Below are 45,573 nucleotides of genomic sequence, written 5' to 3'. Positions count from 1 at the left end.
TGTCGTTTTGTTTTGGCGACCTTTGTATCTTAACATCGTTTTAACATGAATGTCAACACTAAATCATAAAATTTATTAGAAAGAATGGAAAGGTGCGATATTACAATGAAAACAAAGCTTTTACTAATCGGAACTGTGCTGGTATTTTTAAGTCTCTTTTTTATTATCCCAAATAAGTATTCATCAATGCTTCCTGTTTTTCAGTTAACTGAAGAACCTACTGTTGTCTCTAAAGGATCACATGGCAAAACGATTACAATCGATTTAACTTTTGGTAAAGAGGATATGGAAACTTTCATAAAAAGTTTGCAAGCGCCTTATCCACATTTTTTCATAAGTATTGATTGGATTAAACGTTCACCTTCTCTTATTAAAATAATGAAAGAGAAAAGTATTCCTATTAGTCTATTAGGGCAAGATGGGCTTAAATATATAGAAGATCCTAATTTATTTAAAAAGGAAATTGATGAATTTGAACAATCTGTTGGTGAACTTCCGCTTTGGTTTCGGACAAAAGACTATGAGTTTCCTATGGAATTACAAAAAACAGCGTGGGAAAATGAAGTTAATTTACTAAGCTCTAGTAAGTACTGGATGAAAGGAGATCCATTTCCTAAGCTCGAAAAAGGAGATATTCTAAGTGTTCCGCTCCATCAGGAGGAACGAATAGATATAAAGCAATTAAATCAACTACTTAAATCTGACTCTCTACTTTCTGTTGAACAAAATATTTTTGGTTTAACAACTAAAAGTAAAACTATTCCTGATTAACAACATACGAGTAAAAAAATGCTCTGACCATTTAGATGTCAGAGCATTTTTTATTTAGAAACGGCTTCTTTTCTTGCTTTTCTACGTTCTTCTAGTTTTTTTCTATCTTCATCTGATTTTGCATTGTATTTTGGCAAAGCTAATAATTGGTAGGCATTAACTGCGAGAATTGGGAATAATAATAATGTCACCCAGCTATCTACGTTGTCTGCTCGTACCATCAATACAGGCAACCACTCTAATGTAGAAACAACAATCATAAAGAATAATGCAGATATAAGTGTATGTTTTTTAGTTATTTTGGCTTTAGTTATCGCTACTACTACTGCAGTTACAATTAGTATGAGTAATAAAATAACATATAACCAAATTTGCCCGGTTGTTTCTGCATTCGGTTTAAAACGGAAGAAAACCAAATCAAAAATAACGATAAGTATTATTAATAGTTGTACCCAGTTCCATAATGTTAATGTTCTAAAAATATTTACACCCATTTGATGAATTGTTAAATAAGCAAAAAAGCCCATTTGAGTGATTACGCTTATCGTAAATCCCATAATAACCATAAAAGCGAATGCTGCGAAGAACTCACTCCATTGACCTGCTTCAAAATATTTAGCAAAAGCATCGTCCCAACGTATAAATAAACCTAACACACCTGTGATTAGTCCACCTATCCACATAGCATTTAGAAAAAATTTAAACCAATTTCGAATTGTCACGGCAAAAAATCCTCCATATCCTTCTACTTCCCATATAGATTGTAACAACCATTAACAAAAAAATCTATTTGTTACTTACTTCAGTACATATTTAAATAAAAAATGTGAACAATAATTGAAAGGATGGTGATTGATTTGAAGTATTTTGCCTTCATTTTATTAACTATTGGCTTACTGGCTGGATGTAATGGTAATCCTACCTCTTCCACGCCTTCTTATGATGAGATGAAAAAAATGGTGATTGATGCACTACAAACAGAAGAAGGAAAAAAATCTGTTCGAAAACTTTTAGATGACCCTGAATTTCAAGGAATGTTAGTTATTGATAGCGAGCAAGTAAAGAAGTCGGTTGAACAAACCATGTTATCAAAGGATGCAGAAGAATTTTGGAAAGAAGTTTATCAAGACCCTAAATTTTCAGAAACAATGGCAAAAAGTATGATGAAGCAACAGGAAGAATTAATGAAGACTCTCATGAAAGATCCGGAATACTTGAAAAGCCTCGAAAGCTTTTTTGGTTCTGCTGAAATGAATAAGGAGCTAGGAAAAGTATTACAATCTCCTGATATGCGGAAAGAAATGCAAAAAGTCGTGGAAGAAACAATCCAAAGTCCTTTATTGCAAACTAAGTGGCAAAAACTTGTTGAAGAGGCTGGAGGAGGAGGACAAAAAAGCGAAGGTGGTGGCGGTGGCTCCGAAGAGAAGGGATCAGAACAAGGAAAAGAAGCTGAAAAATAAGGCCGCTCCTCTTAAGGAAACGGCCTTTTTCTTATGCTTTTTCAATAACTTTTCGAGCAATGTCTAAATATATTTTACCTGTATCATGTGTTTCTCCATATACAGAGGGAGCAAAGTCAATATCGTTCCAATCTGGTTGTCCTAGTGGTATTTGACCAAGTAATTCTGTACGAAGTTCATCCGCAAGTTTTGGTCCCCCACCTTTACCGAATACAAATTCACGCTCTCCAGTAGATTTAGATTCAAACCAAGACATGTTTTCAATTACACCTAATATTTCATGATCTGTTTGAAGAGCCATTGCCCCAGCACGTGCTGCTACGAATGCTGCAGTAGGATGCGGTGTTGTTACTACTATTTCTTTAGAGGTAGGTAACATTTGGTGAATGTCTAAGGCAACGTCACCTGTACCTGGAGGTAAGTCTAATAATAAATAATCTAACTCGCCCCACTCCACATCTTTAAAGAATTGATCTAACACTTTTCCAAGCATTGGCCCACGCCAAACTACCGGAGTATTGTCTTCTACGAAGAATCCCATCGAAATTACTTTTACACCTTTACGATCTACAGGGATAATACGGTCTTCTTTAATTTGTGGCATATCTTTGACACCCATCATATCTGGAACACTAAACCCGTATATGTCTGCGTCTACTAAGCCGACTTTTTTCCCTAGACGTGCAAGTGCTACTGCTAAGTTTACGGATACAGTTGATTTACCAACTCCACCTTTACCAGAAGCAATTGAAATAATTTTCACTTTGCTGCCAGGAGAAAGGATGCTTTCATTATCGCTTTCTTTTGCTTGACCGCGAAATTGCTCTAATACTTCTTTTGGAAGTTCTTCAAAACGAATACCAACAGTTGCTGCTCCTGCGTCCTTCAATACTTCCACTACTTTTCCTTGCAATTGCATTTGCTCTGCAGAATTAATTTTTGCGATTGCTAACTTTACACTGACATGATTTTTTTCTTCTTTTATAGATACCTCTGAAATTCCGTTTGTTTCTTCTAATGTTCTATGTAAAAATGGATCATTTAATTCTCCTAATAATGCTCTTACTTGTTGCTCATTAATCATTTGTAGACACTCCCCTTTAAGTTAACTATTCGCAATATAGTATACCATATACGAGTGTCTACAATCCCTCACATTGACTCAGTAAATATTATCTTCTACGAAACGACGTACACCCTTTGTAATTGCGTCTACCATTTGGTTTTGATACTTATCGGATTTTAGCAATTCTCTTTCTTCATTATTGCTCAAAAATCCAGTTTCTAGTAATACCGTAGGTGCTTTTGATTTCTTCAAAATATAAACTTGTTTGATGGCAAGTGCTTCTCTTTCTGTATTTCCAATATCTTCACGGATTGCCCCTTGAATGGATTTCGCTAGTAACTCCCCACCTTCATGTCCCTCCGCATGATAGAATACTTGCGCCCCTCTCCATCTTTCCTCTGGGACCGCATTTACATGTAAACTGATCACTATATCCGCTTCCGCATTATTAATAATCTCTTCTCGCAGAAGTAAATCTGCACGCTTTCTTGAACGGATTGTCGGGAAATCTTCATCGGGAGCATGCTCGGCAATTGCATCCCCTTCTTTACGACGTGTCAAAACAACGGTAGCACCATTTTCCTTTAAAGTCTTTTCCAGTTTTAGAGACATAGCAAGCGTAATATCTCTCTCTACTGTTTCACCATGACTGGCGCCTCCGTCCAAACCTCCATGCCCAGGGTCTATTACTACTTTAACCCCACTTAATGGTTCCGGCATGAAAAAACTTAAATCGCTTGCTTTTGTACTATAAAACACTGCAACCAAAGAAATTAAAAACAATACTCCAATAACCAGCCACTTTTTCAGTTCCATCGCTCCTTTTTCACTCATTATACGTATGAGGGACAAAGAGTATGTTTGCTTTTTGGAACAAGTTATCTAATCTTTATCAATTCTATAAATTCCTTTTTTATTTCTAATAACACAGCCATTTTTCTTGAAGATATTGATCATATGTTTATTACTTTCATCTGTACTACCTACGTAAGTTTTGGCGTTCATCTGCTTCATTAGATATAACGTGATTTTGTGAATCTCTGCTCCCAAACCGAAACCTCTCTTGTTAGGCACAATGCCGAAGTAGAACATTCTCCCTTCATCTGTTGTTCCCATCTCCATATGGGGAATACTAATTCCAACCAATTCATTGTCTTTTAAAAAGTAATAGCAATGACTTCTCCAGTTTTCTCCCAGTTCTTGAGATAAGGCAGCCATTATTTTCTCAATTAATTGTGGGATGTTTTTATTGGCTGAACCTGAACGACATAATTCATATGCATCGGCAAACTCTTTGTCTGTCATTAACCCTTCCGATAGAGCGTGGAATGTTAACTCACTTTCAATTAACTGTTCTTCTTCTAACGATTTTGTATATTCATGGATGACCGAAATTTTTCTAAACCCTTTAGAAAGTAACCAGTTTTCAAAGTGTTCCTCCATTAGTAATGATAAATATTCAATTTTTTGTTCTTCATATTCTTTTAATAACTTGGTAAATCCCACTTTATAATCTTCTTCTGACTTACCCTCTATATTAATTTGATCTACTAACCAGTATGCTTTGTTTTTAATGGTGTTGTATAGGCGCATTTAAATCTCTCCTCACTTTGTTACTTAAATAAAAGGATGGTACGGCCAGCACAGTAATAAGTCCAATGATAGTAAATACCATTCCCCCACCATTCAAGCTGTCTAATAGGAAACCACCTAAACTTGGGCCAGCTATTCTACCAATCGATTTCACCCCTGATAATGCAAAATAGGTTCCTTTTTCATGGTCTTCGCACATGTCATCAATATGAATGTCCACCATTGTGAACACTAAAACTTCTCCAGCTGTAAAAATGACCATCGCAATGATTAACATGAAAATGTGCTCACTTTGCCCAAAGAAAAACAAACCGATCGATAACAAAGAGCTTCCAATCATCAAGGAAGTCGTTGTACTAATTATTTCCCCTAACTTATAAACAAAGTATTGAATAACGATAACAGTAATGGCATTGGTTGTGATGAGCCACGAAAAATACTTAATCGCTAGCTCATAATCAAACGTAATACCTAAATACTGACTAAAGGTCGAATCGAATTGGCTATAACCGAAACTGATAAAAATTAAAGCTAATATAAATACGCTAAATGCATGATCCTTTTTAAACACATAGAACGATTGAAATATAGATATTTTCTTAGAATCTGCCGCCACTTGTTTCATTGGATACTTTTTAAAGATAACGGCAAATGTCACTATATTAATTAAGAATATAAAACCTACAGCGAAAAACAACTTCTCCATGCCAAATTGCTGAAAATAGACAGACGTTAGCGGAGCGATCGCTGCAGAAATATTAATTAAAAAATACCGAATATTAAAGATCAACCGTCTATTTTCAGGCTCCGTGTACAGACTTAACAGCACACGATACGTAGGCTCTACAATTGCTTGACTTATCCCTAATACCGCAGCAAACAAAATGAACCCAGCGTAATGATCAATAACCGGGAAATAGAAATAACACCCTAAATATCCGATCAGCCCCGTAATGATGACTTTATCTTTTCGAAACTTATCAATATATGGCCCAATAAAGAAACTCATAAACAAATTAGATAACGCTAAGGTTGAAATAATGGCTCCAATCTGAAAGCTTGAATAATGAAATTCATCTAATAAAAATAGTGTAAGATACGGTAGCACTAAAAAAGTGCCAAACCTCGCAATGAAAATACTAAGCAGAATAGTAGACGTAACAACATTAAATTTACTTCTCATAATTTACCTCTTCATATGTAATAATTTCCTTTTTAATATACCCCTCCCAATTCAACGAAACAATATATTTTCATAAAATCTCTCAAGAATACTTCAGGAGTGTTACTGGTGCCTGGCACCAGTAACACTCCTGTAACACAATATAAAAACACGTTAAAGAAAGTTATAAGTAATAGGTGCAAAAAATCCTTTCCATTATTAAACACAATAGGATACAAAACGCAAAATATTTTTTCTTTTCCAATTATTATTCTAAAAAAACAATTGACTTTTTCATTCAAATCACTAAAATTTACATTACGACATTTTTTTATCATCCTATTTTGCCTGAATAGTCATATCTATTACGTTTTTTTATCACAATAGCACTGGATGTGGAGCCATGTTCAAATAAAAATATAGTAAATATCTAAGAATAAATATTATTCTAAAAAAAGAAAGCGCTTTATTTTTCAAACAGAAGGGATAGATAGTGGTGCCAAAAGATGAAAAAAACCTTTTACAGTCCGCCATTCAACCAGAAGAGCAAAAATTAAAACGGGGATTGAAAGCTCGTCATTTAACGATGATTTCAATTGGAGGTTCTATTGGTACAGGACTATTTTTAAGTAGTGGCGCAGCGATCAATACAGCTGGCCCAGGTGGTGCTTTACTTGCATATGCTTTGGTTGGTGCAATGGTCTATTTTGTTATGACAAGCCTTGGAGAAATGGCAGCTTTTATGCCAACTAGTGGTTCCTTTAGTACGTATGGTACAAAGTTCGTAGATCCTGCATTTGGATTCGCAATCGGTTGGACATATTGGTTTAACTGGGCAATGACCATAGCGGCAGAGTTATCTGCCTCCACGATGATTATGAAGTTCTGGTTTCCAGATAGTCCATCATTGGTATGGAGTGCATCATTTTTAACGCTTATTTTTCTTTTGAACTATTTATCTGTTAAAGGGTACGGGGAAGGTGAATATTGGCTTTCCTTAATTAAAGTAAGTGCGATTGTTATCTTTATCGTAGTAGGTGTACTGATGATTTTCGGAATCATGGGTGGAGAAGTAGTAGGATTTAAAAACTTTACCGTTGGCGATGCTCCTTTTTCAGGAGGTCTCATTGGTGTATTTATTGTTTTTATTGCAGCAGGGTTCTCTTTTCAAGGAACCGAGATTGTTGGGGTGGCTGCTGGTGAAAGTGAAAATCCAGCGAAAAATGTACCTATCGCTATAAAAAGTGTTTTCTGGAGAATTCTTTTATTTTATATTTTAGCGATTCTCGTAATTGCTTTGATCATTCCTTACACACATCCAAGTTTACAAAGTGAAAATGTCATGGTTAGTCCTTTTACGCTAATTTTTGAAAAAGCCGGAATTGCATTTGCAGCATCTCTTATGAACGCAGTTATTTTAACAGCTGTTTTATCAGCAGGTAACTCTAGTCTATATGCATCCACTCGTATGCTATATTCCATGGCTAAAGAGGGACAAGCTCCTAAGATTTTTGGCAAGCTTAATAAACGTGGTGTTCCAGTGGCTGGTATGATTTTAACGTGTGCTATCGGCACGCTTGCCTTTTTGGCTTCTTTCTTTGGTGATGGTGTCGTTTATATTTGGTTGATGAATGCTATCGGTATTACTGGGTTTATCTTTTGGCTCGGTATTTCGATCAGTCACTATCGTTTCCGTAAAGCCTTTATTGCTCAAGGTCATTCACTGGACCTATTACCTTATAAAGCAAAATGGTTTCCGATCGGTACAATTTTTGCGATTGCATGCGGATTAATCGTTATTTTAGCTCAAAACTTCCAAGCTTTCCTTGCAGATAAAGTAGATTGGGGTAGCGTTGTTGCTGCATACTTAGGCATACCTCTCTTCCTTTGCTTATGGATTGGCTATAAATTAAAAAATAAAACGAAATTCGTTAAACCTGAGGACGTAGAATTTGAATTTGATTATGACAAAAAATTAAATAAATAATCTTTCTACGGACAACATGTATCATGTTGTCCCCAGGCTGTAGAAAAACTCGAATAAAACGAGTGATCTACAGCCTTTTTAAGTGTATATTAACTTCTTCGAACCTTAGCACTCTCCAGCAGGTATTATTAAATGACCAGTTAAACATACGATGCGTTTTTAGTATCCTGAAATTTGTCTAGCTCCCTTTTATAAGTCGTTTCTTTTTTAAAGTACTTCATTATTACTTAAAATAGAAATATTAAGTAAAACCGAGAGGATTTTTGGCATGGGGAATGTTTACAGTGAGATTGTTCAATTTCAAGGAGATCATTATAATTTCGGTTATATGCAAGGGAACCTTTTAAAAGAATCACCAATAATAATAAATAGAAAGAAACAGTGGGCTTCAAAAAGTCGCCACTTCCTTATTAATGAAATAGAATTCAAAAATGTAATTTTAACATTTGCCCCTCAAATTTGGGATGAGATTCAGGGACTTGCTGATTCTTTAAAATGGAAGATGGAAGATGCGATTCGAGAATTTGGTGGATATTATCTTGAATATGGGAGAAGCGGTTGTTCCATTTTTACAGGAAATGAATATATGGTTCGCAACTATGACAATCATCCATTTTCATATGAAGGGCGCTTTACTATATATCGGCCGACCGATGGAGGTTATGCCGTAATTGGGCCTTCCATGCAAATTACAGGTCGTACAGATGGGATGAATGAAAAAGGGCTTGCAATGGGCTATAACTTCATTAATAGAAAGAATTCAGAGGATGGCTTTGTCTGTAATATGATCGGTCGCATTATTTTAGAAACATGTGTAAACGTAGATGAAGCAATTGATCTCTTGAAGGAAATTCCGCATCGTCATTCATTTAGCTATGTTTTATTGGATACTAAAGGAGAGACATTTGTAGTAGAAGCTTCACCAAGAGCGGTAGAAGTTCGTCAATCAAATGTATGTACGAATCATTTTGAAGAATTAACAGAAGAAAATAGATATCGTATGGATGACTCCTTCCGAAGACAACAAGCGATTCTCCAACAACAAAAAAATGTTACAGATCCATACACAGCATACCGAATGATGAATGACACGGATAAAGGTATTTTTTCAAAAAAATATGGAGCATGGGCAGGTACTTTGCATACCTCCTTCTATTTTCCACAAGAAATGAGAATTGGATTTACACTTGGCGGTGATCGATTACCACTTATCTTTGATTTCAACGAGTGGATGCAAGGAGAAAAAATGAAGGCGAAACGAATAAAAGGCGTACTCGATTCAAATATGCCTTTTATCAATATGGAAGAAATCAATAATATAAAACATCTGTAACTTCTTTCGTTACAGATGTTTTTTCTATCGGTGTATATAGTTTTAAGTCTTTCTCATATTAATAAAAAAGACCCCCAACCAAAATGGTTGAGAGTCTTTGAAAACGCAATATTAACGTTTTGAGAACTGAGGTGCACGACGTGCGCCCTTAAGACCGTATTTTTTACGCTCTTTCATACGTGGGTCACGTGTTAAGAATCCTGCAGATTTCAATGCTGGACGGAAATCAGGATCTACTGTAAGTAGAGCACGTGCAATACCATGACGGATTGCTCCTGCTTGACCTGTGAATCCACCACCATTAACGTTTACATGAATATCATAGCTACCAAGAGTTTGAGTAGTTACTAATGGTTGTTTAATGATTTCACGTAAAGTTTCGAATGGTACGTAATCTTCAACGTCACGTTTGTTAATAATAATTTTTCCTTCGCCTGGTACTAAACGTACGCGTGCTACTGAACTTTTACGGCGACCAGTGCCGATATATTGAACTTGTGCCAAGTGTATGTCCTCCTCTTATTAATTATCCGCGAAGCTCGTATGCTTCTGGTTTTTGTGCTGCATGTGGGTGTTCTGCTCCAGCGTAAACGTTAAGTTTTGAGAACATTTGACGTCCTATTGTGTTTTTAGGAAGCATCCCTTTAATTGCTAATTCGATCATTTTAGTTGGGTACTTAGTACGCATTTCTAATGCAGTACGTTGTTTAAGTCCACCTGCAAATTGAGTGTGACGGTAGTAAATTTTGTCATTTAACTTGTTCCCAGTTAAATGAATTTTGTCCGCGTTGATAATGATCACGTGATCACCTGTATCAACGTTTGGTGTGAATGTTGGTTTATGTTTTCCACGTAAAATAGCAGCTACTTCTGAAGCTAAACGACCAAGAGTTTGGCCTTCAGCGTCAACTACTAACCATTTACGTTCTACTTCGTGACCTTTAGCCATGAATGTTGTACGCATGTATTTTGTCCTCCTAATTCAATCATAATCGATCTATAATTTTCTATATCCTCATACCAATAAGTTTCGGGGCTTATATTGTGGGGTTAATGAAAATACCATACATCATCATATAACGAAAACTTGATTAAGTCAAGCGTTTTTCGAAAAACACCTGGAAAAGTTGTTTCATGAGAAATACTCCACATTTTCTAGGTATAAACCGTGTGCTGGCGCGGTTTTTCCTGCTCTCTTTCGATCACAAGAATTAACTATGTCCCGCATCTCCTCCACACTTTTTTTACCGATTGCAATTTCCCATAAAGTTCCTGCAATAATGCGAACCATATTATATAAAAATCCATTTCCGTTAATCACCATATGCAATTGATTAGACTCTTTTTCTACTTCTAAATGGATGAAATGAATAGTTCTTACAAAATCTTTTACACTAGTATTAGAAGCGCAAAAACTTGAAAAATCGTGCGTTCCCAACAAATAAACTGCAGCCTCTTTCATTAGCTCCACATTGGGTTTATATCGCTCAACATGGACTGAATAATTGCGTTCAAAGGGGCTTTGCACATCATTTAATGACCAAATATAGCGATAGGTTTTCCCTGTAGCATTATATCTTGCGTGGAAATCATCTTGAACTTGTTCTACCGATAAAATGCGAATATCTCCTGGAAGTTGTACATTCAATGCTGTTCGCCATCTTTCCATTGGTAACGTTAGCGAACTATCGAAATGAATAACTTGTCCAGTAGCATGAACTCCAGCATCTGTACGCCCACTTGCAACTACTTTTACGGATTCTCCCTTATGCATGATTCCAAGAACACGTTCTAGCTCCAGTTGTACTGTGCGCTTCCCCGGTTGAACCTGATACCCGGAAAATCCACTTCCATCATAACTGACAATTGCTTTTAACCTCACACCTACACCTCGTCTAACTTCTAAAATAAACAAGAATTCCAGCTAAGAGAACAAGTGACAGTATACTAATCGTATCTCGCGTTTCCCATTCTAACTTGCGATATCTTGTCCTACCCTCTCCACCTTTATATCCTCGTACTTCCATTGCTGTAGCTAAATCCTCCGCACGTTTAAAGGCACTCACAAATAACGGAATGAGAAGTGGAACAACGGCATTCATTCTTTCCTTCATACTTCCAGTCGTCATATCAGATCCTCTCGCCATTTGTGCTTTCATGATTTTATCTGTTTCATCCATTAACGTTGGGATGAATCTTAGCGAGATTGACATCATTAGCGCTAATTCATGCACTGGGAGCTTCCATTTCTTTAAAGGGTTCAATAATGTCTCTAATGCATCTGTAATCGATATAGGGGTAGTAGTGAGCGTTAGAATCGATGTCAATATTACTAGTACGAAAAAACGTATAGAAATAAATATCCCTTGTCGTAAACCTTCCTCATAAATAGATATAAACTTCCATTGAAAAATAATGTCACCTTCACGTGTAAATATTAAATGTAATAAAAACGTGAAAATGATTAGTATAACAACTGGCTTCAAACCATTTATTAAAAAGTATAGGCGAATCTTGGACATACGGATAATTAAAAATGTAAACACAAGCAAAATACCATAAGTAATCCAGTTATTCGCAATAAAAACGATAGCAATAAATAAAAAGACAAAGATCAATTTAGCCCGAGCATCTAACCGGTGTATAAAAGAATCTCCTGGTATATAGCGACCGAATATCATTTTCTCTAGCATTAAACCTCACGCTCCTTTTTAATCATTTGCGCAAGCTCTTCTGCCAAGGATTCTTCGGTTAAGCATATTGAAGGCAGTTTTTTTCCTGTCATCTTCTCTATCTTTTTTTGAAATTTAACACTTTGAGGTAATTCCAAGCGATAATCTGTTAAGCGCTCTTCGTTATCAAAAATTTCTATTGGTAAACCTTCTAAGACACACTTGCCATTATGCATAATAGCAATACGATCAGCATATCTCGCTGCATCCTCCATGCTATGTGTTACCAAAACAGTCGTCAAACCTTTTTCTTTATGAAGCTGATAAAATAATTCCATTATTTCTTTTCGTCCTCTTGGGTCCAATCCAGCTGTTGGCTCATCTAGTACTAATACTTCTGGATTCATCGCAAGTACCCCAGCGATTGCCACCCTGCGCATTTGTCCTCCTGAGAGATCAAAAGGTGATTTCTCTAATACCTCATCAGGGAGTCCTAGCAGCTTTACTAATTCTATTGCACGTCTTTTTGCTTCCTCTTCTGATACACCAAAATTCATGGGACCAAACATAATATCTTTTAACACCGTTTCATCAAATAATTGATGCTCTGGAAATTGAAAAACAATACCTACTTTTTGTCTAACCTGTCTTAGTTGTTTGTTTTTCTTTTCCGGTTTTACTTCGACATCTCCAATTTTAATAGAGCCTTCCGTAGGTGTTAGTAATGCATTTAAATGTTGCAAAATAGTTGATTTACCGGATCCCGTGTGCCCAATGATTGCTTGGTAACTGCCTGAAGGTATATGTAGATCTACATTAAACAACGCTCGTTTTTCAAAAGGTGTATTTTTTGCATAAGCATAGCTTACTTGTTGAAGTATGATGTCCATAAATCATTCACCAACTCTTCTTCTGTCATATGGTCTTCCATTAGTGTAATTCCTTTGGAACGTAATAACCGAGATATATTCATAGCAAAAGGCAAATCAAGTCCTAGATCTACTAGTTCCTGTCCTTTTTGGAATATCTCTTCAGGCGTTCCTTCTGCGTATTTTTTACCGTTATTCATCATAATGACTCTATCCGCGTGTAATGCTTCTTCTAGATCATGTGTAATAGATATAACTGTTAAATCGGTTTCATCTTTTAACTGACGTACGGTTGAAAGAACCTCTTCTCTACCTTGAGGATCAAGCATAGAAGTTGCTTCATCTAACAATAAAATCTTTGGCTTTAATGCGATTGCTCCAGCTATTGCGACACGTTGCTTTTGTCCTCCCGATAAATGATGAGGCTCGCTGTTCATAAAATCTCTCATTTTTACTTTAACTAATGACTCTTCTACTCGTTCTACCATTTCCTCAAACGGGATACCGTTATTTTCTAATGCAAATGCTACGTCATCCTGAACTGTGGCTCCCACGAATTGATTGTCTGGATTTTGGAACACCATTCCCATTTGCGAACGAGCTTCCCATAGATTGTGTTCATTCAACTCTTCCCCAAAAATACGTACTTTTCCCGACTGAGGAAATAGAAGACCATTCATTAATCGTGCAAGCGTCGACTTGCCGGAACCATTATGACCTACTACTGCAACCCACTCACCTGCTCGGATTGTGTAAGAAACGTTATTTACTGCTGGACGAATATTCTCTTCTTCTGTATATGTAAAAGTTACTTCTTGTAAAGAAATAATTTCGCTTTTCATCCTTTACCTCCTCTAGCTCCACTCTGCTGTCTAAGTTCATGTAACCATTCTACGATAAAATAAAAAAGCGCGCACCTCATTTTGAGAAATGCGCTCTTCTATAACGGTTTCATAATTGGCTGCTCAAGACCAATTAGAAAAATGAGGTGCGTAGAGCTAGACAAGACGCTACTTCTTAAACACGATTCAGATAAATCACGTAAAAAGTCCGCTCATCATAACACTCAGCTTTTATATTGTCGTATAAATCTAATAAATATGTTTGAAAAAAGAAGAGGGTGGTAGGAACACCAATTACCCTCTTCAACTTTATCTTAATCAAATTCGCCTTGGGGCTTTCATTTAATTATGCAGTGCATGTAAACACTTTAAATTAAACTAACTCAATTACTACAACAGGTGCTCCGTCTCCGCGACGAGGTCCAGCTTTCATAATACGAGTATAACCGCCTTGACGGTCTGCATAGCGTGGTGCTACATCATCAAACAATTTTTGTAATGCAAAAATTGTTGATTCATTACCTTCTTCATCAGTAGAAGTTACTACTTCACGACGAATGTAAGCAGCTGCTTGACGACGTGCGTGTAAATCTCCGCGTTTACCTAAAGTGATCATTTTTTCAACAACAGAACGTAATTCTTTTGCACGTGCTTCAGTAGTTTGAAGACGCTCATGAATAATTAGGTCAGTTGTTAAGTCACGTAACATCGCTTTACGTTGAGAACTTGTACGTCCAAGTTTTCTGTAACCCATGGATGTTTCCCTCCTTTGGTGAATAGTTCATATCTAGCTATATCAAAATTCGCTTAGTCTTCTTTACGTAATCCTAAGCCAAGCTCATCTAACTTCGCTCTTACTTCTTCTAAAGATTTACGGCCAAGGTTTCTTACTTTCATCATATCGTCTTCTGACTTGTTCGCAAGCTCAAGTACTGTGTTAATACCAGCTCGTTTTAAGCAGTTATAAGAACGAACAGAAAGATCAAGTTCTTCGATAGTCATCTCTAATACTTTTTCTTTTTGATCTTCTTCTTTTTCAACCATGATTTCAGCAGTTTGTGCCTCGTCGGTCATCCCTACAAAGATATTTAAGTGCTCTGTTAAGATTTTTGCTCCAAGCGAAATCGCCTCTTTTGGACCGGTGCTGCCATCTGTCCACACATCAAGAGTTAATTTATCGTAGTTTGCCAATTGACCAACACGAGTATTTTCCACTTGAAAATTAACGCGTGAAACTGGAGTATAAATAGAGTCGATCGGGATTACGCCGATAGGAAGATCCTCACGTTTGTTTTGATCAGCAGGAGTGTAGCCACGGCCTCGACCTGCATACATACGCATGCGGAAATGACCATTTTTGCCGATAGTTGCAATATAGAGATCCGGGTTTAATATCTCAACATCACTGTCATGTGTAATGTCAGCAGCTGTAACCGTTCCTTCTCCTTTTACATCAATCTCAATGACTTTTTCCTCGTCAGAGTAGATTTTCAAAGCTAGTTTCTTAACATTCATAATAATAGATGCAACATCTTCCACTACGCCTTCAATAGTTGAAAACTCATGTAAAACGCCATCAATTTGAATAGAAGTAACTGCAGCTCCTGGTAAAGAAGACAGAAGGATACGACGTAAAGAATTTCCCAAAGTATTTCCATAGCCACGTTCTAGCGGTTCTACAACAAATTTACCAAACTTGGCATTTTCGCTGATTTCTACACTTTCAATCTTTGGTTTTTCAATTTCGATCATTCCAATTTACCCTCCCTCAAAACATCGAATGTATAGGTTCTTTCCATCATATGAATTCGATCGTTTAACTGATTGCTGTTTGCACAACTTCAGTCTGTACAATAAATGATGTTCTCAAACAATGAGTTTCACCTATTATTACACGCGACGACGTTTTGGTGGACGGCAACCGTTATGTGGTACTGGTGTTACGTCTTTAATAGCTGTAACTTCTAGACCTGCAGCTTGAAGTGCACGGATAGCCGCTTCACGACCAGCACCTGGGCCTTTAACAGTTACTTCTAAAGTTTTTAAACCATGTTCCATGGATGTTTTTGCAGCAGTTTCAGCAGCCATTTGTGCAGCGAATGGAGTAGATTTACGAGAACCTCTGAATCCAAGAGCTCCAGCACTTGACCAAGAAAGTGCATTACCTTGCATGTCTGTGATAGTCACAATTGTATTATTAAATGTAGAGCGGATGTGAGCAATACCGGATTCGATATTCTTTTTCACACGACGCTTACGTGTTTGTTGTTTACGTGCCATGTTAGGAAGAAACCTCCTTTACCGATTATTTTTTCTTGTTCGCAACTGTTTTACGTGGACCTTTACGAGTACGAGCATTGTTCTTCGTATTTTGTCCGCGTACAGGTAAGCCGCGACGGTGACGGATACCACGGAAAGATCCGATTTCCATCAAACGTTTAATGTTTAGTGATACTTCACGACGAAGGTCACCTTCTACTTTGTATACACCGATTTGTTCACGGATTTTGTTTAACTCATCTTCTGTTAAATCGCGTACGCGAGTTTCTTCAGAAATACCAGCTTCAGCTAATACTTTTTGTGAAGTTGTTTTACCAATACCGTAAATGTATGTTAATGAAATAACAACGCGTTTGTCGCGTGGAATGTCAACACCAGCAATACGTGCCATATGTGTCGTGCACCTCCTTCTTATTAGCCTTGTCTTTGTTTGTGTTTAGGATTTTCACAGATTACCATTACTTTACCGCGTCGGCGAATTACCTTACATTTTTCGCAGATCGGTTTTACAGATGGTCTCACTTTCATCTAACCTAACCTCCTTAGTAGTCCGGAGTGCAAAAGATTATTTAAAACGGTACGTAATACGACCGCGAGTTAAATCGTAAGGAGATAGTTCAATTGTGACTTTATCTCCAGGTAAAATGCGGATAAAGTGCATACGAATTTTACCAGATACATGCGCAAGTATTGTATGACCGTTTTCTAATTCTACCTTAAACATCGCGTTTGGCAAAGTCTCAACAACTGTTCCTTCGACTTCAATTACATCATCTTTCGCCATCAACCCTGTCTCCCTTCTATATACAAATCAGGTTCTCATCAAAATTCAAACGTAATTTGCTGTTAGTATAGCCTCTAATGGAACGAAACTATTCGTTTTAAGCATATGTTTGGAAATCATGAGAGATGTTCGAAAGACACTCGTAAGGTTTCGCTTGTAGCAATCCACGGCGTAGACTGACTGGTAGAAACCTGTCTCCCTCATGTCAACATATTCGTACGAAAGTGTTGGATGAGTTCCATAGTACCCGTTCGTTACATAGATGCTTCCACGAAACCCATTATACCCCTTAAGTAGTGGAAATGCACGTGGACTAGGGGGCCCTCGTTTTTTGATACATTTCTTTCCCTAAGTTCGTATACCGGGCGCAATATGCTTTTGCAGCTCTCGAAAAAAACATTTCGTTCTTTGCATAATGCCCGGTTATTCAGTCAATCTGAGACAGGCACCGGGCTATTAAATGCGGTTGCCCTGTAACAGAGCATCAAGATCAGCAAAAACTTTTGAAATTTCTTGCTGTCCATCTATATTTGTTAAAACACCTTTGTTGTCATAAAAATCAAGCAAAGGTTGAGTTTGCTTCATATTTACTTCCAGACGGTTAGTAACCGTTTCGGGATTGTCATCCGCTCTTTGATAAAGCTCTCCACCATCTTTATCACAAACACCTTCTTTAGCAGGAGGGTTAAAGATTAAATGGTAAGCAGTGCCACACTCTTTACAAATGCGACGGCCAGTTAGACGTTTAATCAATTCTTCTTTTTCAACTTGAATGTTAAGCACATGCTCAAGTGATTTTCCAAGATCCGCAAGTAAAGCATCAAGTGCTTCCGCTTGAGGTACTGTTCTTGGGAAACCATCAAGTAAGAATCCTTTTTCACAATCTGGTTTACTCAATCTTTCACGGACAATACCAATCGTTACTTCATCGGGTACTAGTGCACCTTGATCCATAAACGATTTTGCTTTTAAGCCAAGTTCCGTGCCATCTTTAATTGCTGCTCGAAACATATCGCCTGTAGAAATATGAGGGATTGCGTACTTCTCAACAATTTTATCTGCTTGAGTACCTTTACCAGCACCCGGCAGACCCATTAAAACGATATTCATACGGAAATGCCCCCCTCAGGACTATTTTGTAGATTTTTAGGAACTATGTCGTTCCTAAAAACCAACATTATTTCATAAAGCCTTTATAATGACGCTTAACTAATTGTGATTCTAGCTGTTTCATCGTTTCAAGTGCAACACCTACAACGATTAGTAAGCTTGTTCCGCCAATTTGTGCAGATTGCGGTAGTCCCGCAAACTTAACAAACAATAAAGGCATAACGGAGATCACCGCAAGGAAAATAGAACCAACAAAAGTTAATCGATATAATACGCTAGTCAAATAATTTTGTGTGTTAATTCCTGGACGAATACCTGGAATATACGCACCTTGCTTTTTCAAATTGTCCGCTACATTCTCTGGATTCACTTGAATGAATGCATAGAAGTAAGAGAACGCAATGATTAAAGCAATGTAAATTATCATTCCAACTGGTTGCGTGTAATCTAATGCATTTGATATAAAATCAGTTACCTTATTCTGACCAAAAAATAAAACAATAGATTGTGGTGCCATAAGGAAAGCTGATGCAAAGATTACTGGAATAACTCCCGCAGCATTTACTTTTAAAGGTAAGTGTGTTTGTTGGCCGCCTGTTTGAGCAGTACCAGCAACACGTTTCGCATATTGAATTGGAATTTTACGTAACGCTTGTGTTACATAAATTACCCCAACTGTAACTGCGATGACTGCCAATAGAAGTAAAACCATTACGATTATATTAATAAATAGTGCATCACCAGCATCTACAATTTGTTGTGCATATAGTTGGTTTACTGCATTCGGAATTGCAGCAGCGATACCAGCGAAGATAATGATAGAAATACCATTACCAACACCTTTTGCTGTAATCTGCTCACCTAACCACATTAAGAATGCAGTTCCTGCAGTTAACACAATAGCAATAACAAGGTATGTCATGATGCCTTCGTCATTTATTAAAGAACCACTATACATACGGTTGAATCCGTAAGACATCGCGATTGCTTGAATAAAAGCTAAGATAATTGTGAAGTAACGAGTGAACTGAGCAAGCTTCCGTCTTCCGACTTCCCCTTGTTTTGACCACTCTGTGAACTTCGGTACAACATCCATTTGTAACAATTGAACAATGATGGAAGCTGTGATGTATGGCATGATTCCCATTGCTAAAATAGAGAAGTTAGCAAGGGCTCCACCACCAAATGTATTTAAAAATCCGATCAAACCTAATTGATCTGTTTGTTTTAAAACATTTGCATCGACATTCGGCACTGGAACAAATGTACCAAGACGGAAGACGATTAACATCAATAAAGTAAAAATGATTTTATTTCGAATATCTCTCACACGCATAAAGTTGGAGATTGTCTGAAACATTAAACCACCTCAGTTTGTCCGCCAGCGTTCTCAATTGCTTCTTTAGCTGACGCAGAGAATTTGTGAGCTTTTACAGTTAACTTTTTGTCAAGTGATCCATTACCAAGAATCTTAATACCAGACTTCTCACTGCTCACAACACCTGTTTCGATTAATAGAGCAGGTGTTACTTCTGTGCCTTCTTCGAAACGATTTAATGTGTCAAGGTTCACAATTGCAAACTCTTTACGATTAATGTTCGTAAATCCACGTTTTGGTAAACGACGGAATAATGGGTTTTGACCGCCCTCAAATCCTGGACGAACCCCACCGCCTGAACGAGCGTTTTGACCTTTATGACCTTTACCTGCAGTTTTACCATTACCAGAACCGATACCACGGCCTACACGATTACGTGTAGAACGAGATCCTTCTGAAGGTTTTAACTCATGTAGTTTCATATGGTGGCACCTCCTTATTCTTAAATTAAACCTTAAATTTCTTTCAAAGTTACTAAGTGAGCTACTTTGTCAACCATTCCGCGGATAGCGGCGTTGTCTTGATGCTCAACTGTTTGATGCATTTTACGTAGTCCAAGAGCTTCAGCTACTTTGCGTTGATTTGGTTTAGTACCAATCAGGCTTTTAGTAAGGGTAATTTCTAATTTAGTTGCCATTGTAATTTCCCCCCCTTATCCTAACAGTTCTTCTACTGATTTACCACGCAATTTAGCAACGTCCTCAGCGCGTTTTAGTTGAGTCAATCCTTCTAATGTAGCACGAACCATGTTGATTGGTGTGTTAGATCCAAGTGATTTAGATAGAATATCAGTGATACCAGCTAATTCTAGTACCGCACGAACCGGTCCACCAGCGATAACTCCTGTACCAGGTGCAGCAGGTTTAACTAGAATAGAACCAGCTCCAAAGCGTCCAATTACTTGGTGAGGAGTTGTTCCGCCAACTCTTGGCACTTCCACTAAATTTTTCTTCGCATCTTCAACAGCTTTACGGATTGCATCTGGAACCTCTTGAGCTTTACCAGTACCAAATCCTACATGTCCATTCTTGTCACCGACAACTACTAATGCAGTAAAACGGAAACGACGTCCACCTTTTACAACTTTAGCAACACGGTTAATCGTAACTACGCGTTCTTCAAGTTCAAGTTTGTTTGGGTCAATACCACGCATGAAATATGTCCCTCCTTCTTCTTAAAATTCTAAGCCGTTTTCACGTGCAGCTTCAGCTAACGCTTTAACACGTCCATGATATAAGTAACCGCCACGGTCGAATACAACAGATTTGATGTTTTTTTCAACAGCGCGTTTTGCAATGATTTCACCGATTGATTTAGCAGCTTCAACATTTCCAGCTGTTCCATCAAAGTCTTTATCCATAGTAGACGCACTCACAATTGTCAAACCTTTTGAATCATCGATCAGTTGCGCGTAAATATGTTTGTTAGAACGGAATACATTTAAACGCGGACGTTCAGTAGTACCCGTGATTTTTGTACGAACACGTGCATGACGTTTTTTACGAACTTGATTTTTGTCTTGTTTCGTAATCACAGTGGTCACTCCTTTCTAATGCGCGATGCATTATTTACCTGTTTTACCTTCTTTGCGGCGTACAACTTCGCCTTCGTAACGAATACCTTTACCTTTGTAAGGCTCTGGTGGACGAACAGCACGAATGTTAGATGCTAATGCACCAACGCGTTCTTTGTTAATACCGCGAACGATAACTTTTGTATTTGAAGGAACTTCAACTTCAAGTCCATCTTCAGGAGTGAACTCAACTGGATGTGAGTACCCTACATTAAGTACAAGTTTCTTACCTTGTAGTTGTGCACGGTAACCTACCCCAACTAATTCAAGTCCACGTTCAAATCCTGCAGAAACACCAGTGATCATGTTTGCTAATAAAGCACGAGTTGTTCCATGAATTGTACGGTGTTCTTTAGATTCTGAAGGACGTACTAAAGTAATTACAGTACCTTCTTGCTCAATTTTAATATCTTGGTTAAAAGATGTTGTTAATTCACCTTTAGGTCCTTTTACTACTACTGTATTATCTTCGTTGATAGTTACAGTAACACCTGCAGGAACCTCTATTGGTTTTTTACCTACTCGAGACATTTTGTTGCACCTCCATTCGTTTGTTGATTATTACCAAACGTAAGCTACGATTTCTCCGCCAACTTGTTTAGCGCGAGCTTCTTTATCTGTTAATAAACCATTTGAAGTAGAAACTAAAGCGATTCCTAAACCGTTAAGAACTTTAGGCACTTCGTTTGTTTTAGCATAAACACGTAGACCAGGTTTTGAAATACGTTTCAAACCAGTAATAACGCGTTCGTCGTTTTGACCATATTTTAAGAAGATGCGGATAATTCCTTGTTTGCTATCTTCTACATATTCAACATCACGAACGAAACCTTCGCGTTTTAAAATTTCAGCGATTTCCTTTTTCATGTTTGAAGCAGGAACTTCTAATTTCTCGTGACGAACCATGTTAGCATTACGAATGCGTGTAAGCATATCTGCAATTGGATCTGACATTGTCATTACATTTACCTCCTTCCCAGTATAGGGGTTTACCAGCTTGCTTTTTTAACGCCAGGAATTTGTCCCTTGTATGCAAGTTCACGGAAACAAATACGGCAAAGCTTAAATTTACGATATACAGAGTGCGGACGTCCACAACGCTCACAGCGTGTGTATTCTTGCACTTTGAACTTTGGCGTACGTTGTTGTTTAACGATCATTGATTTTTTAGCCACGTTTTCGCCTCCCTTATTTTACTTTTGGAATGGCATGCCGAATTGTGTTAATAACTCACGAGCTTCTTCGTCAGAGTTCGCAGTTGTTACAATTACGATGTCCATACCGCGTACTTTCGAAACTTTATCATAATCGATTTCAGGGAAGATTAATTGCTCTTTAACTCCAAGAGTGTAGTTACCGCGACCGTCAAATGCTTTTTTAGAAACACCACGGAAGTCACGTACACGTGGAAGAGAGATAGCGATTAATTTATCCAAAAAGTCATACATACGTTCACCACGTAGAGTAACTTTTGCACCGATTGGCATTCCTTCACGAAGACGGAATCCAGCGATCGATTTTTTAGCTTTCGTAATTACAGGTTTTTGACCTGCGATGATTTGTAATTCTTCTACAGCAGCATCAAGTGCTTTTGTGTTAGAAACTGCATCGCCCACACCCATATTGATAACAATTTTATCAACTTTAGGTACTTGCATTACTGAGTTATATTCAAACTTGCTCATTAGAGCAGGAGAAACTTCCTTAAGATATTTTTCTTTTAGGCGGTTCATGTGTGTACCTCCCTTCTTTTTACTTATTTAATAATTTCACCAGATTTTTTCGCAACACGAACTTTTTTGCCATCTTCTACTTTATAACCTACGCGAGTCGGCTCGCCAGTTTTAGGGTCGATTAACATAACATTCGATACGTGAATTGCAGCCTCTTGACTAACAATTCCGCCTTGCGGATTAGCTTGGTTTGGCTTCATATGTTTTTTGACGATGTTTACACCTTCAACTAACACACGGTCTTTCTTAGGATAAGCAGTTAGGATAACACCTGTTTTCCCTTTGTCTTTACCTGAGATTACCTTTACTTTGTCGCCTTTTTTAACATGCATTCTGTCGCACCTCCTTGATTGGCACTTTCATGTAAATTAAAGAACTTCTGGAGCTAAAGATACGATCTTCATGAAGTTGCTATCGCGTAGTTCACGAGCAACAGGTCCAAAAATACGAGTTCCACGTGGTCCTTTATCATCTTTAATGATAACGCAAGCATTTTCATCAAATTTGATATAAGTACCATCTTTGCGGCGTACGCCGCTTTTTGTGCGAACGATAACAGCTTTAACGACGTCACCTTTCTTGACAACGCCACCTGGTGTTGCTTTCTTAACTGTACATACGACGATATCGCCGATATTAGCAGTTTTACGTCCAGTACCACCAAGTACTTTAATAGTTAAAACTTCACGTGCACCTGAGTTGTCAGCAACTTTCATACGAGTTTCTTGTTGGATCACTTAGGTAACCTCCCTTCGGAATTAATTAGTTCCGAAATTCATTATTAGATAATAACCGCTTTTTCTACAACTTCTACTAGACGGAAACGTTTTGTAGCAGATAGCGGACGAGTTTCCATGATGCGAACGATATCGCCGATTTGGGCTACGTTTTGCTCATCATGAGCCTTAAATTTCTTAGAATACTTAACACGTTTACCGTATAATTTATGTTTTTTATGAGTTTCAACTAAAACAGTGATTGTTTTATCCATTTTATCAGAAACTACACGGCCAGTGTATACTTTGCGTTGATTACGCTCAGTCATGCCTGAAAACCTCCTTTATCAGTTGTTTGCACTGATTTCTCTTTCGCGAATCACAGTTTTCATACGCGCAATCGCTTTACGTACTTCACGAATGCGAGCTGTGTTTTCTAATTGACCAGTCGCCAATTGGAAGCGAAGGTTGAAAAGCTCTTCTTTCAGTGATTTCACTTTTTGTTCGATTTCTGCAGTGGTAAGTTCACGGATGTCATTAGCTTTCATTAGATTCACCACCAATTTCTTGACGTTTAACTACTTTACATTTAACAGGAAGCTTATGTGATGCTAAGCGAAGTGCTTCACGAGCGATCTCTTCAGATACACCAGCAATTTCAAACATAACTTTTCCTGGTTTTACTACTGCTACCCAACCTTCAGGAGCCCCTTTACCGGAACCCATACGAACCTCTAGAGGCTTTTTAGTGTAAGGTTTATGTGGGAAAATTTTAATCCATACTTTACCGCCACGTTTCATGTAACGTGTCATTGCAATACGAGCTGATTCAATTTGACGGCTTGTGATCCAGCTAGCTTCTGTAGCTTGTAGACCGAATTCACCGAATGAAACTTCTTTACCGCCTTTTGCTTCACCACGCATTTTTCCACGGTGTTCACGACGGTATTTAACGCGTTTAGGCATTAACATATTATTTGCCTCCTTCCTCAGAGTTCTTCTTCACTGGAAGGACTTCACCACGATAGATCCATACTTTAACGCCTAGCTTACCATAAGTTGTGTCAGCTTCAGCATGTGCATAATCAATGTCAGCACGTAATGTATGAAGTGGTACAGTACCTTCACTATAGTGTTCAGCACGCGCGATATCAGCGCCGCCAAGACGTCCAGATACTTGAGTTTTAATACCTTTAGCGCCTGCACGCATTGTGCGTTGAATTGCTTGTTTTTGAGCGCGACGGAAAGATACGCGGCTTTCTAATTGACGTGCGATACTTTCTGCTACTAATTTAGCATCTAAGTCTGCTCTTTTAATTTCTACGATGTTGATGTGTACACGCTTGCCAGTAGTATCGTTTAAGTGTTTACGAAGTGCTTCAACTTCAGTACCACCTTTACCGATTACCATTCCTGGTTTCGCAGTGTGAATTGTAATGTTTACACGTTTTGCAGCACGTTCAATTTCTACTGTAGAAACTGATGCATCTTTCAAACGAGTTTCAATGTACTTACGAATTTTTAAATCTTCGTGTAGTAGAGTTGCATAGTCTTTACCAGCGTACCATTTTGACTCCCAGTCACGAATAATACCTACTCGTAATCCTATTGGATGTACTTTTTGACCCACGAATTATCCCTCCTTCTTCTCAGATACCACTACTGTGATGTGGCTTGTACGTTTGTTAATAGCACTTGCACGACCCATAGCACGTGGACGGAAACGTTTTAGTGTTGGACCTTCGTCAACGAAGACTTCAGAAACAACTAAGTTGTTAACATCTAAATCATAATTGTGCTCAGCGTTAGCGATAGCAGATTTTAATACTTTCTCAACAACAGGTGATGCTGCTTTAGGAGTAAGTTGTAAAATTGCAACTGCTTCACCGACTTGCTTACCTCTGATTAAATCTACGACTAATCTTACTTTACGAGGAGCAATGCGCACTGTTTTAGCAATAGCTTTTGCTTGTGACATTTGAATGACCTCCTCTCAAATTAGCGTCTTGTTTTCTTATCATCTGCACCATGACTTTTATAAGCGCGTGTTGGTGCAAACTCGCCTAGTTTATGACCTACCATATCTTCAGTAATGTATACAGGAACATGTTTACGTCCGTCATATACTGCGATCGTTAAACCGATGAAAGTAGGGAAAATAGTAGAACGGCGAGACCAAGTCTTAATCACTTGTTTTTTCTCAGAGTCCTTTTGTGCATCGACCTTTTTTAATAAATGATCATCTGCAAAAGGTCCTTTTTTCAAGCTACGACCCATGCTGGAACCTCCCTCCGTGATTGCACCACGGTTCTTTCTTTGAACCGTAGTAAAACCACTTTATTTTTTACGACGACGAATGATAAGTTTGTCGGATTTGTTTTTCTTGCTACGAGTTTTGTATCCAAGAGTTGGTTTACCCCATGGAGACATAGGTGACTTACGACCGATTGGCGTACGTCCTTCACCACCACCGTGTGGGTGATCGTTAGGGTTCATTACAGATCCACGTACAGTTGGGCGGTTACCTAACCAACGATTACGACCAGCTTTACCAATGTTCACAAGTTCATGTTGTTCGTTTCCTACTTCACCAACAGTTGCGCGGCAAACACCTAGGATTAAACGAACCTCACCAGATTGTAAACGTACGATTACGTATTTACCTTCTTTACCAAGTAATTGAGCAGATGTACCAGCAGAACGAACTAACTGACCACCTTTACCAGGTTTCATTTCAATGTTATGGATAGTAGTACCCATTGGAATGTTTTGTAATGGAAGAGCGTTTCCTACTTTAATATCAGCTTCAGGACCTGACACGATTGTCATGCCAACTTCTAAGCCTTTAGGAGCTAGGATGTAACGTTTTTCCCCATCAGCATAATTGATCAATGCGATATTCGCAGAGCGGTTTGGATCATATTCAATAGTGGCAACGCGTCCTGGAATGCCATCTTTGTTTCGTTTGAAATCGATGACACGGTATTGGCGTTTGTGTCCACCACCATGATGACGAACAGTAATTTTACCTTGATTGTTACGGCCGCCTTTACGCTTCACAGGAGCAAGAAGTGATTTCTCAGGTTTGTCAGTTGTGATTTCAGCGTAATCTAACGATGTCATGTTACGACGTCCGTTTGACGTTGGTTTATACTTTTTAATCGCCATTTTTTTCCCTCCTTCTTGAGTATTAAATTCCTTATATAAGGATTAGATTTCGAATAACTCGATTTCTTTACTATCAGCAGTTAATGTAACAATCGCTTTACGACGTTTGTTTGTATAACCACCGAATTTACCTACACGTTTGAATTTACCTTTGTAGTTCATGATGTTAACTTTTTCAACATCTACTCCAAAGATTTCTTCAACAGCATATTTAACTTGTGTTTTGTTAGCGCGAGTGTCCACTTCGAAAGTGTACTTTTTATCTGCCATTACTTCAGAAGAACGCTCGGTAATGACCGGACGTTTAATAATATCACGTGCTTCCATTAACCAAGCACCTCCTCTACTTTTTCTACTGCTGCTTTAGTCATCACTAATTTTTCGTGACCAACTAAATCTAAAACGTTAATGCCTGTAGCAGACACAACTGTGATTCCAGGGATGTTACGTGCTGCTAACGCTACGTTTTCATCTAAATCAGCAGTTACGAATAACGCTTTTTTATCGATGGAAAGGTTAGATAACACTTTCACAAATTCTTTTGTTTTTGGTGCATCGAACGCTAAACCTTCAAGTACTACGATGCTTTCTTCGTTCACTTTAGATGAAAGAGCTGAAAGAAGAGCTAGACGACGTACTTTCTTAGGTAATTTATAGCTGTAACTACGTGGAGTCGGACCAAATACAATACCACCACCACGCCATTGTGGAGAGCGAATTGAACCTTGACGAGCACGACCAGTTCCTTTTTGTTTCCAAGGTTTACGGCCACCACCAGCTACTTCAGAACGGTTTTTCACTTTGTGATTACCTTGACGAAGTGATGCGCGTTGAGCAATGATAGCTTCAAATAAAACAGATTCGTTTGGCTCAATACCGAAAACTTTATCGTTTAACTCGATTTCGCCAACAGAAGATCCTGCTTGATTGAATAAAGATACTTTTGCCATTCCTGTTTCCTCCTTTCTTCAGAGATTATTTCGATTTAATAGCAGCTTTTACAACTACTAATGATTTACGAGAACCAGGAACATTACCTTTAACAAGTAGTAAGTTACGTTCAGCATCCACTCTTACGATTTGTAAGTTTTGGATTGTAACTACATGCCCACCCATTTGACCAGGTAATTTCTTTTGTTTAAATACGCGGTTCGGAGCAACTGGCCCCATTGAACCCGGACGACGGTGGTAACGAGATCCGTGGGCCATTGGTCCACGTGATTGTCCATGACGTTTAATAACACCTTGGAAACCTTTACCTTTAGTAACACCTGTTACATCAATTACATCGCCTTCTGCGAAACTTTCAACGTTGACTTCTTGACCAACTTCGTAATTAGCTGTATCCAAGCCGCGGAATTCGCGGATGAAGCGCTTAGGAGCAGTGCTCGCTTTAGCTACGTGCCCTTTCGCTGGTTTGTTAGAAAGCTTTTCTCGCTTATCTTCAAAACCTAACTGAATTGCTTCGTAACCGTCTGTTTCTACTGTTTTCTTTTGAAGTACTACGTTTGGAGTAGCTTCAATAACAGTTACAGGGATTAAGTCACCGTTCTCAGCAAATACTTGCGTCATACCGATTTTTCTACCTAAGATTCCTTTGGTCATCCGTCACACCTCCTATAATAATTAGTTGTTTTTTATTTTTTACCATTAAAGTTTGATTTCAATATCAACGCCAGATGGTAAATCAAGCTTCATTAACGCATCAACAGTTTGTGGTGTTGGGTTAACGATATCGATCAGACGTTTATGCGTACGCATTTCGAATTGTTCACGAGAATCTTTGTACTTGTGAACAGCACGAAGAATTGTGTACACAGACTTCTCAGTCGGAAGTGGAATCGGACCTGATACACTTGCACCTGAACGTTTAGCAGTTTCCACAATTTTCTCAGCAGATTGATCAAGGATTCTGTGATCATACGCTTTCAAACGGATACGAATTTTTTGTTTTGCCATTATTTTCCCTCCTTTTCGCCTATTTTCTAGACATTCTCCACGAAAATTTTCCGTACACTCGCCATGGCAAAGCGGCCGGGTGTGTCGGTAACCTCTCGCTTCATCGCAGTCAAAGACCAACATTCAACATTATATACAAAATAAAATAATTCCGCAAGTGTTTTTACGAAATTCTTTTTAAATGTTGATATATTATTTCTCTTAACTAATAAACTAGCTTCTTTAAGCCGTTTATCAGTATACAAAACTATCGCTATTATTTCAAATGAAACGATAAACTAAGTTGTTAATGCCTTTCTTCTATATATAAAGGACGCTCCATTAAATGAGCGTCCTTTACTTCCCTAACTATAGAACATACATAACCGCGATCCATCCAAAGAGAACTAGCGGTATGTTGTAACAAATAAATGTAGGTACACATGTATCCCAAATGTGATTATGCTGTCCGTCTACACTTAACCCAGCAGTCGGACCAAGAGTTGAATCAGAAGCTGGTGACCCTGCATCACCTAATGCTCCTGCTGTCCCAATCAAAGCAATGGTCGCTAGTGGACTCAATCCTAACTCCACTGATAGTGGTACAAAGATAGCTGCTATTATTGGAATAGTAGCAAATGAAGAACCAATTCCCATCGTCACTATTAATCCTATTATTAACATGATTAATACGGCCAAACTAACATTACCCTCTAATAACTCTGCAGACGCCTTCACTAATGATTCAACATGACCAGTGGCATTTATTACTGCCGCAAAACCATTTGCAGTAATCATTACAAACCCAACAAACGCCATCATACGCATACCTTCAGTTAACAATTGATCTGCTTCTTTCCATTTTAGAGCCCCACTTACATACAGAACAGTAATACCTGCAAGCGCCCCAGCAATCATCGAATCAGTTACTATTTGTACGTATAACGCTGCAATCAATGCGATAACTGTAAAGATTATACTACTTTTCTTCACATTTACCTCAAGTTCTTCTACGACAACATCCTCTTGCTTATAAACTCTTGGTTTACGATATAATACAAACGCTAGTACTAATCCAAAAACCATCCCTAATGCTGGAACAGCCATAGCTTTTGGAATATCACTAAGTGCAATCTCTAGACCAGACAATCCCATTTGTGTTGCTACAATTTGTTGATAAATCGCGCCAAATCCGTATGGAAGGAACATATAAGGTGTTATTAAACCAAACGCTAAAATACACGCAATTAATCGACGATCCACATGTAACATATTTAAGACTTTCAAAATCGGAGGAACTAACAAAGGAATAAAAGCGATATGGATCGGGATTAAGTTTTGTGAGAAGATCGCCATCATAAGTAACAATAAAAACACCAATACTTTAGCTAATCCTGCTTTCTGTGAATCTCCTTCTCTTTTCACAAGCTTCAATATGACCCCTACTAACAATTCCGGTATACCTGTTCTCGAAATCGCAACAGCAAAGCCCCCTAATAATGCGTAGCTTAACGCTATTGTCGCTCCAGCACCTAATCCACCCGTAAATGCCTCAATTGTTTCCGTGACTGATAGGCCGGCTGTAAGACCCCCTATAAGAGCACCTATAATTAACGAGAATACAACATTGATTCGAAGTAAACTCAATATCAACATAACTCCTACTGCAACTAATACAGCATTCATATATAACCCTCACTTTCACACACTAGATTACTAATATGCTAAAGTTTAATTGTTATTCACACATATGTCAATACGAAAACCCCTTTGCTATAGGCGCAAAGGGGCTTTTGTTCATATAAAGTTCTTATATTTTCCTTAAAGTGACTCATTTACTACTTTTCTATAGTAACCTACGGAAAGAAATGCAAATACAGAATATAAGACTACATATATACTCATGGTGATTAACAACGGTGCTACTAGCTCTGTACCAAAAAGCATCCAACCGGATTTCACCGCAAAGTAACTATGTGCTAGACCAATAACTAATGGTATCCCGAAGTTAAACAATTGCTTTTTATAGATTCCTTTCATTATTTCGTTCGTTGTAAAGCCAATTTTTCTTAATATAGTAAAGGATGCCTTTTCTTCTTCCGCTTCGCTCATTTGTTTAAAATATAAGATACTACCCGTCGTCATTAAGAATGCTAAGCCTAGAAATCCTGTAATAAATATTACTAGCCCCATCATATCTAAAGTTGAAAGTCGATATTCTTCCTGCGAATCCATATTTATAACTTCATTCTCAGCATTATTTGCAGTTACTTCAAAATGACCATCATTCGTTGTTTCTTCATATATGGATTGAGTTTCTTCTTTTTTCGAACGATCCACTAAATCGATACCTACTTGTTTCGTCCAATTTGTTTGTTGCTGGATTAAGCTATCTTCTGTTAACTTTTCAAATTGAGCGTCCGAAACAACAATCATCATACCACCCCCGGTGAGATAGTATGCAAGTAATGACTCCTCTCTTATTTCTTTTATAGTAATAGACACGTCGTCATTAGTAGTAGTGAGCTGTACAGGTCTATTTCCTTCGATCTTCACAATTTCTGACATCATGTTGCTATAGCCTGTAACAAAGCCTTCTCCTTCTTCTAAACTAAGTCCAGGTATCACTTTTTGAGCATCACTCAATTTAGCCACCGGCATCTCTGTCTTTGTCATTATACTTAAGCCATTTGGAATATCACTCACATATAACTTCGAAGTATCTATCTCTACATCCAAGAGCTCTATCGTTGTTTCTTTGTAACTAATCTTCTTTTTCTCCAATTCATCCACAAAACTTTGTCCTTGATCGTTCAACAGCACGTAGTCGAACGGAATATTTTGCTTTGCCATGGAACTAGCGGAATAATAAGAAATATAGGATAGACAAAGAATTCCCAAAGCAGTTGCAGATAAAACGGTAATTGTTGTGAGAGACATAGCATTCGATTTCATTCGATGCATAATCGGGGAAAGTGATAATACATCTTCAATAGACAAATGACCTCTTTTTTGCTTTCGAATTAAATTCATTAGGAATGCTACTGAAAAACGAAAAACAAAAAATGTCCCGATAATTGTTGACCCTAAAATGCTAAGCATTTTAAACAGTAGTTCGTTAACATTATCACTTTCTATTTCAAATAGATTCGTTGACAAATAATATCCGTACCCAATCATTACAAGACCGATAAAACCAAGAAACATTTGAAACCCACTAAATCTTTTAACTCTTGTATCAGCTGTTGCCGTTGCTGTAAATAATGCCAGTAAAGAAACACGTCTGATACTAAGCATCGTTTGAGCTAAAACTAAAATTAGAAGTACCAGAAATACTAATATCGTCATTTGTAATGCTTCGATCGAGAAGATTAACTCTACTAGAACATCTTTTTCTAAAATTCGCAGTAGTATCATCGCAAAAATTCTAGAAGTCAAAAAACCCAATGAAACTCCTATTCCAATTGCCCCGATCCATAAAATTGTATTTTCTAGCGCCAACAATCTTGTTACAAGCCCTTTTGACATTCCAATTAGTTGATACAATCCAATTTCTTTGCTTCTTCTCTTCATAAATAGACGGTTTGCATATAAAACAAAAAACACCACAATAAATAACAATAAATAGGATGCAGCTTTTAGACCAGCTATTGCTTTTACGCCATGTGAAATTTCTACAACACTTGGATTGTATTGAAGTGTTACAAAAGAAAAATAAAGCATCACACTAAAGATTAATGCAAAGAAATACAAGTAATAATGCTTAATATTTTTCTTCATGCTACGGAAAACCAGTTGACTAAGCGTCATATCCATCACCACCAAGCACACCTTGAATGTTCATTATTTCTTGGAAAAACTGTCCACGATCCTTTTCCCCTTTATATAATTCTGTATATAATTGTCCATCTTTTAGGAATAGAACGCGAGAACAAAAGCTTGCTGCTACAGGATCATGGGTAACCATCATAATTGTTACTTTTTTATCTTTATTTATCTTCTCTAAGTTACTTAATAGTGCCGTAGCAGCTTTAGAATCGAGAGCTCCTGTGGGCTCATCTGCAAATACTATAGATGGATTGCTGATTAATGCACGTGCTGCTGAGGTTCTTTGTTTTTGTCCACCGGAAATTTCATTTGGATATTTATTTGCCAGTTCTTCTATCCCTAATATTTTCGTTAGCTCTTTAAATCGTTCTTCAGACTCTTTTTTAGATATTTTACTAATGGAAAGTGGTAATAATATATTTTCTTTTACTGTTAATGTGTCGAGTAAGTTATAATCTTGAAAAATAAATCCTAATTGTTCTCTGCGAAAGTTGGATAATTCACGTTCCCTCATCGTACGTAAATTATGTCCACTAATTTCAATTACTCCTTCTGTCGCTTGATCAATAGAAGCTAGCACATTAAGTAGTGTCGTTTTCCCAGACCCTGATGGACCCATTATTCCAACGAATTCTCCTTCTTGTACGTCCATATTAATTCCTTTTAACACTTCTTGAGCCGATAACTTTTTACCATATACTTTTTTTATTTTACGACCGCTTAAAATAGTCATGCATTTACCTCCTACATTTTACTAACTTTATTGTACGGCTTTCTTTTCTATTAATCGTTCGATTTACATGACAAAAAAAGAAAGTAGATGACAATTTTGTCACCTACCAGAAATTCTAGTCATTTCATTTTTTAATGGGAATTTAAGTGAAAAAATCGAGCCGTTATCTACTCTGGAATCAACGGTTATATCTATACCCAATTTGTCTGCGGCGTTCTTTGCTAGATAGAGCCCCATACCTGTAGATGCTATTGTTTCTCTTCCAGTCGTTCCTGTAAAAGACTTCTCAAATATACGAGGTAAGTCAGCAGAGCTTATTCCAATACCGAAGTCTTGAATATTTAAAATTGTATGTTTAGAACTATCCATTTGAGAAAAGACATGAATTTCTCCATTCTCTTTACTATATTTCACTGCGTTTGATAGTATCTGACGAACTATAAAGGATAACCACTTTTGATCTGTTAATACTTCCTCTTTCGATAGATCGATTTCAAAGCCTATACCCTTTTGCATACACCAAGCTTGCAGTTCTTTTATTTCTGCAGGTATAATTTTGTCAAAATTAATTGGCTCTATCAAGTAATCTTTTTCTAAAGATGGTAATCTTGTATGATGGAGCTGTTGGTCTAATAGTAAATGGACTCTTAGCCACTCAACCTCCAGTTTTTTCTTCACTTTAGAATTTTCTACAGTATCTATCATTAGTTTCATACTTGTTAGAGGGGTCTTTACTTCGTGAATCCACGTTAACGTGCGGTCGTTCTCTTCTAAATGTTCCACTCGCATATTGTTCAATTCTTCCTTAGCCACTATAAACAGTTCATCTAATGCAGCTGATAACCTTTTCTCAAAAGTAGATTTTCCTTCTGGAAGAGCAGCAAGTAACATATCTAGTGTAAATTCCTTGTCTATATTCTCCTCTAACGATTTCAGAAAAACTGATTCCACTCTGTATCTCCAAATAAAAAATAGTATAAATGCCAATGAATTTATAACGTTAATATAAAGCAACGATATATTAAAAAAAGCGACGTCTAATGTCAGTATAATATTTAACCAAATCTGCAAGCTTAGAAAAAAGAGAAGCCACGCTTTTCTTTCTTTTATGTACGCTATGAACACAATGAGTCTACTCCTTTGTAATAGCCATATAACCTAGACCTTTCTTCGTAACAATAACATCCTTTAAACCTATTTCCTCTAGTTTTAAGCGAAGTCTATTAACATTTACAGATAAAGTGTTGTCGTTCACAAAGCGCTCGTCATCCCATAATTTACGCATTAACTCATCTCTTGACACTATTTTATTTACTGATTGTATTAAAATGCGAAGAATAAAAAGTTCATTTTTCGTTAAATCAATTATTTGGTTATTGTATGTAATCTCACTTTTAGCAAAATCAATTACCGCGTCATTCCAGCTATTTGTATCCATATTCTCTTCCTGATAATCATATGTTCTTCTTAATACGGCTTGGACCTTAGCTATCAATACGTCTAGATGAAATGGCTTTTGTACGAAGTCATCTGCACCCATTTGCATGGCCATGATGATATCCATCGGATGGTCTCGAGAAGACAAGAATATAATCGGTACTTTCGAAATATGACGAATTTCTCTACACCAATGGAAACCATCAAATGCAGGCAGTTGGATATCTATAATAACTAACTGGGGTTTTTCTTCAATGAATGTATGTATTACTTTTTGAAAGTCGTCAGGTCTAATTACATCAAAAGACCATTGAATAAAACGATCTCTTAGCATATCAAAAATGGACTGATCATCTTCTATTAACAATATTTTTGTACTTATTGGAAGCACCCCCCTACAAATAGTTTACACTATTTTGCACAAAAAAAATCCATCTCGTCGTCACGAGATGGATTTTATCAATTTATAAATTATTTAGTAATTGTAGCAACTACGCCAGCGCCTACAGTACGTCCACCCTCACGGATAGAGAATTTAGTACCTTCTTCAAGAGCGATTGGAGAGATCAAAGAAACTGTCATTTCGATGTTGTCTCCAGGCATAACCATTTCTACGCCTTCTGGTAAGTTACAAACGCCTGTTACGTCAGTTGTACGGAAGTAGAACTGTGGGCGGTAGTTTGAGAAGAATGGAGTATGACGTCCACCCTCTTCTTTTGAAAGAACATAAACTTCAGCTTTGAAGTCTGTGTGTGGTGTAATTGAGCCTGGTTTAGCTAATACTTGACCACGTTGGATTTCTTCACGAGCAACCCCACGAAGAAGTGCACCGATGTTGTCACCAGCTTCTGCATAGTCAAGAAGTTTACGGAACATTTCAACACCTGTTACAGTAGTTGATTTTGGATCTTCAACGATACCGATGATGTCTACAACGTCTCCAACTTTAACTTGGCCACGTTCAACACGTCCAGTTGCAACTGTTCCACGACCAGTGATTGAGAATACATCCTCAACTGGCATCATGAATGGTTTGTCAGTTTGACGTTCTGGAGTTGGGATATAGCTATCTACAGCGTCCATTAATTCAATAATTTTTTCTTCCCACTCAGGCTCACCTTCAAGAGCTTTAAGAGCAGAACCTTTAATTACTGGAAGATCGTCGCCTGGGAAATCGTATTCAGATAGAAGGTCACGAATTTCCATTTCAACTAATTCAAGAAGTTCTTCATCGTCTACCATATCACATTTGTTCATAAATACAACTAGGTATGGAACACCTACTTGACGAGAAAGAAGGATATGTTCACGAGTTTGTGGCATTGGGCCATCAGCAGCAGATACTACTAAGATACCGCCGTCCATTTGAGCAGCACCTGTGATCATGTTTTTAACATAGTCAGCATGTCCTGGGCAGTCTACGTGAGCGTAGTGACGAGATTCAGTTTCATATTCAACGTGAGATGTATTGATTGTGATACCGCGTTCTTTTTCTTCAGGTGCGTTATCGATATCAGCATATGATTTCGCTACTCCACCCATTTTTTTAGAAAGAACTGTTGCGATAGCAGCAGTTAGAGTTGTTTTACCATGGTCAACGTGTCCGATTGTACCGATGTTAGCATGCGTTTTGGAACGGTCAAATTTTTCTTTAGCCATTAGAGAGTGCCTCCTCAGTGATTGTTTGATTTTTTATGATAAAAGGTAGAGGGCGTACGTCCCCCTATCTTTTATACACTATAATTTAGTTATACTTGAATATTGGTGAAAATTCAATTATTCACCTTTATGTTTTTTAATAATTTCTTCCGAAATTGATTTTGGAACATCTTCATAGTGATCGAACACCATTGAGAATACTCCGCGTCCTTGCGTATTAGAACGTAAAGACGTTGCATATCCGAACATTTCAGCAAGTGGAACCATTGCACGAACTACTTGTGCATTACCACGAGCATCCATACCTTCAACACGACCACGACGAGACGTGATATCACCCATAATGTCTCCTAAATATTCTTCAGGAATAACAACTTCTACTTTCATGATTGGCTCAAGTAGAACTGGGTTTACCTTAGATACAGCATTTTTCAATGCCATAGATGCCGCAATTTTAAATGCCATCTCATTCGAGTCAACATCATGATATGATCCGTCGAATAATTTAGCTTTAATATCGATTAATGGGAAGCCTGCAAGAACCCCATTGTCAAGCGAGTCACGAAGACCTGCTTCAACAGCTGGAATATATTCACGTGGTACTACCCCACCAACGATTGCGTTTTCAAATTCAAAGCCTTTTCCTTCTTCGTTTGGAGAGAACTCAATCCAAACGTGTCCGAATTGTCCGCGACCACCAGATTGACGTACAAATTTACCTTCAACTTGTGCAGAATTACGGAAAGTCTCACGATAAGATACTTGAGGAGCACCTACGTTAGCTTCAACTTTAAATTCACGACGCATACGGTCAACTAAGATATCAAGGTGAAGTTCACCCATACCTGCGATGATAACCTGACCAGTTTCTTGGTCAGTGTGCACGCGGAATGTTGGATCTTCTTCAGCAAGTTTTTGTAATGCTTGACCCATTTTATCTTGGTCAGCTTTTGTTTTAGGTTCAACTGATAAAGAAATAACTGGTTCTGGGAATTCCATAGATTCTAGAATAACTAGAGCCTTTTCATCACACAGTGTATCACCAGTAGTTGTATCTTTTAATCCTACAGCAGCCGCGATATCTCCAGCATATACTTGTGAAATCTCTTCACGAGAGTTAGCATGCATTTGTAGAATACGTCCTACACGCTCACGCTTACCTTTAGTAGAGTTTTGCACATAAGAACCTGATTGAAGTGTACCAGAATATACACGGAAGAATGTTAGTTTACCAACATACGGGTCAGTCATTACTTTAAATGCTAATGCAGAGAATGGCTCTGAATCATCTGAATGACGTTCTACTTCCTCTTCAGAATCAGGATCAATACCTTTCATAGCAGGGATATCTAGTGGTGATGGAAGGTATGCAACAACAGCGTCAAGAACTTTTTGAACACCTTTGTTTTTAAATGCAGTACCACATACTACTGGATAGAATTCTACGTTAAGAGTACCTTTACGGATACCGTTAACTAATTCTTCGTTCGTAACTTCTTCTCCACCAAGATATTTTTCCATTAGATCTTCATCAAGTTCAGCAACCGCTTCAACTAATTTTTCACGGTACTCTTCAGCTTGAGCTCTATATTCTTCTGGAATCTCTACTTCTTGGATATCAGTTCCTAAGTCATTACCATAAACAGTAGCTTTCATCGTTACTAAATCGATAATTCCACTGAATTGGTCCTCTGAACCAATTGGTAATTGGATTGGATGAGCGTTAGCTTGTAAACGGTCACGAAGAGTTCCTACAGAATATAGGAAATCTGCTCCCGTTTTATCCATTTTGTTAACAAATACAATACGTGGTACGCCGTAAGTTGTAGCTTGGCGCCATACTGTTTCAGTTTGTGGTTCAACACCAGATTGAGCATCTAGTACTGTTACCGCACCATCAAGTACACGAAGAGAACGTTCAACTTCAACAGTGAAGTCTACGTGTCCTGGTGTATCGATAATGTTTACACGGTGGTTGTCCCAAGCAGCTGTCGTTGCAGCAGAAGTGATTGTAATACCACGTTCTTGTTCTTGCTCCATCCAGTCCATTTGTGATGCACCTTCATGCGTTTCACCAATTTTGTGGATTTTACCAGTGTAATAAAGAATACGCTCCGTAGTAGTCGTTTTACCAGCATCGATGTGAGCCATGATACCGATATTACGTGTTTTTTCTAAGGAGAACTCTCTAGCCATATTGTATTTCTCCTTCCAATTTCGGATTAGAGTATGATTTTTAAATAAATCTTACCAACGATAGTGTGCAAATGCTTTGTTAGCTTCAGCCATTTTGTGCATATCTTCACGTTTCTTAACAGAAGCACCAGTGTTGTTAGATGCATCAAGAATTTCGTTAGCTAAACGTTCTTCCATCGTTTTTTCTCCACGAAGACGTGAATAGTTTACTAAGTAGCGAAGACCTAGTGTTGAACGACGGTCAGGACGTACTTCAACCGGTACTTGGTAGTTTGCACCACCAACACGACGAGCACGTACTTCAAGAACTGGCATAACATTGTTTAGTGCAGCTTCAAATACTTCTAAAGCATCTTTACCAGAACGTTCTTTTACAAGATCAAACGCTCCGTATAGAATTTTTTGAGAAGTACCTCTTTTACCATCAATCATCATTTTGTTGATTAAACGAGTTACTAGTTTTGAGTTATAAATTGGATCTGGTAACACGTCACGTTTGGAAACAGGACCTTTACGAGGCATGTGTTTTCCTCCTTTCGACGAATGTCTATTTATTAATTATTTTAAATTAGTTTTTCTTTTCTTTCGGGCGTTTTGCACCGTATAAAGAACGGCTTTGCATACGACCATTAACTCCAGCTGTATCAAGAGCACCACGTACGATATGATAACGTACCCCTGGTAAGTCTTTTACACGTCCTCCACGGATAAGTACAACACTATGTTCTTGTAGGTTGTGTCCTTCTCCTGGAATATAAGCAGTAACCTCTAACGTATTTGTTAAACGTACACGTGCATATTTACGAAGTGCTGAGTTTGGTTTCTTCGGCGTCATAGTACCAACACGAGTACAAACCCCACGCTTTTGTGGCGAGTTAAGATTTGTAGCTGATTTTTTAAAGCTGTTATAGCCTTTTCCTAATGCTGGAGACTTTGATTTCGTGATATTGGATTTACGAGGCTTACGTACCAATTGGTTAATTGTAGGCATCGATTGTTCCTCCCTTCATTTGTTCTTGTTAATACCACACATCCAGGTGGTTCATTTTTTGGGTAAAAACAAAGTCTTTGTGTTTTACACAAAAACTGTTACACAGCAATAGCTACTACGGATGCGCCTATGCGCAATCCACATGCTTTGCCAAGATCTACTTTAGACTCGACGTAGTAGATAGGAACATTGGTTTCTTGTGCGATCGCTACTGCAAGTTCAATGATTCTTTCCTCTACATCTAGTGCAATATAAACTTCTTTGACAAGCCCTTGTTTCATTGCTTTTACTGTTTGCTTTGTACCTATGATTGTTTTTTTTGCTTGTTTCACTTTTTCATAAGACATTTTCATATCCTCCAAAGCTACAAGTCAGATAACTATCAACCTTAAATATATTATCATTCATATAATAAGGTGTCAACAATAAACATTAAAATATTAGGGAGAACTCTCTCCCTAATATTTATTTTTTATTCAGCGCTTACTGCTTCTTTACCTTTGTCTGCTTGATTAGTAGTGATTTCGATTTGGCGATAACGTTGCATACCTGTACCAGCTGGAACTAGTTTCCCGATAATTACGTTTTCTTTTAATCCTAATAACTCATCACGTTTTCCTTTGATTGCTGCATCTGTTAAGACACGAGTCGTTTCTTGGAATGACGCTGCAGATAAGAATGATTCTGTTTCAAGAGAAGCTTTAGTAATACCAAGAATAACTGGGCGGCAAGTTGCAGGAATTTTCCCGTTCAACACTGCTTCTTTATTTGCATCTGCAAATTGATGGATATCGAGTAATGAACCTGGTAATAGATCTGTCTCTCCAGCCTCGATTACGCGAACTTTACGAAGCATTTGGCGAACCATTACTTCGATGTGTTTGTCTCCGATTTCTACCCCTTGCATACGGTAAACTTTTTGTACTTCTTTTAGTAAGTACTCTTGAACAGTAGAAACATCTTTTACTTTCAACAATTCTTTTGGATCTACAGAACCTTCTGTTAATACCTGTCCTCGTTGAATTGCATCGTTTACTTGAACTTTCAAACGAGCATTGTACGGAGCTAAATATTTACGAGTTTCTACATTACCTTGAATTGTAATTTCTTTTTGACCTTCTCTAATTTCATCAATTTCAGTAACAATACCTGTAATTTCAGAAATAACAGCTTGACCTTTAGGATTACGAGCTTCAAAAATCTCTTGGATACGTGGAAGACCTTGTGTAATATCGTCTCCAGCAACCCCACCTGTATGGAATGTACGCATCGTTAACTGAGTACCTGGTTCTCCGATTGATTGAGCTGCAATAATACCTACCGCTTCCCCAACTTCTACCGTATCTCCAGTTGCTAAGTTTAAGCCGTAACATTTTTTACATACACCATGTTTTGTATTACATGTAAATGCTGAACGGATTGTTAACTCTTCGATACCTGCTTCTTCAATTAGACGAGCGATATCTTGAGTAATAAGTCCGTCTCTTGCTAAAATAACTTCATTTGTAGTTGGATGGTAAATAGTTTTCTTCGTATGACGACCAACAATACGTTCGCCAAACTCCTCAATAACTTCTGTACCTTCCATCAATGAACCTATTAGTAAACCACGATCTGTTCCACAGTCATCTTCTCGAACAATTACATCTTGTGCAACGTCTACTAGACGACGAGTCAAGTAACCAGAATCGGCAGTTTTAAGCGCTGTATCGGCAAGACCTTTACGAGCACCGTGTGTTGAGATGAAGTATTCAAGTACCGTTAATCCTTCACGGAAAGATGATTTAATCGGAAGTTCGATAATACGTCCAGCCGGGTTGGCCATCAGTCCACGCATACCCGCAAGTTGGGTGAAGTTAGATGCGTTACCACGGGCACCTGAGTCACTCATCATGAAGATAGGGTTCATATTATCAAGTGATTTCATCAGTTTATCTTGAATAACTTCTTTTGCTTTACTCCAATGTCCGATAACGCTAGCATAGCGTTCTTCTTCCGTGATAAGACCACGGCGGAATTGTTTCATTACTTTATCCACTTTACCTTGTGCTTCTTCAAGAATTTCACCTTTGTCTGGAAGTACGACAATATCAGAAATACCAATTGTAATTCCGGCTTTAGTAGAATATTTAAATCCTAGCGCCTTCATACGGTCAAGCATTTTAGAAGTTTCCGTGATATGGAAACGTTTAAATACTTCAGCAATGATATTTCCAAGGATTTTTTTCTTAAATGGTTGAACAAGTTCCATAGATTCAATATGTTTCTTCACATCAGTAGTTGTAGAAACAAAGTATTTTTCAGGAGTTTCAATTTGTAAATTGAAATCCGTAGGTTCGTTAATATACGGGAACGTTTCTGGTAGTATTTCATTAAAAATTACTTTACCAACCGTCGTTAATAATAACATTTTGTTTTGTTCTTCCGTAAACGTTTGGTTATTTAGTGATGATGCAGCGATTGCAATACGTGTATGCAAATGTACATGACCAGTATTGTATGCAATTAGAACTTCTTGTGGACCATAGAAAGTTGAACCTTCTCCAGTAGCACCTTTACGCTCAAGTGTTAAGTAATAGTTTCCTAAAACCATATCTTGAGATGGTGTAACAACTGGTTTTCCATCTTTCGGGTTCAAAATGTTTTGTGCTGCAAGCATTAGTAAACGAGCTTCCGCTTGAGCTTCTGCTGATAAAGGAACGTGAACAGCCATTTGGTCACCATCAAAGTCAGCATTATATGCTGTACATACTAGAGGGTGAAGACGAATAGCACGGCCTTCTACTAATGTTGGTTCAAATGCTTGAATACCTAGACGGTGAAGAGTAGGTGCGCGGTTTAATAAAACCGGATGCTCCTTAATTACATCTTCTAGTACATCCCAAACTTCTGTGTGCATTCTTTCAATTTTACGCTTTGCACTCTTAATGTTGTGAGCTAACCCACGTTCAACTAATTCTTTCATAACAAATGGTTTGAATAGTTCAATAGCCATTTCTTTTGGAAGACCACATTGATACATTTTTAAGTTTGGACCTACTACGATAACCGAACGACCAGAATAGTCTACACGTTTACCAAGTAAGTTTTGACGGAAACGACCTTGTTTCCCTTTTAGCATATGAGAAAGTGATTTCAATGGACGGTTACCAGGACCTGTAACAGGACGGCCACGACGACCATTATCAATCAATGCATCTACAGCTTCTTGTAACATACGTTTTTCGTTCTGCACGATGATGCTTGGAGCACCAAGATCCAACAAACGTTTTAAACGGTTATTACGGTTGATCACTCGACGGTACAAATCGTTTAAGTCAGATGTAGCAAAACGTCCACCATCTAATTGAACCATTGGACGTAATTCTGGTGGAATTACCGGAAGTACATCTAGAATCATCCAATCTGGTTTGTTGCCAGAATTACGGAAAGATTCCACGACTTCTAAACGTTTAATTGCACGAGTACGACGTTGACCTTGAGCAGTTTTCAACTCTTCTTTTAAGTTTTCCGTTTCACTTTCTAAATCAATCTCTTGAAGTAGACGTTTAATCGCTTCTGCACCCATTGCGGCTTGGAATTTCGTCCCAAACTTATCACGGTATGCACGATATTCTTTTTCAGAAAGTAATTGTTTCTTTTCAAGTGGTGTATCCGCAGGTTCGATTACTACATAAGAAGCAAAATAAATTACCTCTTCAAGTGATCTTGGAGACATATCCAAAATTAGACCCATACGGCTCGGAATACCTTTGAAATACCAAATATGTGAAACTGGTGCAGCTAATTCGATATGTCCCATGCGTTCACGACGTACTTTTGCACGTGTTACTTCCACTCCACATCGATCACATACTACACCTTTGTAACGAACTCGTTTGTATTTACCACAGTGGCATTCCCAGTCTTTTGTAGGACCAAAAATACGTTCACAAAATAGCCCGTCTTTTTCCGGCTTTAGTGTTCGATAGTTGATTGTTTCAGGTTTTTTTACTTCCCCGTAAGACCATGAACGAATTTTATCAGGTGAAGCTAAACCAATTTTCATATACTCAAAATTATTAACATCTATCAAGGAGCCTACCTCCCTTTAGTCTTGTGTCTTTGAAAGACATTCCAAGTAGCTCTGCATTATGCAATTTTATACGGAAATACGGACAGGCATCACCTGTCCGATTTCTATTTTATTTCTTATTCCGCTGTACCGACTGGTTCCTCTTCATTCGCATGTGGCAAAATTCCAAGCGCATCAGCAGCAGGAATATCGTCATCTTCATCTAAATCACGAAGTTCAATTTCTTCTTCGTCAATCGTTAACATTTTAACGTCCATACCTAAACTTTGTAATTCTTTAATCAATACTTTGAATGATTCTGGAACTCCAGGTTCTGGTACACTTTCACCTTTAACAATTGCTTCATACGTTTTTACACGCCCAACAACGTCATCGGATTTAACAGTTAAAATTTCTTGCAATGTATAAGCAGCACCATAAGCTTCAAGTGCCCATACTTCCATCTCTCCGAAACGCTGACCACCAAATTGCGCTTTCCCTCCAAGAGGTTGTTGCGTAACTAGTGAGTAAGGTCCAGTTGAACGAGCATGAAGTTTATCATCAACCATGTGGGCAAGTTTGATCATATACATAACCCCTACAGAAACGCGGTTATCAAATGGTTCGCCTGAACGACCATCGTATAAAATAGTTTTACCATCACGGTTAAGTCCTGCTTCTTCCATCGTATTCCAAACGTCTTCTTCGTTGGCACCATCAAATACTGGTGAAGCCATATGAACACCTAAAAGTCTAGAAGCCATACCTAAGTGAAGCTCTAATACTTGACCAATGTTCATACGTGAAGGTACACCAAGTGGATTTAACATGATATCAACTGGTGTTCCATCTGGAAGGAATGGCATATCTTCTTCTGGAAGGATACGCGAGATAACACCTTTGTTACCATGACGTCCAGCCATTTTATCCCCAACGGAAATTTTACGTTTTTGAACAATATAAGCGCGAACTAATTGGTTAACTCCTGGAGATAGCTCATCACCATCTTCACGATTAAACACTTTTACATCTAAGATAATCCCGCCAGCACCATGTGGTACACGTAGAGATGTATCGCGAACTTCTCGAGCTTTTTCACCAAAGATAGCATGAAGTAAACGTTCTTCTGCAGTAAGTTCTGTAACCCCTTTTGGTGTTACTTTACCAACTAAGATGTCACCATCACGAACTTCAGCACCGATACGGATAATTCCACGATCATCTAAATTGCGTAATGCATCTTCTCCGACGTTTGGAATGTCTCTCGTAATTTCTTCTGGCCCAAGCTTCGTATCACGTGATTCTGATTCATATTCTTCAATATGCACTGAAGTATATACATCGTCTTTCACGAGACGTTCACTCATAATAACAGCATCCTCATAGTTGTAACCATCCCATGTCATAAAGGCAACTAGCACGTTACGACCTAATGCTAATTCTCCTTTTTCCATAGATGGACCATCTGCAAGAATATCAAGTGGTTTAACACGATCTCCAACTTTCACAATTGGACGCTGGTTAATCGATGTACCATGATTCGAACGTTCAAATTTGTGCACTTTGTAAGAAGTTAAATCACCTTTTACTTCTTTTCCATCCACTTCTTCGATGCGACGAACTCTAATTTCTTTAGCTTCAACATGCTCAACAATTCCATGATACTTTGCAATTACAGCAGCACCAGAATCACGCGCATTCACATGTTCCATTCCTGTTCCAACAAATGGTGCTTCAGGATTTAACAATGGAACAGCTTGACGTTGCATGTTCGCTCCCATTAGGGCACGGTTCGAGTCATCATTTTCTAAGAAAGGAATACATGCAGTTGCAGCAGAAACTACTTGTTTCGGCGAAACGTCCATGTAATCGATTTGTTCTCTTCTAAATACTGTGTTATCGCCACGGAAACGTCCTACTACTTCTTCTTTCGCAAATGCACCTTCATCTGTTAATAGAGAATTTGCTTGCGCTACCACATAGTTATCCTCTTCATCAGCAGTTAGATAATCAATACGAGAAGTTACTAGACCTGTTTCAGGGTCAACACGACGGTATGGAGTTTCAATAAAACCAAATTTATTCACTTTTGCAAAGCTAGAAAGTGAGTTAATAAGACCAATGTTTGGTCCCTCAGGTGTTTCAATCGGACACATACGACCATAGTGAGAATAATGAACGTCACGTACTTCAAAGCCAGCACGTTCACGTGTTAAACCACCTGGTCCAAGAGCTGATAG

General features: G+C 38.0%; 56 protein-coding genes (1 of these 56 cut by a window edge). 4 read left to right on the top strand and 52 right to left on the bottom strand.

Going from position 1 to position 45,573, the window contains the following annotated elements; translation table 11 throughout:
- Nucleotides 1–105 precede the first annotated feature (105 nt).
- Nucleotides 106–771, top strand: a complete 666-nt coding sequence (locus P2Q73_RS18155; protein ID WP_056831166.1) for a hypothetical protein — start codon at nucleotides 106–108, stop codon at nucleotides 769–771.
- A gap of 50 nt (nucleotides 772–821) precedes the next feature.
- On the opposite strand, the gene P2Q73_RS18150 is transcribed toward P2Q73_RS18155, so the two are convergent.
- The gene (locus tag P2Q73_RS18150; protein ID WP_053591353.1) at nucleotides 822–1,493 is read right to left on the bottom strand and encodes a KinB-signaling pathway activation protein; all 672 of its coding nucleotides are present in this window, start codon (nucleotides 1,491–1,493) and stop codon (nucleotides 822–824) included.
- A 135-nt stretch (nucleotides 1,494–1,628) separates the two neighbouring features.
- On the opposite strand from P2Q73_RS18150, the gene gerD reads away from it, so the two are divergent.
- Complete coding sequence (gene gerD, locus P2Q73_RS18145) at nucleotides 1,629–2,231, top strand: spore germination lipoprotein GerD (protein WP_056831167.1); 603 nt, start codon at nucleotides 1,629–1,631, stop codon at nucleotides 2,229–2,231.
- 31 nt (nucleotides 2,232–2,262) lie between these two features.
- On the opposite strand, the gene P2Q73_RS18140 is transcribed toward gerD, so the two are convergent.
- The 4 genes from P2Q73_RS18140 to P2Q73_RS18125 all read right to left on the bottom strand — a co-directional run bounded on the left by P2Q73_RS18140 (nucleotide 2,263) and on the right by P2Q73_RS18125 (nucleotide 6,073).
- Entirely contained in the window at nucleotides 2,263–3,315 is a 1,053-nt protein-coding gene (locus P2Q73_RS18140) for an Mrp/NBP35 family ATP-binding protein (protein WP_275789768.1), read from the bottom strand.
- A gap of 78 nt (nucleotides 3,316–3,393) precedes the next feature.
- A complete protein-coding gene (locus P2Q73_RS18135) occupies nucleotides 3,394–4,107 on the bottom strand; it encodes an N-acetylmuramoyl-L-alanine amidase (RefSeq protein WP_053592262.1) in 714 nt (237 codons plus the stop codon).
- 72 nt (nucleotides 4,108–4,179) lie between these two features.
- The gene (locus P2Q73_RS18130; RefSeq protein ID WP_275789765.1) at nucleotides 4,180–4,890 is read right to left on the bottom strand and encodes a GNAT family N-acetyltransferase; all 711 of its coding nucleotides are present in this window, start codon (nucleotides 4,888–4,890) and stop codon (nucleotides 4,180–4,182) included.
- Nucleotides 4,868–6,073, bottom strand: coding sequence for an MFS transporter (locus P2Q73_RS18125; RefSeq protein ID WP_275789762.1), 1,206 nt, complete (start codon nucleotides 6,071–6,073; stop codon nucleotides 4,868–4,870). Before P2Q73_RS18125 ends, P2Q73_RS18130 begins: the two co-directional genes overlap by 23 nt.
- Before the next feature lie 565 nt (nucleotides 6,074–6,638).
- Here P2Q73_RS18125 and P2Q73_RS18120 point away from each other — a divergent pair.
- On the top strand, nucleotides 6,639–8,039 hold the full coding sequence (locus P2Q73_RS18120) for an amino acid permease (protein WP_275789778.1): 1,401 nt from the start codon (nucleotides 6,639–6,641) through the stop codon (nucleotides 8,037–8,039).
- 268 nt (nucleotides 8,040–8,307) lie between these two features.
- A complete protein-coding gene (locus P2Q73_RS18115) occupies nucleotides 8,308–9,372 on the top strand; it encodes a C45 family autoproteolytic acyltransferase/hydrolase (protein WP_275789757.1) in 1,065 nt (354 codons plus the stop codon).
- A 111-nt stretch (nucleotides 9,373–9,483) separates the two neighbouring features.
- Here P2Q73_RS18115 and rpsI read toward each other — a convergent pair whose 3' ends face one another.
- The 47 genes from rpsI to rpoB all read right to left on the bottom strand — a co-directional run.
- On the bottom strand, nucleotides 9,484–9,876 hold the full coding sequence (gene rpsI, locus P2Q73_RS18110; RefSeq protein WP_053591347.1) for a 30S ribosomal protein S9: 393 nt from the start codon (nucleotides 9,874–9,876) through the stop codon (nucleotides 9,484–9,486).
- A gap of 22 nt (nucleotides 9,877–9,898) precedes the next feature.
- Nucleotides 9,899–10,336 (bottom strand): 50S ribosomal protein L13, encoded by a 438-nt coding sequence (gene rplM / locus P2Q73_RS18105; protein WP_053591346.1) that lies wholly within the window; start codon nucleotides 10,334–10,336, stop codon nucleotides 9,899–9,901.
- Nucleotides 10,337–10,504: 168 nt separating this feature from the next.
- Nucleotides 10,505–11,254: a tRNA pseudouridine(38-40) synthase TruA gene (gene truA / locus P2Q73_RS18100; RefSeq protein WP_053592260.1), complete on the bottom strand. Its 750-nt coding sequence runs from the start codon at nucleotides 11,252–11,254 to the stop codon at nucleotides 10,505–10,507.
- A gap of 13 nt (nucleotides 11,255–11,267) precedes the next feature.
- The gene (locus tag P2Q73_RS18095; RefSeq protein WP_056831175.1) at nucleotides 11,268–12,065 is read right to left on the bottom strand and encodes an energy-coupling factor transporter transmembrane component T family protein; all 798 of its coding nucleotides are present in this window, start codon (nucleotides 12,063–12,065) and stop codon (nucleotides 11,268–11,270) included.
- On the bottom strand, nucleotides 12,065–12,934 hold the full coding sequence (locus P2Q73_RS18090; protein ID WP_056831177.1) for an energy-coupling factor ABC transporter ATP-binding protein: 870 nt from the start codon (nucleotides 12,932–12,934) through the stop codon (nucleotides 12,065–12,067). Before P2Q73_RS18090 ends, P2Q73_RS18095 begins: the two co-directional genes overlap by 1 nt.
- Complete coding sequence (locus P2Q73_RS18085; RefSeq protein ID WP_275789750.1) at nucleotides 12,910–13,755, bottom strand: energy-coupling factor ABC transporter ATP-binding protein; 846 nt, start codon at nucleotides 13,753–13,755, stop codon at nucleotides 12,910–12,912. The genes P2Q73_RS18090 and P2Q73_RS18085 overlap by 25 nt, the downstream gene beginning before the upstream one ends.
- Nucleotides 13,756–14,128: 373 nt before the next feature.
- The gene (gene rplQ / locus P2Q73_RS18080; RefSeq protein WP_053591342.1) at nucleotides 14,129–14,509 is read right to left on the bottom strand and encodes a 50S ribosomal protein L17; all 381 of its coding nucleotides are present in this window, start codon (nucleotides 14,507–14,509) and stop codon (nucleotides 14,129–14,131) included.
- A gap of 53 nt (nucleotides 14,510–14,562) precedes the next feature.
- Complete coding sequence (locus P2Q73_RS18075) at nucleotides 14,563–15,507, bottom strand: DNA-directed RNA polymerase subunit alpha (protein WP_053591341.1); 945 nt, start codon at nucleotides 15,505–15,507, stop codon at nucleotides 14,563–14,565.
- A gap of 138 nt (nucleotides 15,508–15,645) precedes the next feature.
- Nucleotides 15,646–16,035, bottom strand: coding sequence for a 30S ribosomal protein S11 (gene rpsK / locus P2Q73_RS18070; RefSeq protein ID WP_053591340.1), 390 nt, complete (start codon nucleotides 16,033–16,035; stop codon nucleotides 15,646–15,648).
- Between the two features lie 25 nt (nucleotides 16,036–16,060).
- Complete coding sequence (rpsM, locus tag P2Q73_RS18065; protein WP_053591339.1) at nucleotides 16,061–16,426, bottom strand: 30S ribosomal protein S13; 366 nt, start codon at nucleotides 16,424–16,426, stop codon at nucleotides 16,061–16,063.
- A gap of 23 nt (nucleotides 16,427–16,449) precedes the next feature.
- A complete protein-coding gene (rpmJ, locus tag P2Q73_RS18060; RefSeq protein WP_003247619.1) occupies nucleotides 16,450–16,563 on the bottom strand; it encodes a 50S ribosomal protein L36 in 114 nt (37 codons plus the stop codon).
- A gap of 37 nt (nucleotides 16,564–16,600) precedes the next feature.
- On the bottom strand, nucleotides 16,601–16,819 hold the full coding sequence (infA, locus tag P2Q73_RS18055; protein WP_016429904.1) for a translation initiation factor IF-1: 219 nt from the start codon (nucleotides 16,817–16,819) through the stop codon (nucleotides 16,601–16,603).
- 456 nt (nucleotides 16,820–17,275) lie between these two features.
- Nucleotides 17,276–17,929 (bottom strand): adenylate kinase, encoded by a 654-nt coding sequence (locus P2Q73_RS18050; protein ID WP_053591338.1) that lies wholly within the window; start codon nucleotides 17,927–17,929, stop codon nucleotides 17,276–17,278.
- A 67-nt stretch (nucleotides 17,930–17,996) separates the two neighbouring features.
- Nucleotides 17,997–19,289 carry a preprotein translocase subunit SecY gene (gene secY, locus P2Q73_RS18045; protein ID WP_056831183.1) on the bottom strand — a complete coding sequence of 431 codons (1,293 nt, stop codon included), beginning with the start codon at nucleotides 19,287–19,289 and terminating at the stop codon, nucleotides 17,997–17,999.
- Nucleotides 19,289–19,729: a 50S ribosomal protein L15 gene (gene rplO, locus P2Q73_RS18040; protein ID WP_053591336.1), complete on the bottom strand. Its 441-nt coding sequence runs from the start codon at nucleotides 19,727–19,729 to the stop codon at nucleotides 19,289–19,291. Before rplO ends, secY begins: the two co-directional genes overlap by 1 nt.
- Before the next feature lie 32 nt (nucleotides 19,730–19,761).
- Nucleotides 19,762–19,944 carry a 50S ribosomal protein L30 gene (rpmD, locus tag P2Q73_RS18035; RefSeq protein WP_053591335.1) on the bottom strand — a complete coding sequence of 61 codons (183 nt, stop codon included), beginning with the start codon at nucleotides 19,942–19,944 and terminating at the stop codon, nucleotides 19,762–19,764.
- Between the two features lie 15 nt (nucleotides 19,945–19,959).
- The gene (rpsE, locus tag P2Q73_RS18030; protein WP_053591334.1) at nucleotides 19,960–20,460 is read right to left on the bottom strand and encodes a 30S ribosomal protein S5; all 501 of its coding nucleotides are present in this window, start codon (nucleotides 20,458–20,460) and stop codon (nucleotides 19,960–19,962) included.
- A 21-nt stretch (nucleotides 20,461–20,481) separates the two neighbouring features.
- A complete protein-coding gene (gene rplR / locus P2Q73_RS18025; RefSeq protein ID WP_053591333.1) occupies nucleotides 20,482–20,841 on the bottom strand; it encodes a 50S ribosomal protein L18 in 360 nt (119 codons plus the stop codon).
- A gap of 30 nt (nucleotides 20,842–20,871) precedes the next feature.
- Nucleotides 20,872–21,411, bottom strand: coding sequence for a 50S ribosomal protein L6 (gene rplF / locus P2Q73_RS18020; protein ID WP_053591332.1), 540 nt, complete (start codon nucleotides 21,409–21,411; stop codon nucleotides 20,872–20,874).
- Between the two features lie 30 nt (nucleotides 21,412–21,441).
- Nucleotides 21,442–21,840: a 30S ribosomal protein S8 gene (rpsH, locus tag P2Q73_RS18015; RefSeq protein ID WP_053591331.1), complete on the bottom strand. Its 399-nt coding sequence runs from the start codon at nucleotides 21,838–21,840 to the stop codon at nucleotides 21,442–21,444.
- Nucleotides 21,841–21,869: 29 nt separating this feature from the next.
- Entirely contained in the window at nucleotides 21,870–22,055 is a 186-nt protein-coding gene (rpsN, locus tag P2Q73_RS18010) for a 30S ribosomal protein S14 (RefSeq protein ID WP_053591330.1), read from the bottom strand.
- A gap of 18 nt (nucleotides 22,056–22,073) precedes the next feature.
- A complete protein-coding gene (gene rplE, locus P2Q73_RS18005; RefSeq protein WP_053591329.1) occupies nucleotides 22,074–22,613 on the bottom strand; it encodes a 50S ribosomal protein L5 in 540 nt (179 codons plus the stop codon).
- A 23-nt stretch (nucleotides 22,614–22,636) separates the two neighbouring features.
- Nucleotides 22,637–22,945 carry a 50S ribosomal protein L24 gene (rplX, locus tag P2Q73_RS18000; protein WP_053591328.1) on the bottom strand — a complete coding sequence of 103 codons (309 nt, stop codon included), beginning with the start codon at nucleotides 22,943–22,945 and terminating at the stop codon, nucleotides 22,637–22,639.
- 36 nt (nucleotides 22,946–22,981) lie between these two features.
- Nucleotides 22,982–23,350 (bottom strand): 50S ribosomal protein L14, encoded by a 369-nt coding sequence (gene rplN / locus P2Q73_RS17995; RefSeq protein ID WP_053591327.1) that lies wholly within the window; start codon nucleotides 23,348–23,350, stop codon nucleotides 22,982–22,984.
- A gap of 44 nt (nucleotides 23,351–23,394) precedes the next feature.
- A complete protein-coding gene (rpsQ, locus tag P2Q73_RS17990) occupies nucleotides 23,395–23,658 on the bottom strand; it encodes a 30S ribosomal protein S17 (RefSeq protein WP_053591326.1) in 264 nt (87 codons plus the stop codon).
- Nucleotides 23,659–23,676: 18 nt separating this feature from the next.
- Nucleotides 23,677–23,877 carry a 50S ribosomal protein L29 gene (gene rpmC / locus P2Q73_RS17985; protein WP_053591325.1) on the bottom strand — a complete coding sequence of 67 codons (201 nt, stop codon included), beginning with the start codon at nucleotides 23,875–23,877 and terminating at the stop codon, nucleotides 23,677–23,679.
- Nucleotides 23,867–24,301, bottom strand: coding sequence for a 50S ribosomal protein L16 (rplP, locus tag P2Q73_RS17980; protein ID WP_053591324.1), 435 nt, complete (start codon nucleotides 24,299–24,301; stop codon nucleotides 23,867–23,869). The genes rpmC and rplP overlap by 11 nt, the downstream gene beginning before the upstream one ends.
- Nucleotide 24,302: 1 nt before the next feature.
- Nucleotides 24,303–24,959: a 30S ribosomal protein S3 gene (rpsC, locus tag P2Q73_RS17975; protein ID WP_053591323.1), complete on the bottom strand. Its 657-nt coding sequence runs from the start codon at nucleotides 24,957–24,959 to the stop codon at nucleotides 24,303–24,305.
- Nucleotides 24,960–24,962: 3 nt separating this feature from the next.
- Nucleotides 24,963–25,307, bottom strand: coding sequence for a 50S ribosomal protein L22 (gene rplV, locus P2Q73_RS17970; RefSeq protein WP_053591322.1), 345 nt, complete (start codon nucleotides 25,305–25,307; stop codon nucleotides 24,963–24,965).
- Between the two features lie 20 nt (nucleotides 25,308–25,327).
- Entirely contained in the window at nucleotides 25,328–25,606 is a 279-nt protein-coding gene (gene rpsS / locus P2Q73_RS17965; RefSeq protein WP_053591321.1) for a 30S ribosomal protein S19, read from the bottom strand.
- Between the two features lie 60 nt (nucleotides 25,607–25,666).
- Nucleotides 25,667–26,497: a 50S ribosomal protein L2 gene (gene rplB, locus P2Q73_RS17960; RefSeq protein WP_053591320.1), complete on the bottom strand. Its 831-nt coding sequence runs from the start codon at nucleotides 26,495–26,497 to the stop codon at nucleotides 25,667–25,669.
- A gap of 42 nt (nucleotides 26,498–26,539) precedes the next feature.
- Complete coding sequence (gene rplW, locus P2Q73_RS17955; RefSeq protein WP_053591319.1) at nucleotides 26,540–26,824, bottom strand: 50S ribosomal protein L23; 285 nt, start codon at nucleotides 26,822–26,824, stop codon at nucleotides 26,540–26,542.
- A complete protein-coding gene (gene rplD, locus P2Q73_RS17950; RefSeq protein WP_053591318.1) occupies nucleotides 26,824–27,447 on the bottom strand; it encodes a 50S ribosomal protein L4 in 624 nt (207 codons plus the stop codon). Before rplD ends, rplW begins: the two co-directional genes overlap by 1 nt.
- Nucleotides 27,448–27,472: 25 nt before the next feature.
- Nucleotides 27,473–28,102: a 50S ribosomal protein L3 gene (rplC, locus tag P2Q73_RS17945; RefSeq protein ID WP_053591317.1), complete on the bottom strand. Its 630-nt coding sequence runs from the start codon at nucleotides 28,100–28,102 to the stop codon at nucleotides 27,473–27,475.
- 45 nt (nucleotides 28,103–28,147) lie between these two features.
- Nucleotides 28,148–28,456 (bottom strand): 30S ribosomal protein S10, encoded by a 309-nt coding sequence (gene rpsJ, locus P2Q73_RS17940; protein ID WP_004233624.1) that lies wholly within the window; start codon nucleotides 28,454–28,456, stop codon nucleotides 28,148–28,150.
- A gap of 348 nt (nucleotides 28,457–28,804) precedes the next feature.
- Nucleotides 28,805–30,121, bottom strand: a complete 1,317-nt coding sequence (locus P2Q73_RS17935) for a Na+/H+ antiporter family protein (protein WP_053591316.1) — start codon at nucleotides 30,119–30,121, stop codon at nucleotides 28,805–28,807.
- Between the two features lie 135 nt (nucleotides 30,122–30,256).
- Nucleotides 30,257–32,245, bottom strand: coding sequence for an FtsX-like permease family protein (locus P2Q73_RS17930; protein ID WP_275789689.1), 1,989 nt, complete (start codon nucleotides 32,243–32,245; stop codon nucleotides 30,257–30,259).
- Nucleotides 32,235–32,996, bottom strand: coding sequence for an ABC transporter ATP-binding protein (locus P2Q73_RS17925; protein WP_056831189.1), 762 nt, complete (start codon nucleotides 32,994–32,996; stop codon nucleotides 32,235–32,237). Before P2Q73_RS17925 ends, P2Q73_RS17930 begins: the two co-directional genes overlap by 11 nt.
- Before the next feature lie 99 nt (nucleotides 32,997–33,095).
- Complete coding sequence (locus tag P2Q73_RS17920) at nucleotides 33,096–33,947, bottom strand: sensor histidine kinase (RefSeq protein WP_275789686.1); 852 nt, start codon at nucleotides 33,945–33,947, stop codon at nucleotides 33,096–33,098.
- Nucleotides 33,948–34,128: 181 nt separating this feature from the next.
- On the bottom strand, nucleotides 34,129–34,815 hold the full coding sequence (locus tag P2Q73_RS17915; RefSeq protein ID WP_275789776.1) for a response regulator transcription factor: 687 nt from the start codon (nucleotides 34,813–34,815) through the stop codon (nucleotides 34,129–34,131).
- A gap of 89 nt (nucleotides 34,816–34,904) precedes the next feature.
- Nucleotides 34,905–36,092: an elongation factor Tu gene (gene tuf / locus P2Q73_RS17910; RefSeq protein WP_275789683.1), complete on the bottom strand. Its 1,188-nt coding sequence runs from the start codon at nucleotides 36,090–36,092 to the stop codon at nucleotides 34,905–34,907.
- Between the two features lie 117 nt (nucleotides 36,093–36,209).
- Nucleotides 36,210–38,288, bottom strand: coding sequence for an elongation factor G (gene fusA, locus P2Q73_RS17905; RefSeq protein WP_053591311.1), 2,079 nt, complete (start codon nucleotides 38,286–38,288; stop codon nucleotides 36,210–36,212).
- 51 nt (nucleotides 38,289–38,339) lie between these two features.
- A complete protein-coding gene (gene rpsG / locus P2Q73_RS17900) occupies nucleotides 38,340–38,810 on the bottom strand; it encodes a 30S ribosomal protein S7 (protein ID WP_053591310.1) in 471 nt (156 codons plus the stop codon).
- Between the two features lie 46 nt (nucleotides 38,811–38,856).
- A complete protein-coding gene (gene rpsL / locus P2Q73_RS17895; RefSeq protein ID WP_053591309.1) occupies nucleotides 38,857–39,279 on the bottom strand; it encodes a 30S ribosomal protein S12 in 423 nt (140 codons plus the stop codon).
- Between the two features lie 98 nt (nucleotides 39,280–39,377).
- Entirely contained in the window at nucleotides 39,378–39,626 is a 249-nt protein-coding gene (locus tag P2Q73_RS17890; protein WP_053591308.1) for a ribosomal L7Ae/L30e/S12e/Gadd45 family protein, read from the bottom strand.
- A gap of 125 nt (nucleotides 39,627–39,751) precedes the next feature.
- Nucleotides 39,752–43,354 carry a DNA-directed RNA polymerase subunit beta' gene (gene rpoC / locus P2Q73_RS17885; RefSeq protein WP_053591307.1) on the bottom strand — a complete coding sequence of 1,201 codons (3,603 nt, stop codon included), beginning with the start codon at nucleotides 43,352–43,354 and terminating at the stop codon, nucleotides 39,752–39,754.
- Between the two features lie 116 nt (nucleotides 43,355–43,470).
- Nucleotides 43,471–45,573, bottom strand: partial view of a DNA-directed RNA polymerase subunit beta gene (rpoB, locus tag P2Q73_RS17880; protein ID WP_053591306.1) — the 3' portion only. It continues 1,452 nt past the right edge of the window; only the last 2,103 of its 3,555 coding nucleotides appear in the window; its start codon lies off the right edge, out of view; it ends in the stop codon at nucleotides 43,471–43,473.

The organism is Bacillus sp. Cr_A10 (assembly GCF_029222665.1).
Classification (GTDB): Bacteria; Bacillota; Bacilli; order Bacillales_A; family Planococcaceae; genus Psychrobacillus.
The sequence above is the reverse complement of the archived record's forward strand: the minus strand, read 5'-3'. Positions and strand labels throughout refer to the sequence as shown.

What these genes read in the sequence shown, in the direction of transcription:
- infA (WP_016429904.1), bottom strand. Translation starts at nt 16,819, where the DNA reads ATGGCGAAAGATGATGTAATTGAAGTCGAAGGAACAGTTGTTGAGACT.
- rpmD (WP_053591335.1), bottom strand. Translation starts at nt 19,944, where the DNA reads ATGGCAACTAAATTAGAAATTACCCTTACTAAAAGCCTGATTGGTACT.
- rplQ (WP_053591342.1), bottom strand. Translation starts at nt 14,509, where the DNA reads ATGGGTTACAGAAAACTTGGACGTACAAGTTCTCAACGTAAAGCGATG.
- P2Q73_RS17935 (WP_053591316.1), bottom strand. Translation starts at nt 30,121, where the DNA reads ATGAATGCTGTATTAGTTGCAGTAGGAGTTATGTTGATATTGAGTTTA.
- P2Q73_RS18075 (WP_053591341.1), bottom strand. Translation starts at nt 15,507, where the DNA reads ATGATCGAAATTGAAAAACCAAAGATTGAAAGTGTAGAAATCAGCGAA.
- rplC (WP_053591317.1), bottom strand. Translation starts at nt 28,102, where the DNA reads ATGACCAAAGGAATCTTAGGTAGAAAAATCGGTATGACGCAAGTATTT.
- rplB (WP_053591320.1), bottom strand. Translation starts at nt 26,497, where the DNA reads ATGGCGATTAAAAAGTATAAACCAACGTCAAACGGACGTCGTAACATG.
- P2Q73_RS18120 (WP_275789778.1), top strand. Translation starts at nt 6,639, where the DNA reads ATGATTTCAATTGGAGGTTCTATTGGTACAGGACTATTTTTAAGTAGT.
- rplD (WP_053591318.1), bottom strand. Translation starts at nt 27,447, where the DNA reads ATGGCAAAAGTATCTTTATTCAATCAAGCAGGATCTTCTGTTGGCGAA.
- P2Q73_RS17925 (WP_056831189.1), bottom strand. Translation starts at nt 32,996, where the DNA reads ATGACTATTTTAAGCGGTCGTAAAATAAAAAAAGTATATGGTAAAAAG.
- rplW (WP_053591319.1), bottom strand. Translation starts at nt 26,824, where the DNA reads ATGGAAGCACGTGATATTATTAAACGTCCGGTCATTACCGAGCGTTCT.
- P2Q73_RS18140 (WP_275789768.1), bottom strand. Translation starts at nt 3,315, where the DNA reads ATGATTAATGAGCAACAAGTAAGAGCATTATTAGGAGAATTAAATGAT.
- rpsJ (WP_004233624.1), bottom strand. Translation starts at nt 28,456, where the DNA reads ATGGCAAAACAAAAAATTCGTATCCGTTTGAAAGCGTATGATCACAGA.
- rpmJ (WP_003247619.1), bottom strand. Translation starts at nt 16,563, where the DNA reads ATGAAAGTGAGACCATCTGTAAAACCGATCTGCGAAAAATGTAAGGTA.
- rplE (WP_053591329.1), bottom strand. Translation starts at nt 22,613, where the DNA reads ATGAACCGCCTAAAAGAAAAATATCTTAAGGAAGTTTCTCCTGCTCTA.
- rplP (WP_053591324.1), bottom strand. Translation starts at nt 24,301, where the DNA reads ATGTTAATGCCTAAACGCGTTAAATACCGTCGTGAACACCGTGGAAAA.
- rpsH (WP_053591331.1), bottom strand. Translation starts at nt 21,840, where the DNA reads ATGACAATGTCAGATCCAATTGCAGATATGCTTACACGCATTCGTAAT.
- P2Q73_RS18125 (WP_275789762.1), bottom strand. Translation starts at nt 6,073, where the DNA reads ATGAGAAGTAAATTTAATGTTGTTACGTCTACTATTCTGCTTAGTATT.
- tuf (WP_275789683.1), bottom strand. Translation starts at nt 36,092, where the DNA reads ATGGCTAAAGAAAAATTTGACCGTTCCAAAACGCATGCTAACATCGGT.
- rpmC (WP_053591325.1), bottom strand. Translation starts at nt 23,877, where the DNA reads ATGAAAGCTAATGACATCCGTGAACTTACCACTGCAGAAATCGAACAA.
- P2Q73_RS18130 (WP_275789765.1), bottom strand. Translation starts at nt 4,890, where the DNA reads ATGCGCCTATACAACACCATTAAAAACAAAGCATACTGGTTAGTAGAT.
- rplX (WP_053591328.1), bottom strand. Translation starts at nt 22,945, where the DNA reads ATGCATGTTAAAAAAGGCGACAAAGTAAAGGTAATCTCAGGTAAAGAC.
- rpsK (WP_053591340.1), bottom strand. Translation starts at nt 16,035, where the DNA reads ATGGCACGTAAACAACAAACACGTAAGCGTCGTGTGAAAAAGAATATC.
- P2Q73_RS17930 (WP_275789689.1), bottom strand. Translation starts at nt 32,245, where the DNA reads ATGACGCTTAGTCAACTGGTTTTCCGTAGCATGAAGAAAAATATTAAG.
- rpsE (WP_053591334.1), bottom strand. Translation starts at nt 20,460, where the DNA reads ATGCGTGGTATTGACCCAAACAAACTTGAACTTGAAGAACGCGTAGTT.
- P2Q73_RS18050 (WP_053591338.1), bottom strand. Translation starts at nt 17,929, where the DNA reads ATGAATATCGTTTTAATGGGTCTGCCGGGTGCTGGTAAAGGTACTCAA.
- rpsQ (WP_053591326.1), bottom strand. Translation starts at nt 23,658, where the DNA reads ATGACTGAGCGTAATCAACGCAAAGTATACACTGGCCGTGTAGTTTCT.
- rpsM (WP_053591339.1), bottom strand. Translation starts at nt 16,426, where the DNA reads ATGGCACGTATTGCTGGTGTTGACATTCCACGCGACAAACGCGTTGTT.
- P2Q73_RS18155 (WP_056831166.1), top strand. Translation starts at nt 106, where the DNA reads ATGAAAACAAAGCTTTTACTAATCGGAACTGTGCTGGTATTTTTAAGT.
- P2Q73_RS18085 (WP_275789750.1), bottom strand. Translation starts at nt 13,755, where the DNA reads ATGAAAAGCGAAATTATTTCTTTACAAGAAGTAACTTTTACATATACA.
- P2Q73_RS18090 (WP_056831177.1), bottom strand. Translation starts at nt 12,934, where the DNA reads ATGGACATCATACTTCAACAAGTAAGCTATGCTTATGCAAAAAATACA.
- P2Q73_RS18115 (WP_275789757.1), top strand. Translation starts at nt 8,308, where the DNA reads ATGGGGAATGTTTACAGTGAGATTGTTCAATTTCAAGGAGATCATTAT.
- fusA (WP_053591311.1), bottom strand. Translation starts at nt 38,288, where the DNA reads ATGGCTAGAGAGTTCTCCTTAGAAAAAACACGTAATATCGGTATCATG.
- rpsL (WP_053591309.1), bottom strand. Translation starts at nt 39,279, where the DNA reads ATGCCTACAATTAACCAATTGGTACGTAAGCCTCGTAAATCCAATATC.
- rplO (WP_053591336.1), bottom strand. Translation starts at nt 19,729, where the DNA reads ATGAAACTACATGAGTTAAAACCTTCAGAAGGATCTCGTTCTACACGT.
- P2Q73_RS18095 (WP_056831175.1), bottom strand. Translation starts at nt 12,065, where the DNA reads ATGCTAGAGAAAATGATATTCGGTCGCTATATACCAGGAGATTCTTTT.
- rplF (WP_053591332.1), bottom strand. Translation starts at nt 21,411, where the DNA reads ATGTCTCGAGTAGGTAAAAAACCAATAGAGGTTCCTGCAGGTGTTACT.
- rpsS (WP_053591321.1), bottom strand. Translation starts at nt 25,606, where the DNA reads ATGGGTCGTAGCTTGAAAAAAGGACCTTTTGCAGATGATCATTTATTA.
- rplV (WP_053591322.1), bottom strand. Translation starts at nt 25,307, where the DNA reads ATGTCACAAGCAAAAGCTATTGCTAAAACAGTGCGCATTGCTCCTCGT.
- rplM (WP_053591346.1), bottom strand. Translation starts at nt 10,336, where the DNA reads ATGCGTACAACATTCATGGCTAAAGGTCACGAAGTAGAACGTAAATGG.
- rpsG (WP_053591310.1), bottom strand. Translation starts at nt 38,810, where the DNA reads ATGCCTCGTAAAGGTCCTGTTTCCAAACGTGACGTGTTACCAGATCCA.
- P2Q73_RS17890 (WP_053591308.1), bottom strand. Translation starts at nt 39,626, where the DNA reads ATGTCTTATGAAAAAGTGAAACAAGCAAAAAAAACAATCATAGGTACA.
- secY (WP_056831183.1), bottom strand. Translation starts at nt 19,289, where the DNA reads ATGTTTCAGACAATCTCCAACTTTATGCGTGTGAGAGATATTCGAAAT.